Here is a 55,602-nt window from a genome sequence, read left to right on the forward strand (position 1 = left end):
TCTCGCACCGAACCACCCAGAACGCCGTCGGCGAAGTCATAAGCCAGTCTTGCCACTGCCCGATACCATGACTGTCATGGACCCCCGCAGGCTTCTCATCTTCCGGACCGTCGTGCGCAACGGCTCGATCGGCGCGGGCGCGCGTGAGCTGGGCTGGACCCAGCCGGCCGTCTCCCAGCACCTGGCCGCGCTTGAGAAGGAGGTGGGCACGCAGCTGCTGCTGCGCTCCTCCTCCGGCGTCACCCCCACGGAGGCGGGCTCGCGCCTGGCCCTGCACGCCGAGGCGATCGCCGCGCAGCTGCACGCCGCGGAGGAGGAGCTCGCCGACATCACCGCCCTGCGCCGCGGGACGGTCAAGTTCGGCACCTTCCCGTCGGCCGCGGCCGTGCTGCTGCCGCCGGTGCTCGCTCGCCTAAGCGAGAGCGCCCCGGACCTCGACGTCACCTTCGACGAGCTCGAGCCGCCGGACGCGGTGCCGGCCGTGCGCGAGGGCGATCTCGACCTCGCGCTCGTGTTCCGCTATCCCTGCAGCGACATCGGTGACGAAGGCGCCCTGGAGTGGACCCCGCTGATGGAGGACCGCGTGATGGCGGTGCTGCCGGCGGCCCATCCCCGCGCCCAGGACCCCGACCTCACCCTCGCCGACCTCGCCGAGGAGCCGTGGATCGCGGGCTGCGAGCGCTGCCGCGCGAACCTGCTCTCGAGCGCACGCCGCGCGGGATTCTCGCCGCAGGTGCGCCACTCGACCGACGACTCCATCGTGGTGCAGCGCCTGATCACGCACGGCGGCGGAGTCGCGCTGATGCCCGAGACCACCCTCGAGGCCGCCCCACCCACCGACGATCTCGTGGTGCGCCACCTGCCCGATCTCGACGACCGCATGATCGGCCTGATCAACCGTCGCGGCGCGCTGGCCATCCCGGCCGTCGCCGCGCTGAAGGACGCCCTGTCGGCGCAGACCACGGAGCGTCTCGCGACCGCTGCGATGATCTGACGCGGCCCCGGCGCCCCGGCGCCCGGAGTCCCCGCCCGGAGCGCCCCGCCCCTCCACCGCGGCGGTCGGGGCGTCAGCACGAAGGGGACTCCAGCAGCACGCTCCGGAGCTGAGCGTCGCGGCGTGCCGCTGGAGTCCCGTTCCTGCTGATGCCTTCCCCAGGCCGCCCCCCGTACCCTGAGCAGATGCCTGACACCGGCCCCGTCCCGCCCGCCGACGCCTCCGCAGCGCCCGCCCGCGTGCCCGCGAGAGCGTGGCTCCGGCCTGCCCTGATGCTCGTCGGCGGTGCGCTCGCGGCATTGCTGTTCGTCCAGGTCGACCAGCAGCTGGCGGCATTCGCGATCGGCGTGTTCTCCCTGTTCATGGCGTACTGGACGAGTCCTCTGCGCTCCGGCCCGCACACCCCGCTCGCCGAGGCGCAGGAAGGGGCGCGGGAGGCCGATGGGAGGGCGCCGACGATCGTGCTCTGGGCGCCCGGGGATCCGGCCTCGGCGCGTCTGCAGGCCGCGATCCGTGCCCCGCGCGAGGACCTGATCTGGGTGAACGTGTTCAAGGACCCGGCGGCGCAGCAGCTGCTGGGCCGGTACGGCGGGGAGCGGATGCTGCCGCTCGCGCTGCAGGGCGAGGACGCCGCGCGCATCGACAGTGTCTCCGAGCTCTTCGCCTTCCAGGACCGGACCCGACAGGGCGGTGCGCCCGGCGACGCCACGGGGGCAGGGTCGACGACGCCCGACCTCGGCGCCGATCCGTCGGGACGCTCCGAGGCGCCAGGCGGGGAGGAGCCCGGCTCGCCCCGCGTCTGAGGACGCGCGGCCGTTCCCGGCTCAGGCGCCGGGCAGCTCCCCGGTCACGACCTTCCACTCGCGCGCGACGCGGTCCACGATCACGCGCTCGCGCTTGAAGGGGTCGCCGTCGAGCTTTGCGAGGGCGTCCTCGGCGGAGTCCGCGACCACGATCAGCAGCGCCTCCGAGCCGTCGTCCAGCGGGCCCGACAGCAGCAGCGTGCCCTCGCGGAGCAGCTCGGCGAGGTGCTCACGGTGCTCGGGCCGGAACGTCGCCAGGCGCTGGGCGTCGTCGATGTAGGTGTACTGGACGGCGAAGACGGCCATGGATTCTCCTCGGTGCGCGGCGGCCGACGGCGATGCCGGCCGATGATCTCCGCCATCCTGCCGCACCGCGCGCCGCGGCCGACGGGACGTCCGGGGCCCGGGGTGCGGCGCCCGCCGGGGACATCCCGACCCGGACCTCCGCCGTGCGGATCCGCCGCACCCGCCCCCACCGTTACGCTTCTCCGTAATTCCATATAGTCTGACAGCGGTCGCCGGCCACCGCCGCCGATCCGTCCCCTCAGGAGGTGGGAGATGGCCGAGGACCCGGAGCTTGGGCGGCGGCTCGAAGCGCTCGAACGCCGGATCGCGCAGCTCGAGGAGCGCGACGAGTCCGGTGCCGCACCGCCGTGCGATGCCGCCGGCTCCCCGCCGCACTGCAGCCCCTCCGGCGCGACATCATCGACCGATCCCGCCGGCGCCGCGTCTCCTGCCGACGCTCCTGCTGCGGGCGCCCAATCCCGCCCCTCCCCCGACGAGGACCCGTTCTGGGCCCTCACCGCGCTGAAGGCGCAGGTCCCGGCCCCGGGTGCCGTCGTCTACGCGGGCAGTGTCGAGGTCGGGGCCGGACATGTGGAGTACCAGTGGGGCCGCCCCACCGAGCACCTCCTGGCCGCGGACTGGGCCGAGCGCGCCGAGACCGTCGCCGCGCTCGGTCATCCTCTGCGGCTCGCGATCCTGCGCCGCCTGGTCGACGGTGAGCACACCGTCGCGCAGCTCGTGGACGAGCTGGAGCTCGCCTCGACCGGCGTCGCCTACCACCACCTCGCCGCTCTCCAGGCCGGCGGCTGGGCCACGTCCCCGCGCAGGGGAAGCTGGGCGATCCCGCCGAGCCGCATCGTCCCGCTCCTCGCCATCATCACCGCCCTCGAGAAAGGCTGACCATGCCGGACCTGCCCGAGACCCCGCCCGACGACGAATCTCCCGATCCCCGCCTCGGCAGCTCGGGCACCCCGCCCGTCGACCGTCCCGCACAACCCGCCCAGGCCGTACCTTCTCCACGCCGTCGCCGTCCCTCACGGCGCGCCGTGCTGACCGTGGCCCTGCCCGCGACAGCCGCGGTCGTCGGCCTGACGGCGCTCACCGCGCCGCGCCCCACCTCACTGGGCGCCCCGACCGGCGACGCGGAGCTCGCCACCGCACTCGCCCCTCACCTGGGCGGACATCGACGGGTCGCCGCGATCCTGGTCGAGGACGGACAGGCGCGAGTGGCCGGCTTCGGCACCGGCGACGACGCCGAGCTGGAGGGCTCCGAGTTCGAGATCGGCTCGGTCTCCAAGACCTTCACCGGAGCGCTGCTGGCCGTCGCGGTCAAGCGCGGGGAGCTCGTTACGGAGACCACCGTCGCCGAGGTGCTCGGCACGAACGCGGAGGGCAGCGCCATCGCGGACGTCACCCTCGCCGAGCTCGCCACCCACAGCTCGGGCCTGCCGCGCCTCGCCTCGGCCGCCACCGGCGGGAGCATCCTCGCCGGACTGCTGCGGAAGGACCCCTACCGAGGCCGGGACGGGCAGCAGGTCATCGCCGACGCCCTCGACGAGACGCCGTCGGGCCGCGGCCAGCACGCCTACTCGAACCTCGCCGTCGCGCTCGAGGGACAGCTGCTCGCAACCGTCGCCGGCACCGACTACGCCACGCTGCTCACCGAGAGGATCCTCGAGCCGCTCGGCATGACCAGCACGTACGCACCCATCACCGCCGAGAACCTGCGGCACACGGCTCGACGCGGGCACGGCACGAGCGGCCTGCGGCAGGGCATGTGGACCATGGAGGGCTCCGCCCCGGCCGGCGGTATCCGCTCCACCCCTGCCGACATGGCCCGCTATCTCACCACCATGATCGACGGCTCCGCCCCGGGCGCCGAAGCCGCGACGGAGGTGCTGTTCGAGGAGGACGGGGCGAGCTCCACGGCGATGAACTGGTTCCTCGAGGACTTCGGCAGCGGTCAGCCGATCACCTGGCACAACGGCATGACCGGCGGTTACGCCTCGTTCGTCGGATGGGACCCCTCGAGCGGGCGAGGGCTTGCGCTGCTCTCGGACACCGCCCGCTCTCTCGACGACCTTGCCGTGCGCGTGCTCACCGGGGAGGTGGCGCTGTGAACGCACTGCTGTCGCTGATGCCGCTGCTGGTGGCGGCGGTTCTCGCGGTCGCGCTGGTGGTGACGATCGCGCAGATCTGGACCCGGTACCAGCATCCAATGCGTCTCGCGCTGCAAGCCGTCGGCGCCGCCTCGCTGATGGGCGTGATCGGCCTCGCGGGGCTCCTCCCGGACGCGCTGTGGTGGGTGAGCTGGGCGTTCACGCTCGCGATCCTGCTGGGCATCGCCTTCTCCGCCAGGCGCCTGCTCGTCGGCACCCCGCCGTCGGAGCCGAGCCCCCGCAAGGCCGAGCTCCTGGACCCGCCGCCGCGCGGCTCCGCACTCCTCGAGGTGCTGTTCTGGTTGGCGCTGGTGGTCGTGGCGCTGATCGCCGGCTGACCGCGCCTCGTCCCGAGCGGGATCCTGGGCGCGCCAGGCACCGATCTGCGGACCGGCCGGCACCCGCCTCAGCCCCGCAGCGGCAGCCAGTCCAGCACGTCCTGGATGCCCTCGTCCCAGAACTCCCAGGTGTGGGCGCCGGGGCGCAGGCGGGAGGCGACCTCGACCCCGGCGTCCTCCGCCGCGGCGAGGAATCGACGGTTCTGGTCGATGAGCTGGTCCTCGGTGCCGCAGTCGAGGAAGAGGGCGGGCAGCTCGGCGGGGTCGCGCCTGCCGACCAGCCCGAGCAGGTCGTCGGCGGTGCCGGCGATCTCGCGCCCGCCCCAGACCCGCTCGGCGAGGTGGCCGGCGTTCAGCTCGAGCGGCAGGCTCGCGGGGTCCAGCGCCCCGGACAGGCTCGCCGCGGCGGCGAAGCGCTCGGGGTGGTTCAGCGCCAGCTTGAACGCGCCGAAACCGCCCATCGACAGGCCCGCGACGAAGGTGTCCTCCCGCGCGGTCGAGACGCGGAAGGTGCGCGCCACGATCTGCGGCAGCTCCTCGGCGACGAAGGTCCAGTACGCCTCCCCCACCGCCTCGTCGGTGTAGAAGGAGCGACGCACCTCGGGCATCACCACGGCGATCCCCTTCTCCGTCGCGTAGCGCTCGATCGAGGTGCGGCGCTCCCAGATGGTGCAGTCGTCGCTGAGGCCGTGCAGGAGGTAGAGCACGGGGACGCCCGACCCGTCGGCCCCCGTGCCACCGCCGTCGGCGCCCTCCATCCCGATCCCGGAGGCGGCCTGCGGCATCAGCACCACCATCGAGGTGCCCATGCCGAGGGACTCGGCGAAGAAATCGGTGCGCAGGCGGATCATGTCTCTCCTCGATGAGCGAGCGGGCGTCGGCCCCAGCATCCCACCCCGCCCGGCCTCGCCCCACGCCTTTTGCTGCCGTGACGACTCATGTCCGCCCGCGCATGAGTCGTGGCGGTGGCAGAACCTCGCGGCGTCGGGAGCGGCGCGGCGGTCACACGGCGGAAGGCGAAGCAACACGTACGAGGGGAAGCGCTCCCGGACGCGGTCGTACGCACCGCGGCACGCGCGCCGCCCTCCTCCTCCGGGTGCCCCTGCGCCCCTCGATGCCTACGATGGCGGCATGACCGAGACCGCTGCCGCCCCCGCCGAGCCCGCACCGCACGCCGCCCCCGCCTGGTCCCGCGATGCGATCTGCTGGCAGGTGTACCCGCTGGGCTTCTGCGGCGCGCCCCGCCACCGCGAGGACCTCACCGGCGAGACCTACGGCGGGGCCGACGGGGAGAACGTCGTGCATCGCCTGCGTCGGCTGACCGGCTGGCTCGACCACCTGGTCTCCCTCGGCGCGAACGTGCTGCTGCTGAACCCGATCTTCGACTCGGTCTCCCACGGCTACGACACCCTCGAGCACCGCCGGATCGACCCGCGCCTGGGCGACGAGGAGGACTTCGACGCGCTGGTCGCGGGCTGCCGTGAGCGAGGGATCCGCCTCGTGCTCGACGGGGTCTTCAACCACATCTCCCGCCTCCACCCCACCGCGCGCCGCGCGATCGCCGCCGGCCCCGGCACCGAGGAGGGCGACCGGATCCGCTGGTCGGGCACGAGCCCCTACGGCTTCGAGGGCAACGACGACCTGGTCGAGGTGGACCTGACCGATCCCGTCATCCAGGACCGGATCGTGGAGATCATGAGCCGCTGGCTCGAGCGCGGGGCCGACGGCTGGCGGCTGGACGCGATGTACGCCGCGGGCGCCGAGGCGTGGGCGCCGATCCTCGAGCGGGTCCGGGCCGCGCATCCCGAGGCGTGGATCCTCGGCGAGGTGATCCACGGCGACTACCCCGCCTTCGCCGCCGCCTCCGGCGCGAACTCGATCACCCAGTACGAGCTGTGGAAGGCGATCTGGTCCTCGCTGCGCGACGGGAACCTCTTCGAGCTCGCGCATGCGCTGGGCCGGCACCAGGGCTTCCTCGAGCAGTTCCGGGAGTCCGGCGCGGGCGCTCTGCCGCTGACCTTCGTGGGCAACCACGACACCACCCGCATCGCCTCTCAGCTGGAGGACGGCCGCGACCTCGCCGCCGCGATCGCGCTGCTCGCCCTGCTGCCCGGCGTCCCGGCCGTCTACGCCGGGGACGAGTTCGGCGCCGCCGCGGTGAAGGAGGAGCGCGAGGGCGGGGACGACGCGATCCGGCCCTGGTTCCCCGGCTCGCCCGACGAGGTCGTCGCCGCGCACGAGTCCGCCGACGCGGGCGGCGAGTCCCCCGCTCCCTGCAGCTGCTCGCCCCCGAGGCGGCCGGGCGGATCCTCGAGGCCCATCAGCGCCTGCTCTCCCTGCGCCGCCGCGAACGGTGGCTCGTGACCGCCTCGGTCGCCGTGGACGAGGCGACGCTGACGAACACCTGGGCGCAGATCGTGCTGACCCCGTCGGCCGACGAGCACGGCACGGCGGCCGACGGCGCCGACCCGGCGGCTGCCAGCGGGACCGAGGCGGCCGACGGCACACCCAGCGAGCGCCCCTCCCCGCTCACCCTGGTGCTGAACCTCGGCGACGAGGCGCTGCCCGCCCCCGGCGAGGTGCTCGAGGCGGTCAGCGGCGCGGACATGCTCGACGCCGTCGGCCCCGCCGCCGAGGGGACCGTCCCTGCCCACGGCATCGCGGTGGTTCGCTGAGGGGCGATCCGACGTCTCAGCCGCCGCCGGGACTCACGTCGTAGGCTCGGGGCATGAGCACCGCGATCAAGCCCGCCGAGTCCGTGAACACCGCCCCCGTCGTCGCCGCAGGGCTGATCGGCGGCTGGCTGACCGCGCGGGAGACCGGCATCCGCCCGCTCGGCGGCGTGGTCCTCGCCGCGGCCGGGATCTACGCGGGCCGCACCTGGCTCGCCCGTCGCGGGCCCGCGACCACCGCCGTGCTCGGCTCGACCTACGTGCTCGGCTTCGGCCTCTCCCACCCGCTGGCGAAGAAGATCGGGGCCTGGCCCGCGGTGCTCACGGTGACCGCCGCCTCCGCCGGCGCCGCGGCGCTGCTGTCCGACGCCGCCTACGGCGAGTGGCTGCCCGCCGACGCCGACGCCTGACCCGGGCGGGCGCTCCACGGCACGTCGTGGCGATATCGCCACATCGAGTCACCACGCGCCCATCGGCGACACCGCAGGGAGCAGCAAGCCACCCCGCGCACCCTGAGCCCATCCCGTCCGAGCTGTCGGCATCCGGCCCCATCACGACACCGCAGAGGGGATGGACCCGTGCAGAGGAGGCGAGACGAGCGACGCGCCGGAGCGGACGATCCCGGAATGCGCTGTCACCTGTCGGGATAGTTGACTAGGCTAAGTCCTCGTCCCCGACCGCCGGGGCGCACTCCCCTCTGAGGAACTCTCTCCCCATGCTCGGCACCATGCGCCGCCTCTGGCAGACGGTCCGCCCCATCAGAATCCGCCTCTTCCTCGGCCTGCTCAGCGCCATGACGGCCTCGCTCGTGGCGCTGATGATCCCGCAGGTCCTCGAGGTCATCGTCAACCGGCTCGGCAGCGACGCCACCGCCATCACCATCTGGACCGGCGGCGCGATCGTGCTGGGCCTCGGCATCGTCGAGGCCACCCTGATCTGGCTGCGCCGCACCTTCGCCGTCGCCCCCTCGACCACCGTAGAGAAGCAGATCCGCGTGGGCTTCTACCAGAAGGTCCAGCACCTGCCCGTCACCTTCCACGACGGCTGGGGCTCGGGACAGCTGCTCTCGCGCATGATGAGCGACATCAGCCAGATCCGCCGCTGGATCGCGTTCGGCATGATCATGGCCGTCACCAACGCGGTGACGATCGCGGTGGGCATGGTGCTGCTGATCCGCTCCAGCGCGCTGCTGGCGCTGATCTTCTTCATCGCCGCGGTGCCCGTCTCGATCATCGCCTACCGCTTCAACCGCACCTTCTCGGTCCTCTCCCGTCGCTCGCAGGACCAGAACGGCGACCTCGCCACCACCATCGAGCAGTCGGTGCAGGGCATCCGCGTGCTGAAGGCCTTCGGGCGGGGCCCGACGGCGCTCGAAGGCTTCACCGAGCAGGCCGAGGAGCTGCGCCGCACCGAGGTGAAGAAGGCGACCGCGATCGCCCGCTTCGACATGTTCATGTTCATGCTCCCCGAGCTCGCGATCGGCGTCGCGCTGCTGGTGGGACTGCACCTGACCGCCGACGGGTCCATCACCACCGGCCAGCTCGCCTCCTACTTCGCGACCGCCACGCTGGTGGTCGGCCCGGTGCGGATGCTCGGCATGCTGCTGGGCCAGGCCGTGAACGCGAGCACTGCGCTGGACCGCCACTACGAGGTGATGGACACCGAGAACACGATCGTCTCGCCCGAGCGCCCGGCACCGGTGAACCCGGCCGCGGCGATCGGGGCGGTGCGCCTGGACGGCGTGCACTTCCGCTACGCCGACGCGCCCGAGCACGTCGGCGACGTGTTGGACGGGGTGGACCTCGACATCCGCCCCGGCGAGACGATGGCGCTGGTCGGCGTCACCGGCAGCGGCAAGTCGACGCTGCTGCAGCTGGTGCCGCGGCTGTACGACACGACCGCCGGCGCGATCACGATCGACTACGTCGACATCCGCGACATGGACCTCACCACGCTGCGCACCCTCACCGCCGTCGCCTTCGAGGACGCGACCCTGTTCTCCGACTCGGTGCGGGACAACGTGCTGCTCGGCGCCGACCCGGCCCTGTCCGAGCGGGAGGCGGAGGATCTGCTGCACCTCGCGCTGCGCACCGCGGATGCGACCTATGCCTACGAGCTGCCCGACGGGGTCGACACCCGCATCGGCGAGGAGGGCATGAGCCTGTCGGGCGGGCAGCGCCAGCGCCTGGCCCTGGCCCGCGCGATCGCGGCGAAGCCCGCCGTGCTGCTGCTCGACGACCCGCTCTCGGCGCTGGACACCAAGACCGAGGAGACCGTCACCGCGCGTCTGCGCGAGGTGCTCGCCGGGACCACCACCCTGATCGTCGCCCACCGCACCTCGACCGTGGCGCTGGCCGACCGGGTCGCGCTGCTGGACGACGGGCGAGCGGTCGCCGTCGGCACCCACACCGAGCTGATGGCGAGCTCGGCCCGATACCGCTGGGTGATCGCGAACCAGGAGGAGGAGCGGCGCCGCGACCAGGACATCGAGACGCTCACCGGCGAGCTCGAGCTCCGCGCCATCCAGGAGGAGGGACGATGACCGCCACCGCACCGCTCGACCAGGACGGCGCCGACGGCGGGGCCCTCACCCCCGAGGAGGCCAAGGCCTCCCGCAAGCGCTCCCTCTCCCTGCTCGGCGAGCTGATCTCCCCGGTCAAGGGCCAGTTCGTGGTGATGGGCGTGATGGTCGTCGTCGCGCAGCTCGCCGTCGTCGCAGGCCCCGCGATCATCGCCCGGGGCATCGACCACGGCCTGCCCGCGCTGCTGGACGGCGATCCGTGGCCCGCGACCCAGGCAGCGGCCCTCGCCGTCGCCGCCGCGATCGTCGGGGGCGTGCTGACCTTCGGGTACGTGCGCCAGTCCGTCGTCGTCGGCCAGCGGATGCTGCTCGCGCTGCGGCGGAAGGTCTTCCGCTTCACCCAGAAGCAGGACCTCGAGTTCCACGAGTCCTACACCTCCGGCCGGATCGTCTCGCGGCAGACCTCCGACATGGAGGCGCTGCGGGAGCTGCTGGACTCGGGCGTGAACGTCATGGTCGGCGCGTCGCTGTCGATGGTGTTCACGATCGTGCTGATCGTGACCATGGATCCGGTGACGGGCCTGGTCATGCTGCTGATGCTGATCCCCTGCGTGGCGCTGACGGTGTGGTTCCAGAAGCGCTCGAGCGTCGAGTACCGCGCGATCCGCACCCACTCCGCACGGCTGATCGTCCACTTCGTCGAGGCGATGGCCGGGATCCGCGCCGTGAAGGCGTTCCGCAAGGAGGACCGCAACCAGGCCGAGTTCGACCGCCTCGCCCAGGACTACCGCGACGCGTCGCTGCGCTCGATCAACGTCTTCGGCATCTACCAGCCGGCGCTGCGCGTGCTCGCGAACGTCACCATCGCCGCGGTGCTGGTCGTCGGAGGATTCCGGGTGCTCAGCGGCGACCTGCAGGTCGGCGTGCTGGTCGCGCTCGTGCTCTACTCGCGCCGCTTCTTCCAGCCGATCGACGAGATCGCGAACTTCTACAACGCCTTCCAGTCCGCGGTCGCAGCGCTCGAGAAGATCGCGAACCTGCTGGCCGTGCAGCCCCACGTGAAGGAGCCGCAGTCGCCGACGCCGCTGCCCAGCTCGGACGGGCAGATCGACTTCGAGCGCGTCTCCTTCCGCTACTCGGACGACGGGCCGCTCGTGCTCAAGCCGATGGACCTGCACATCCCCGCCGGGCAGACGGTGGCGCTGGTGGGCCAGACCGGCGCCGGGAAGTCGACGGTCGCGAAGCTCATCGCCCGCTTCTACGACGCGACCGAGGGCGCCGTGAAGCTGGACGGCGTGGACCTCCGCGACATCTCCATGGAGGACCTCACCCGCAACATCGTCATGGTCACGCAGGAGGCGTACCTGTTCTCCGGCACCGTCGCGGACAACATCGCGCTCGGCCGGCCAGGCGCGCCCCGCGAGGAGATCGAGGCGGCGGCCCGCGCGATCGGGGCCGACGAGTTCATCGAGAAGCTCCCTTACGGCTACGACACCGACGTGAACAAGCGCGGCGGCCGAGTCTCGGCCGGTCAGCGACAGCTGATCTCCTTCGCCCGCGCCTTCCTCGCCGACCCGCGGGTGCTGATCCTCGACGAGGCGACCAGCTCGCTGGACATCCCCTCGGAGCGGATGGTGCAGGAGGGGCTGACGAAGCTGCTGGGCCGCCGCACCTCGCTGATCATCGCCCACCGCCTGACCACCGTGATGATCGCGGACCGGGTGCTGGTGGTGCACGACGGGCAGGTCGTCGAGGATGGCTCCCCCGCCGAGCTCGTCGCCGCCGGCGGCCGCTTCGCGGCGCTGTACCAGGCGTGGCAGGAGTCGATGTAGCGCGCCGGGGTCGTCCCCTGGCACCGGGAGAGCGCGGGACGGACCCCGCGCTCGGCACCTGATGTGGCCCAGTTCCCACGACAGCTGTGCGGGAACGCTGGCGCAGGAGGTCGGCGCCGGTTATCTTCCTGCTGTCACACCGGTTCCGATCCTGAGGAGAGCCGACGAGAGTCGGCCGTCACCCGCGGATCCCCTGCTCCTCAGAGGTCATCCCATGCACCTGCCCCTGCTCTCGCGCGCCCGATTCCTGGCGCTGCTGCTCGCCGCGCTCGTGGTCGCGATCCCGCTCGCGGTCGCCCCGCCCGCCGATGCGGCGGTGAAGAAGCCGCTGGACATCGTGAAGGTGTACTACGACCCGCCCGGCCGGGACTACTCGAGGAACTCCGAGTACGTGAAGGAGTACATCCAGGTCAAGAACACCGGGAAGACCACGCTGACCCTCACCGGCTTCGTGATCCGCGACAACGGCCCCCAGAAGTACACCTTCCCCAAGGGCTTCAAGATCGCCCCCGGCAAGACCGTCACGATCCGCTCGGGCACCGGGAAGAACACCTCCACCACCCTGTACTGGGGCAAGGCGAGCTACATCTGGAACAACACCGGCGACACCGCGCGCCTGTACAGCTCCAAGGGCACCCTGCTCGAGTCCTGCCGGTACAAGGGCGGCGCGTACAAGGGCTCGTCGACCTACGTCCGCAGCGACAAGACGACCGCCTACTGCTGAGCCGGCGCGGGGCCGACGGCTTCCCGTCGGCCCCGCAGCCGTTCCCGCGGGAACGTCACCCGCGCCCGATCTGTCAGATCCCGCCGCCTGATCAGGCGCCGAGCATCTCCCGCAGCGCGGGCGTGAGCCCCTCGACCTCCACCGGCACGTCGGGCCGACGCAGCAGCTCGGGCGTGACGAGGAAGCGCTGCTGCTCCGCGTGCGAGCCGGGGATCGTGGAGATCTCGGTGCCGTTGTCGATGTAGCCGCAGGCGCGGGAGACCCCGTAGGAGGGGGCGTTGCCGATCACGGCGGCGGACTCGGCCCGCCGCGCGCCGAGGTGGTCGAAGGCGAGCACGAGCATCGCCTGGCGCATGAGCCTGCCGTACCCGTTCCCGTGGGCGTCGAGGGTCAGCCAGGAGCCGGAGGTGACGGTGCGCCGCTCGGCGAAGCGGTCGGCGGAGACGTCCTGCGCGCCGATCAGCCGGCCTCCCGCCCACACGCCGAAGGCGAGAGTCCAGCGCTCGGGTGAGATCCCGCTGCGCAGCGTCCACTGGAAGCGCAGCGCCTCGCGCACCCGCGTCTCCGGCGCGGCGCGGTACCAGGGGAACACCTGCGGGGAGGCCGGGTCCTCGAAGATCGGCCGACGGATCAGCGCGGCGTACTCGGGCAGGTCCTCATCGGCCAGCGGCCGCAGGGTCAGGTCCCCGGCGCGGACGACGAGCCCGAGGGAGGGGTAGAGCGCGGACAGCGCGGGAAACGGCTCAGCACGGGTCTGCTCGGACATCGCCCCAGAGTAGTCGCGGGCGACGGGGGCGATGTCGCGACGGACGCAGCGCTGGTCGACGCCGGCGAGAGCATCGTCGTGGCGCGCAGCCCGTCGGCGGGCGGTCGGCCGTACCCTGTACCGATGACCATCGACGTTCTGCTCTCCGGTTTCGCGCCCTTCGACGGGGCGGCGACGAACGAGTCCTGGGAGGCCGTCCGGGAGGCGGTCCCGGCGCTCGTCGCGCGCGGCGTGGACGCGGAGGCGGTCGAGCTGCCGGTCGAGTTCGGCACCGCCTCGGAGCGTCTGGACGAGGCGGTGCGGGGACTGCGTCCGCGGCTCGTGGTCGCCGTCGGCCTCGCCGCCGGACGCACCGCGATCACCCCGGAGCGGGTCGCGATCAACATCCGCGACGCCCGGATCCCCGACAACGCGGGCGCGAGCCCGGTGGACGAGCCGGTGGTGCCGGGCGCGCCCGTCGGCCGCTTCTCGACCCTGCCGGTCAAGGCGATGGTCGCCTCGCTCGCGGCCGACGGAGTGCCTGCGGCGGTGTCGCAGACCGCCGGGACCTATGTGTGCAATGACGTGTTCTACGCGCTGCAGCACCTGCTGGCGACCGACCCGGCGCTCGAGGGGATCCGGGGCGGGTTCGTCCACGTCCCCTCGGCCGACGTCGTCGACTCCCCCGCCGCCGCGCGGGCGCTGGTGCGGATGGTCGAGGTGGCGCTCTCCACGGAGGCCGACGTGCGCCTGGCCGGCGGCGCCGAGCACTGAGCGGCGGGCGCTGGGCGGGAGGCTCCTGCCGTCCGCCACCTCCCTGTCCCCAGGGCACCGCCGCACCCCAAGGCCACAGCCGAGGTGCACAGCGCCGCGGCGGTCCACCGACGAGGGCGGTGACTTGGTGGAAACGAGGGTCCGCACGGGTGTGCACATCTTCGCTGTCCACCCTCCACAGGCAGTTATCCACAACGTTCTCCACAGCGGTGGAGGAATGACATCCTTGTAGTTCCGCACGTACGAGCGTTGTCCCGGGCGTGTCGCGGCATCGCGCCGGCGCGACGACCGATCTGTGCAGCTCCCCTCCGCAGCTCGCCGACGACCTCCGCAGCCCACTGCATCACCGCAGGTCATGGAGCCTCCGCGACGATTCTGCATCGGACATTGTGTGCATTCCTCGGTGCTGGACCGGCTCCGCGCAGTGGTCGGGAACGTCTGCGCGCTCCGCATCCACGGTGTATGGACCTGCGCTGTCCCCACTGTCCGTCCACAGCACATCGGCAGTTGTCCACAGCCAGAACGCGTCGTCCCCAATGCAGCAGCGGGTTATCCACATCCCGATCCACAGCTGGGGAAAACCACACCGGTGTAGTTCCGTCCGTGTCGTGACAGGGCTCTCGCGCACGGCCCGTGGACGCAGAACGGGGCGGCCCCGAGGGACCGCCCCGCCGTGCGGGAGGAATGCGCCGCCGGCCCTCGAACGGGCCGCGCGCAGCCTCGGTCAGACGCCGGGGAGGAGCACCGTCTTGACCGCCACGAGCACCGCGCACAGCACCACGGCGGCGACCACCAGCGCGCCGTGCGTGAGCGCGGAGCGGCGGGCGAGCGCCTGCCGGTCCTGCCCGGCCACCGCCTTGGGGCGCAGCGCGTACATCCCTGCGGTGAGTGCTGCGCCGAGCAGGAGTCCGCCCAGGTGGCCCTGCCAGGAGATGTTGGGGACGGTGAAGGTGATCACCAGGTTCAGCGCGATCAGCACCCCGATCTGCGCGACCTGCCCGCCCATGCGCCGGTTGACGATGAACGCCGCGGCGAACAGGCCGAACACGCCGCCGCTCGCGCCGACGGTGCCGGTCAGCCAGGAGTACCCCATCGGGTCGGCCAGGACATACACCGCCGTGTGCCCGCCGAGCATCGAGACGAAGTAGACGGCGGCGAAGCGCGCGGGGCCGAGGGACCGCTCGAGGAACTGACCCATCGCCCACAGCGCGTACATGTTCAGCGCCAGGTGCATGATCCCGCCGTGGAGGAAGCCCGCGGTGAGGAAGGTCCACGGCATCGCGAGCGCCCGGAAGGGGGCGAAGATGCCCAGCTGCTCGACGATCTGCGGAGCGAGCATCTGCCCGAGATACGCGAGCACGCACAGCGCGATCAGCGTGTAGGTGACGACCGGGGCGCCGGTGCGCATGCGCCCGCCCATCGCGGTGCGGGGCCGGGTCGAGGCCTGCGCCCGTGCCAGCTCCCGCTCGCAGTCCACGCACAGCACGCCCACGTCGGTGGGGCGCTGGCAGTCGGGGCAGGCCGGTCGGTCGCAGCGCTTGCAGCGCACGTAGCTGACACGATCCGGGTGGCGCGGGCACACCGGCTGCTCCTGCGGCCCTCCGCCCACGGGGCCCTGAGGCGGTGGGGCGTCGGCGGCGCTGTAGCCGTAGCTGGGTCTGTCCATGGGTCTCATTCCACCACGGGGGGCTGGAGGGAGGCGGTGCGCTCCGACGGGGCGCAGCGCCCTTCCGGAGAGCTGCGTCGAGGGCGGGATGCTCCGACCGGCGGCGGGCAGGCGCTCAGTCGACGGCGGGGAACGCGGCGAACAGGCGCTCGAACCGCCTCCGCTGCGTCTCGCTCACGGGGCGAAGTACGGTCAGGTCGAGGCGGCACCGGGCGCCAGAGCCCTTGCGGGCCCAGGTGCCGACGACCTCGCCGCGACGCAGCGCAGTGCGGCGGAAGACGCCGTTGTTGCCGGGGGTGATCGCGCCGTGGCGCGCCTCGTCCATGAGGTAGAGCCGGTCGCGGTAGCCGAACACGAGCTCGTCGAATCCGGGCAGCAGCAGCTCCTTCATGGCCTCCTTCTCGAGCGCCGCGTACTCCTCGCGCAGGCCCGGCCGCCAGAACAGACGCTCCCCGTCCCCGCCACGGGCGGCCTCGGCGGTGGCGTGGAGGCGCCCGTCGGCGTCGGCGAAGCCGCTCTCGAGCTCGGCCTCGACCTGCGGCAGCGCCTCGCGCAGCAGGCGGAGGGGGAGCTTGGAGAACCAGGCGAGGTCCCGCTCCCCCGCCGGGCCGCGACTGGTGAAGTAGCGCCTGGCGAGCTCGCCCGCGGCGGCGGTGCGGTCGCCGCCGAAGGCACCCTCGAGGTCGCTGCCGGCCGGGAGCCAGGTCGGGGCGTGCACCACGGCGGTCTCGCCCTCGCGCCAGGGCCCGTAGCAGGCGTCGCCCATCGAGATCAGCTCGGCCAGCAGGTGGTAGCCGCGGCCGCCCTCCCAAGCGAGGCCCGCCTCCTCCCACGCCCGGCGCAGCTCGGCGCGCAGGATCCCCCGGCCGCCGGGGACCGAGTGCGGGGCGGCGACCTGCTCGAGCACCTCGCGGCCCCGGTCCACCTGGGCCTCGTCGAGTCCGAGCCGGCCGCGGCGCGCGATCGCGGCGCGCAGCGGTCCGGCGGCGCAGAGCTCGGTGAGCCACGCGAGGGTGCCGGCGGCGACGGCGAATACGGTGCCCCGCATCGGGTAGCCGCGCACGATCCGCCCCTCGTCGAGGGCGGCGAGCACGGGCTCGATGCTGCCGCCGCTGCGCAGGGCGAGGGAGGAGAGGACGCCGGGCAGGTCCTGGCCCTGGCTCGCGGCGAAGGCACGCGCCACCTCGGCGGGGCTGTCCGTGCGGGGCGGGCCGACGAGGCCCTGGGCGACGAGGCGATGGCCGGCGAAGTGTCGCGAGGTCATGGCACGAGAGTAGGGCGGGTGCGCGCCGGCGAGCGGGGACGGCGTGCAGGAGGCCGTGGGAGACCAGTACGGAGAGGCTACCCTCACCTTGTTTTCGCAGGTCAGGCTAGCCTCCCCTTGCTTGATTGGACTAAGTCCAGACACTAGGATCGGGGCATGAGCCTCGTCGACATGCCTTCCCGCCGTCCGCCCGTCACCGAATCCCCCGCCGCCCCCTCCCCTGCCGCGCCGCACGGGACCGTGCCATCCGCCGAGCGGCCTGCATCGCCCGCCGGACGGGCAGCGGCACCCGCCGACGAACGCACACCGTCGGCCGACCGGGACCCGCGTGCCTCCGTCTCGCGCGACCACGACGAGGACCGCACCACGCGCTCGGACCGCATCAACCAGCTGCGCGCCGGGGTGCTCGGCGCGAACGACGGCATCGTCTCGGTCGCGGGCCTCGCCGTCGGCGTCGCCGGCGCCACCACCGACACCCGCTGGCTGCTGATCGCGGGACTCGCCTCGCTGGTCGCAGGCGCGCTGTCCATGGCGATGGGCGAGTACGTCTCCGTCTCCACCCAGCGCGACACCGACCGCGCCCTCATCGCGCGCACCCGCGCCGACCTCGCCGCCGACCCCGCCGGCGAGCACCGGCACCTGCTCGCGGCGCTCACCGAGTCGGGGATCCCGGACGACGTGGTGGGCGAGGTCGCCGACTCGATGGAGCGCCACGACGCGCTCACCGCCCACACCCGCTTCCGCCACGGCGTGGAGCAGGGCACCGTCGTCTGGCCGCTGTCGGCGGCGCTGGCCTCGCTGCTCTCCTTCACCCTCGGCGGGATCATCCCGCTGCTCGCGATCCTCGCCAGCCCGCCCGTGCTGCGCCTGCCCGCGACGCTGGTCGCCGTCGTGGTCGCGCTCGCACTGCTGGGCGTGGTCAGCGCCCGCCTCGGCCAGGCCGACGCCCGCACCGCCACCGTGCGCACGATCATCGGCGGGGTGCTCGCGCTCCTGGTCACCTACGGGATCGGCGCGGCGCTCGGGGTCGCGATCGGCTGACCGCGCGACACACCCCACGGCTCACGCCTCGGCCCGGCACCTCCCGCGGTGCCGGGCCGTCGTGTCCCTGATCACCTCACGACGCACGGCCCCTCTGGACAGGTGTCCGATGAGTAGCCTCGACGGGCATCCCTTTTCCTCACCCTGACGAGAGTGCGCCATGACGACCCGACGCCCTTCCCGCCGCCCCGCCACGCCCTTCGCCCGCCGCGGCGTGCTGCTCGCGGCACCGACCCTCCTCCTCGCCGGCTGCGGGATGCTCCCCGGCGGCACGGACGACGAGAAGGGCGGCGATGCCGCCGCGGGGCAGGCGGACGAGGGCGCGGCCGACGGCGTCGCGGAAGCCGCGAACCCGGCGACCAGCGCGGTCGTCGACCTGCAGCCCACCGAGGTCACCGACGAGGCGGTCGCAGGCCGACTCATGTCCCGCCTCGAGACCTCCCAGACCCTGCTCGCCCCCAGAGTGAAGGCGACGGTCATCGCGAGCGGACTCGTGGACAGCCTCACCGCCGCCGACTACACCGCCCTCACCGGCGAGGAGCCCCCTGCGGCCGACGACGCCGAGGAGGGCACCGCGGCGGAGACGATCCTCCCCGGCGAGCGCAAGCAGTTCCTCCTCGCCGCCTGGGAGTCCACCGACTCCGAGTGGCAGCCCGCGGTCTTCACGTCCAACTCCACGACGCTGGACATCACCCACGGGGGAACACGACGAACATCCACGTGCCGCAGGCCGCGGAGGGAGATGCCGAGCGCAGCGGGATCGTGCTCGCGATCGTGGACCGTGACCCCGCGCCCGAGGCAGTGGGGCTGCGCGCCGAGATCCGCGACGAGGTCTCGGAGATCTCCCTCGTGGACGGATCGATCCTCGCCACCCCTTCCCCGTCGCTCCATGAACGGGAGCTCGGCGTCGAGGTCACGGATGCGGGCATCGTCGAGACGAAGGTCGACGAAGGCTGGACCTCCGGGGTCATGTCCGTGCGCGGCACGGTGAAGAGCGCGCTCCTCACCCCGTACATCGACACCCACGACCACGGCGGCAACCTGTTCTGGGCGGCGGCGGACGAGCTCCATCTCGTGGTGAACCTGGACTGGCAGCTGGACTACGCCGCGAACGTCATCGACCGGACCGAGGCCACGCTGACCCTCGAGGACGGCACCGAGCTGCGTCCCGTGCAGGGCACGGACCAGATCTTCCACGACAGCCACGGCACCCACATCGCGACCTTCACGATCCCCGCGGACGAGCGCTCCGCCACGCTCACCCTCTCGCCCCGCTTCACCCAGGTGATCGACGAGGACTTCGAGCAGGTCGAGGACCCGATCACCGCGACGCTCACCTTCTCCTGAGACGCTCGACGCCGCCGGGTCGCCGCACATGCGGCGACGCCGGCGGCGTCGGGGTCCGGTGGGCGCGGGGCGCCCGTCCGGTCACTTCTCGATCGAGACCTTCTCGATGACGACGTCCTCGAGGGGACGGTCGCGCATGTCCGTCTTGACCGCGGCGATCTCGTCGACGACCTTCTTGGAGTCCTCATCCGCGACCTCGCCGAACACGGTGTGCTTGCCCTGCAGGTGCGGGGTGGGGCCGACGGTGATGAAGAACTGCGAGCCGTTGGTGCCGGAGGGGCGACCGGTCAGCGCGTTGCGGCGGGTGCCGGCGTTGGCCATGGCGAGGACGTAGGGCTCGTTGAAGTTCTTCTCGGAGATCTCGTCGTCGAAGGTGAAGCCGGGGCCGCCGGTGCCGGTGCCCAGCGGGTCACCGCCCTGGATCATGAAGCCCGAGATGATGCGGTGGAAGACGACGCCGTCGTAGAACGGACGGGTGACCTTCTCGCCGGTCTCCGGATCGGAGAACTCCTTGGAGCCCTCAGCGAGGCCCACGAAGTTCTCGACGGTCTTGGGGGCGTGGTGCGGGAACAGCTCGATGCGGATGTCCCCGTGGTTGGTGTGCAGAGTTGCGAACATGGCGCAATCCTCCCACAGACCCGGTGCGCAGACCGTGCGCACGGCCGCTGCGCGGACCGGGCCTCTCCTCCACATCGCTGCGGCCTGCCACATCCTCCGCGACTCCGCATCCGCTGTGAACGCCGCCGGGTGGTCGCGTTAAGGTTGTGCCACACGGGTCGTGGCAGTCGTCGGCTGTCCCGGCCCAGGGACCACCGTCGGCCCGACCCGACGGATTCGACCGAAAGGGGAACCCCATGGCGCTTGGAACCAAGGCCGAGGCGAAGAAGGCCAAGAAGAAGGCCTCGAAGGCCGTCGAGGCGGCTGGAGCATCCAGCCAGAACGCCCAGAAGGCCGTCGAGGAGCTGCAGAAGCTCGCAGCCCAGGTGGGCCCGGTGGTGTCCGAGGGCGCCCGCGAGGCCCGCTCGAAGGCGACCGACCTGTACGGCCAGTACGTCCCCGAGGCGCAGCAGAGGCTGCGCGAGCAGGGCGACAAGCTCTCGCAGAACCTCGGCCCGCGCGCGGACAAGCTCCGTCACGACCTCGAGGACGACTACCTCCCCCGCGCCCGCAAGACCGCCGAGACCACCGGCACGGTGCTCAAGGCCGCCGTCGACGCGGCGCGCAAGGAGCTCGACAAGGGCCAGGGCGACATCCGCTCCGCGATCGTGGAGCCCACCCCGCAGAAGGAGAAGGGCCGCGCCGGCAAGGTGCTGCTCATCCTGGGCCTGGCCGCCGCCGGTGCCGCCGCGGGCTACATCGCCTGGCAGAAGACCCGTCCGGTCGAGGACCCGTGGGCGCCGCCCGCGGACTTCGCCCGCGCGCACTACCCCGCCTCGGCGGGCACCGAGTCCGACTCCTCGACCGTCTCCGACACCGTCGGCTCGGCCGACGCCGGCGACGTCGCCTGCGCCCTGAAGGGCGACTCCCACGGCGGGGACACCACCCCCAAGGAGGTCAAGGTCGACTCGGATCCCGAGGCCGGCTCGGCCGACGAGGAGAAGCGCGGCAACCACCGCGGCGACGCCTGATCCCAGGCCCTCCGCAGCGCGAACCACTCGCGTGACGCACGTGCCCGACGGCGCGGCGGTCCCGTCCCCGGACGAGGAGCGCCGCGCCGTCGGCGCGTCCGGGGACGCCGGCGAGCACAGTGGTGCGTGCGGAGTCGGCGGACCGAGCAGTCGCGAGGGCGGGAGGATCCAAACGGAGCGTCTGCGGCTCGCGCCGGTCACGGAGGCCGACGAAGCGGAGCTGTTCGCTCTCCATGCGGATCCGCGCGCCTTCGTCGAGGACTCGACGGAGCCGCTGACCGACCCGGCCCAGATGCGCTGGGTGCTCGCGCAGTGGCGCGAGAGCTGGGAGCGCCACGGGGCGGGCCACCTGACCGTACGGGCACGGGAGGGCGCCGACCTTCCGGTCGGCCTGCTGGGCGTGGTGGGTCTCGTCCCGCTCGCGCGCGACGTGGACCGGGCGAGGGACGCACGCCGGACCCACGGCCCCGCTCCTGGTGCCGACGACGGCTCCTGCGCCACGACCACCGCCCCTGCCAGGACCATGCTGAGCGCATACTGGCGACTCTCGCCCGAGGTGACCGGTCGCGGCGTCGCGACCGAGGCGATGCGCGCGGTGCTCGAGGCGCTGCCCGCGGGAGCACGGCACGGCCCCCACGCGGCAGGCAGCGACACGGGCCCGCACGAGGGCACAGCCCTGGACGACGCCACAGCCCTGGACGACGGCACAGTCCGGGATGACCGTACGGTCTTATTCGAGATCGTCGCGATCACGGACCGCGGGAACACGGCCTCGCTCGCCCTCGCCGCGCGCCTCGGTTTCGGCCCGGCCCCGGCGAGCCGCCCCGTGCCCGGAGGACGGGCCGACGACGTGCTCCTGCTGCTGGACCCGTCGGCGACCACCTGAGCGCGCGCGCCGGCACCCGCACCCGCCGGCCCGACCCCACCCCTCGCACTTCGCCGGCCCTGCCCACCGGTCACGTGGGCCAGGCGGCCCGCGCCATGACCCGCCGGCCCTCCTCCCTAGACTGGGGCGCATGCCTGCTGCCACGCCCGGCCCCGGGGCGGGCCGCTACGCCCCCTCCCCCAGCGGCGACCTGCACCTGGGCAACCTCCGCACCGCACTGTTGGCCTGGGCGCTGGCGCGCCGCACCGACCGCGCCTTCCACCTGCGGGTCGAGGACCTCGACCGGGTGCAGCAGGGCGCCGCGCAGCGCCAGCTGGAGGACCTCGAGGCGCTGGGCCTGGACTGGGACGGAGAGGTCGTCCGCCAGTCGGAGCGCGGCGCGGACCACGAGGCCGCGATCGGCTCCCTGACGGCGCAGGGCCTCGTCTACGAGTGCTACTGCACCCGGCGGGAGATCCTCGAGGCGCCGAGCGCACCGCACGCCCCGCCCGGCGCCTATCCCGGCACCTGCCGTGACCTCGCCCCCACCGAGCGCGAGGCCGGCCGCGCGCGGATGCGGGAGCTGCGACGGGAGCCCGCTCTGCGGCTGCGCGCCGAGGTGACGGAGTGGAGCGTGCAGGACCTCTGGGAGGGCGAGGTCCGCGGCACGGTCGACGACCTCGTGCTGCGCCGCGGCGACGGCGTGGTCGCCTACAACCTCGCTGTCGTGGTCGACGACGCCGCGGCCGGGGTCGACCAGGTGGTTCGCGGCGACGACCTGCTCAGCTCCGCCCCTCGCCAGGCCCATCTCGCGCACCTGCTGGGCCTTCCCGAGCCGACCTACGCTCACGTCCCGCTCGCGCTGAACACCTCGGGCGCGCGACTGGCCAAGCGCGACGGCGCGGTGACGCTGTGGGACCGTCTCGCCGCCGGGGAGAGCGCGGCCGACGTCGTCGAGCGGATCGGGGACTCGCTGGGAGTGCCGGGCTGCCGCTCCGCGGCCGATCTGCTGGAGTCCTGGGACCCGGCAGGGATGTCCCGTCGGCCGTGGGTGGTGGATCTGCCGGCCTGAGCCGCCAGGGCCGAGTCTGCCCCCGTCGGCCGACCGGAGCTGGAGCGAGCGGCCGGGTTCCTCCCGCCACACTTCAGCACGGACGGGGTCACAAAACTCAATACACGGATGTATCGTCACCCTGTGATGCGATACCTCCGTGCTCTCCTCACCGCGCTCTCCTCCGCACTGCACGCCGTCCTGTCCGCTCTCGGCACCGCCGGTGCCGCCCTCGGACGGGGCGCGTCCGCCGCGGGACGGGGCGCGGTCGCCCTGCTGCCCAGGGAGTGGAAGAAGCCGATCGCGGCGCTGTTCGTGACCGGACTGGCCCTCGTGCCGCTGGTCTACTCCGGCAACATGACCTGGTCGTTCATCGACCCGAGCAACAACCTGAACCACATCACCGCAGCCGTGGTGAACGAGGACACCGGCGCGGACGCGGAGAGTCCGGACGGGGAGGTCTCCCACATCGACGTGGGCGAGGAGTTCACGGAGACCCTGCTGGAGAAGGACCAGGAGAACCTCTACCACTTCGTGGAGGCCTCCCCCGCCGAGGCGCAGCGCGGACTGGCCGACGGCACCTTCGGCGCCACCATCACGATCCCCTCCGACTTCTCCGAGAACATCGCCTCCCTCGGCGGCGACGCGATGGAGGCGGCCCCTGCGATGATCACCGTGAGCACGAACGACTCGGTGAACTACGTCGGCGGCAACTTCACCAAGTCCGTCGGCACCGCGCTCACCGACGCATTGCGCGCCTCGGTGCTCGAGGAGTACCTCGACAAGATCTACGTCGGCTTCACGACGATCCATGACGGGATCGTGGACGCGGCCGACGGCGCCGCCGAGCTCTCGGACGGAGCGAGCGATCTCCACGACGGCACCGGCGACCTGGTCGACGGCACGACTGAGCTCACCGACGGCACCGGCCAGCTCGCGGACGGGTCCGCAGAGCTCGCCGCGGGCGCGGTCGACCTGCACTCCGGCAGCCTCGACCTCGTGGTGGGGCTGGATCAGCTCACCGCCGGCGCGGTCACGCTGCGCAACGGCGTCGCGACCCTCGACGCCGGTGCGCAGCAGCTCTCCGGCGGGCTGGCGACCCTCGACGAGAAGGGGCGGACGCTGCGCAGCGGCGCGGGCGAGCTCGCCGGCGGCGCCGAGCAGCTCGCGACCGGGGCGAGCGATCTCGCCGGCGGGGCGGGACAGGTCGCCGACGGCACCCAGCAGCTGGACGAGACCGTCACCGACGCCGCCGAGCGCGCCCGCGAGCTGGGCGTGACCGAAGAGAGCGTCCAGGCCACGAGCGAGGACCTGGTCACCGCGATCGACGACCTCGAGCGCGCGATCGACGGGATGCCGGAGCTGCTGGACGCCCCGGGCGAGGCCGCCGCCACCATCGCGGCCACCACCGAGAGCCTCGACGAGAAGGCCGGCGAGCTCGCCGAGACCGCCCGGAACCTCGACGAGTCCACGGGCGATCGCGCCCAGGACGCCCGCACCCTGCGCGAGGGCGCCGAGTCGATCGCCGGTGACATCGAGTCGCTCGACCAGGCCGTGCAGGACGCGGCCGAGGCCACCTCCACCTCGGCGCAGTCCGCCGAGACCTCCGAGGGCTCCGCCGGGGAGCTCGCCGACGGCGTCGACGAGCTCGCAGGACTCTGCGCCGAGGCCGACGCAGGCCCCGGCGAGGCGTCCGGCGGGGGCGGCGAGGGGTCCGAGCAGCCTTCCGCGGCCGAGTCAGCCGTCTGCCAGAAGGCGGAGGAGCTCGCCGGCACCACGCAGCAGGTCCGCGAGGACGCCGAGACCGCCACCGCCGACGCGGCCGAGGCCGACCGCCTCACCCGGACCGCCGCGGAGACCTCCACCGCCGTCGCCGACACCGCCGAGGGCATGAGCGACGCCGCCTCCGACATCGAGGAGTACATCGAGACCCTCTCCACCACCACCTCGGCACTCGCCGAGGGCGCCGCTGCTCTCGAGGGCACCACCTCGACCCTCGCCGAGGACACCTCGACCCTCAGCAGCGACCTCGGCACGGCGCGGGACGACCTCGCCTCCGCCGTCCCGTCGGCCGAGCCCGGCCAGAGCGCCTCCGACCTCGCCGCGGAGCTCGCCGACCAGGCCCGCACCGCCGCCCTCGCGCTGCCCGAGGCGTACCGCACCCTGGACCAGGGCGTGCAGGACATCCACCGTCTGAACTCCGGCGCCCGCGAGGTCGCCTCCGGCGCGGACCAGCTCGCCGCCGCGACGGGCACCGCCCGCGACGGCGCCCAGGACCTCGCCTCCGGCGTCACCCAGTACACCGACGGCGTCGGATCGGCCCGCGACGGCGCTGATCAGCTCGCCGACGGCACCGGCACCCTCAGGGACGGCGCCGGCACGCTCGCCGACAAGACGGGCGAGGCCCGCGACGGGGCGCAGCAGCTCGCCGACGGCACCGGCACCCTCGCGGACAGCTCGGCCGAGCTCGCCGACGGCGCCCGCCAGGTGGACGACGGCGCGACGCAGCTCGCCGACGGCGCGACCGACCTCGACGACGGCGCCGAGAAGCTCGACGACGGCTCGACCGAGCTCGCCGACAGCCTCTCCGACGCGAAGGACGACGTCCCCTCCTACTCCGACGAGGAGAGCAGCGCGCTCGCCGGCACCGCCTCGGACGCGGTGCAGATGGACTTCGAGCGCCAGCACGATCTGGGCCGTTTCGGCGAGGGCCTCGCTCCGCTGTTCCTCGCGATCAGCCTGTGGGTCGGCGGCATGGCGATCTTCCTGATGATGCCGCCGTTCTCCTCCGACGCGATGGCGCGCGGGACGGGCCCGGTGCGACTGCTGGCTGGCGGACTCATCCCCGCCTTCCTGCTGGGTCTCGTCCAGACGCTGATCGCCGTCGGGGCTCTGCACTGGTTGATCGGCCTCACCATCGACGACCTGCCGCTGATGTTCGGGCTCGCGGGGCTGACCTCGCTGGTGTTCGTCGCCCTGAACCACGGCTTCGGCGCCCTGTTCGGGCCGGTCGGGAAGTTCGTCGCCCTGGTGCTGATCGCGCTGCAGATCTCCGGGGCGGGCGGCACCTACCCGGTCCCGACCCTGCCGGGCTTCTTCCAGATGCTCCACCCGTACCTGCCGATGACCCATGCGGTCGACGCCTTCCGCGGAGCGATCGGCGGCGGCTGGATCGACCCGGCCGGGGACCTCACCTGGCTGTCGGGCTGGCTGGTGTTCGGCGTCGTCCTGGGGCTGCTCGGCGCGGTCGTCCAGCGGCGCCGCACGCTGCGCACGCTCGGCGCGGACGAGGGCGGACCGGACGGCGCGGACGAGGGGGAGCCGGAGCCCGCCACGGGCTCCGCCGCCCGGGCCTGAGGCGCCGGCGCTTCGCCTCGACAGCCGCGCCGGGTCGGCCCCGACAGGCCAGGCACCGCACCCCGGCGCCCGGCGCCCGGCGCCCGGCGCCCGGTGCCCCCGTGCCCCCGTGCCCCGTGCCCCGTGCCCCGTGCCCCGTGCCCCGTGCCCCGGCGGGAGCGTGGTCAGGTCATGGCGCAGGGCGTACCGCTATGCCTATATAGGCATAGTGGTACGCCCTGCGCCAATACCCGTCACCCCAGCACCTGCCCTCACTGGTCCTCTCGCCCGCCCGGTCGCCCCCATCCGCCCGGTCACCCACGGCGCCGCGTTATCGGTCGACGACCTCCGTCGAGCCTCGGCGACGTCGGTCCGAGCCCTGAGTCCCCATCGGCCGGCCGCCCCTGCCCGCTCCCTGCTCCTCGGCCTGTCCGGCTCCGCCCCTGCCGGTTCCCCGCACCTCCCCTCCACAGCCCTCGCTCGTCCACATCGCCGACCTCGCTCCTCAGCAGCGGCAATGTCATGGCTGTACTGAGGCGATGCAGATACCCGGGATCATCCATCGCTCAGACCTGCGCGCTGTCGGCATCGACGAGGCGGCGCGCCGACGATTCCTTCGACACGGTCTCATGCAGAGGGTGGACTCCTGGTACGTCCGGAGCACGGCGCCGGCCGACCTCGTCGCACTTCTGGGGCGGGGAGTGCGGCCGACCTGCGTCAGCGCTGCCCGGCACCACGGCCTGTGGATCCCTCTCCACGCCGGCGAGCACGTCTACCGTCCTCGCGCCCTTCCGAAGTCCGGCCGGTCGACGTCGCTCATCCTGCACGGCACTGAGATGAGGAGCTGGCCGGATAGCGATCCGGTCGCCGACCTCGAGCTGGCGCTCGAGCATGCCGGCCGGTGCCTCCCCGTTCGGGACGCGGCGATCCTTTTCGAGTCGGCGCTGAACAAGGAGCTGCTGACCTGGCATGTGGCGCAGCGGATCGTCTCCGGTCTCCCCTCCTCCCGACGGAGGCAGCTGGCCCGTGTCTCCCCGCTCGCCGAGTCCGGGACCGAGACGGCCGTGCGCTGGTGGCTTGAGTCGCTGCACGTGCCGGTCACGCCTCAGGTCGTCGTTCCGGGCGTGGGACGAGTGGATCTGAAGCTCGGCCAGAACTGGATCATCGAGTGCGACAGCGTCCAGTTCCACGACAACCCCCGGCAGTACCACCTGGACCGGGCACGGGATCTGCAGCTGCAGGCCCGCCGCTACACCGTGACGAGGCTGACCTGGGAACAGGTCTTCCTCGACTGGGAGCGGACCTCCGAGCTGCTGCTCACGATCCTCCGCCGACGGGAGCACCGCCGCCCTCTCGCCTCCTGAACGTGACGCCTCACGGGGTGTGGCGGTGGGCGTGGTCAGGTCATGGCGCAGGGCGTACCTCTATGCCTATATAGGCATAGAGGTACGCCCTGCGCCAGCACCCGTCCATTCCCCTCGGCTCCGACGGGCCCGCCGATGCGGTCGTCCATGCCGATGGCGCGGGCGAGGTCGGTGACGTCGCCGCCGGTGGCCTCACACAGTCCGCGATCGCGTTGATGAAGGAGATCTTGGTGGCGAGGAAGGCGTTGGCGGAGACCTTCACCAGCTCCGAGGTCTCGAAGCCCATCAGCAGGCGCGGCACCTCGCCGGCGATCAGCCGCGCGTAGACCGCATCCAGCAGCGCGATCTGCGCATCGGCCGCGGGGGTGCCGGGCTCGGCCACGCCGTAGACGAGGCGGTCGGGGGCGAGGGTGTCCTGGACGGCGAAGCCCTCGCGCAGGAACTCGGGCTTCCACATCAGGTCCGCGCCGGGCACCGCGGTGAGCTGGGCGCGCAGTCGGCGGGCGGTGCCGACAGGGACGTTGGACTTGCCGACGACCAGGGTCGGCGAGGGCAGGAGAGGAGCAGGTGCCCGGCGGGGCGCGGGTCAGGCCTCGGGGTCGTCGGCCTCCAGCAGCCAGGTCGCCAGGCGGCTGTCGGGGTCGTCGGCGAGGCGGTCGGGGTGGCCGTCCTCGACCAGGCGCCCGTCCTCGAACCACAGCACCCGGTCGGCGCCGCGCACGGTCTCGGGGTCGCGGCTGTGGATCAGCACGGTGCGGCCCTCCCCCAGCGCATCGAGCGCGGCGAGCACCTCGGCGCGCTCGCGCGGGGCGAGCTCGGCGTCGGCGCGGTCCAACAACACCACCGGCGCATCGCGCAGCAGGGCGCGGGCGATCGCGATGCGGCGCCGGCGCCCGTCGGTGAGCGCGGCCCCGCGGCGCACCAGCAGCGTCTCGTACCCGTTCGGCAGCTCGGAGTGGAGGACGTCGGCGCCGCTGCGGCGTGCGGCCTCGGCGACCTCCAGGTCGTCCGCCTCGGGCCGGCCGGCGCGGATGTTCTCGCGCACGGTCTCGGAGAACAGCGCCGGCTCGCGCTGGACGACGGCGAGGGCGCCGCGCAGGTCCGCCAGCGACAGGGAGCGGGTGTCGTAGCGGTCCAGCAGCACCCGCCCGGTCTCGGGCTGGTCGAAGCGCAGCAGGTAGGACAGCAGGGCGGAGGCCTCGGCGCCGCTGCGGTCCATGAGCGCGACGCGCTGACCGGCGGGGATGACGACGGAGATGCCGTCGAAGCGGGGGCCGCGCTCGGCGTGCGCGGTGATCGCGGAGAACACGACCTCGCCGCGCAGGCGGCCGACGCCGAGGGTGCGGGGCGGCTCGCCGATCGCGGCGGTGCGGGAGAGGAGGTCGGAGAGCCCGGACGCGGCGGCGACGGCGGCGGCGATCTCGACGCGGGAGCGGACGATCGCGCCGGCCAGGGGGACCGCGGCGAGGGTCGCGGCGAGCACGACGACGAGGTCGCCGGCGCTCTCGCCGCCGCCGAGCAGGAGCACGGCGACCGCACCGGCCGCGCCGATGAGGGCGTGCGCGGCCAGGCCCAGCACCCGGCCGCGGCGGGCGGCGGAACGGGAACGGGCGGCACGGGCCCCGACCTCGGCGAGGGTGCCGGCGGCGCGGTCCTCGAGGCCGTAGGACTGCACGGTTCGGGTCGCGGCGAGGAGCTCCTGGGCGGTGTCCGCGAGGGCGGCGGCGTCCGTCCTGGCGGCGGTCTCGCGGCGTGCCCCGCTGCGTCCGGTCAGGATGCTGACCAGGGCGGCGAGGACTGCGGCCAGGATCGGCACGGGAGCCAGGGTCGGGGCGATCACGAGCACCGTGATCAGCAGCGTGACCAGTGCGATCACGGCGCCGAGGAGGCGTGGTCCGGCACGGCCGACGAGGTCGCGCAGGCTCGCCACGTCCTCGAGCAGCGGGGTCGCGGCGCCCTCGAGGTCCTCGATGTCCCGGCCGGGGCTGAGGCGATGGAGGTGGTGGAGCAGGCGGGAGCGCAGTCCGGTCGCGGCGCGGGAGCCGGCGCCGTCCAGGGATGTGGACGCGAGCGCGCGCAGTCCCACCCCGATCAGGGCGGCCGCGGCGAGCCCGAACGCGGCGGGGAGGGCGGAGGCCGCGCCGGTGCTGCTCGCGGCATCGAGGCCGCTGCGCAGGGCGAGGGGCGACAGGGCCAGGGCGATCGTGCCGAGGACCAGGGTGATCCCGCCCGTGGCCAGGGCGGGTCGCTGGGGGCGGAGGTGCGGGGCGAGCAGCTCGAGCGTCGCGGCGAGGGTGCCGCCGGGCCGTGCGGGCGGAGTGGGAGCGGACTCGGAAGCGGGTTCGGGGGCGGGCTCGGTCGGTCGCTGCGGTGCGGGCTGCGCCTCGTCGTGGCGGGCCGCGGCCGCGCCGGGCTGCGAGGGGCCGTGCGGCGGGCGGTGCGGGGCGCGCGTCGACCCGGCGGCGCTGTCGTTCTCGGAGGCCGCGCGCTGCAGGTCCGCTCCTGCCGTGCCGAGGGGAGCGCCCGTGACGGGCGGAACGTCGGACGATGCGGCAGCGACCTGCGCGGCGCCGACCTGCGGGGCGGAATCCTGCGACGCGGCGGTCTGCGGGTCGGCGCCGAGCGGCTGGTCCACCACGTGCCAGTGCTCCCCGGACTCGGGGTCGCGGTCGGGATCGGCCTCCGGCGCGGTCGGGGCGTCGACGAAGGCCTCGTCCGCGGAGAGCTCGGCCGGGGCCTGCTCCGCGGGGGCCGGGCCGTCCGCGGCGATCGCGACGGAGGGATGAGCGAGGACGGGCTCGGCCGGGGAGGGGTCGGTGACTGGCAGCTCGTCGGTGGGCGGCTCGGCCCCGACGGCGGGATGCTGCGGAAGCGGTTCGTGGCCGGCGCGCGACTCCACCGGGCCCTGCAGCCACTCCTCCGCGCTCGAGCCGCCGTCCGGCCGCTCCCCCGAGGGATCGTCGACGCCCTGCACGGCCCAGGCGTCCTCCGCCTCGGCCGCGGACCACACGGGGTGCGAGGGCCGCTCCGAGACGGTCCCGGCTGCGGGGCCGGGCGGGTCCGGCGCGTCGGCCGGCTCGGGGCCCGGCTGCTCGGGGGTGGCATGCGCGGTCATCGGCTCGTCTCCTGCTCCTCTGGTGCGCCCCGCGCTGCCGCGGGCGTCCTCCAGTGTGGCATCACGACGCCGTCGCGCCGTCGGCCGCGCCTCGCGGCCGGGTCCCGCCCCCGGAGCGCCACGCCCCGCATCGCCTCCCCTACGCCCTCTCCCCCTGCGCCCCGAGCGAAACCCGACCCTCTCCCCTGGCCGCCCCCGGATCCCACCAGTACAGTTTTCAAGGACACAGCTTCCACGCCGCCCCGTCGGCCGCCGTTCCCGCGCTCCGACTGCACCCACTCCCTCCGGAGGATCCGATGACCACGTCCCAGGACGCCCCGACCGACGCCGCCCCGCTAATCACGGTCGACGTGTGGACCGACGTGGTCTGCCCGTGGTGCTACGTCGGTGAGGCCCGCCTCCACGATGCGATCGAGGCCGAGGGGCTGACCGGCCAGGTGCACGTGCGCGCGCATTCCTTCGAGCTCGACCCCAGCTCCCCCGTCGGCGGCACGCAGGACAACATCGAGCACCTCGTCCGCGCCAAGGGCATGCCGGCCGAGCAGGTGCGCGAGATGGAGGCGCAGATCAAGGCGATGGCCGAGGAGATCGGCCGCGAGTACACCACCGAGCGGCCGATGGCGAACACCCGCGGCGTGCACCGCGTGATGCAGGCCGTCGGCGCGGAGCACGGGGCCGACGCCGCGACCGCGTTCTTCCTCGAGCTGCAGCGCGGCTATTTCACCGGAGCACTGAACCCCTTCGAAGCCGACGTGGTCATCGCCCACGCCGTCTCCGCCGGGCTCGAGGAGCAGGTCGCGCGCGAGGCGCTCGAGGGCGGCGCGCACGACGAGGCGGTCGAGGCGGAGGTGCGGGAGGCGGCGTCGATGGGTGCCCGCGGCGTGCCGTTCTTCCTGTTCAACGACAAGTACACGGCGCCCGGCGCACTGCCGACGGACGCCTTCCGCCAGGCGCTGCGGCAGATCGCCGAGGAGGCGCGGGCCGAGCGCGGCGAGGCGGAGAAGGCATGAGCGACATCGACCGCACGCACGACGACGCCGACGCGACGGCAGGCCACACGGCCGCGGGCTCCGCCGCGCGCCCTGTCGACGCACTGGTGGACGCCGCGACGGCGGACGCCGCACCATCGGAGGTCGCCCGATCCGACTCGACGAAGCCCGAGACAGCACCCCAGCCCCTGACCTCGCTCTCCTCGCTGCTGGGCGGCTCCTTCGCGGGCGGACAGGCCTGCGACGCCGACGGGAACTGCGACTGACGGTGCGCGTCCGGGCGGCGTGAGGCGTCGCGGGTCCGGGGCGCGCCGTCCGCCGCGAGCGCCGCAAGCTCCACGCACTGCACGCCCCACGCATCGCACGCCGAACACCCCTCCGCCCCGCACACACAGCACGGCGCCGACCTCCTACGAGGTCGGCGCCGTGCTCGTCTGCAGCGATGCTCAGCGGGCCAGCAGCTCCTCGGTGCCGGTGCCCGGCAGGCTCAGGGTGACCGGGGTGCCCCACGGGTCCTCGACCCGGACCGAGCGGCCGGTGTCGGCGAAGGACAGGCCCGCGCGGCTGAGACGGGCGGTCAGTGCGTCGAGGTCCTCGCGGCCGGGGAGGGTGATCGCCACGTCGGCGAGGCCCAGGGAGGTCGCGCGGGGGCCGGCGCCGCGGCTGTTCCAGCTGTTCATCGCGACATGGTGGTGGTAGCCGCCGGCCGCGGCGAACAGGGCGCCCGGGTGGGAGCCGACGGTGGTCTCGAAGCCGAGGGTGTCGACATAGAAGTGTCGAGCGGCGTCCACGTCGCCCACCTGCAGGTGGACGTGGCCGACGATGCCGGGGCGCATGCCCGGGGTGGCGCCGGCCTCGTCAGTCAGGTGCTCGGCGAGGTACTTGTTCGGGTCGATGAACAGGGTGTCCATCGCGACCTGGCCGTTGGTCCACTGCCACTGGTCGCGGGGGCGATCCCAGTACAGCTCGATGCCGTTGCCCTCGGGGTCGGTGAAGTAGAAGGCCTCAGAGACGAGGTGGTCGCCGGTGCCGGCGAAGCGGGAGCGGGGGTCCTGCGCGGCGCGGAGCACGGTGCCGGCGAGGGAGGCCTGGTCCTCGAAGAGGATCGCGGTGTGGAACAGGCCGGCCTGGCTCGGGTCGACGCCGGGCAGCCCCGGGGTCGCGACGAGGCGGAAGATGGGGGCGTCGCCGCGGCCGAGCACGCGGTGGACCTCGCCGCCCACGCGGGTGCGCTCCTCGATCGGCTGCAGCGCGAGGGCGTTCTCGTAGTAGGAGCTCATCAGCTCGAGGTCGCCGACGCGCAGGGTGACGGCGTCCATGGCGAGGTCGGCGGAGAGGTGCTGCTCGCCGACGGTCCGGGCGGAGGCGGAGGTGGAGGTCTGGGGAGCGACGGTCATGATGTGCCTTTCGTGCGGCGGGCGTTGGGACCAGCATGCGCCGGGTTAATATAAACTTCAAGCATTAACTGTTCGTGGGTGCGCCACGCCACAGCTGCGGGCCCACGGAGCGCGTGGGGCCGATGAGGTGGCGGGCCGACGGGCAGGTGCTGGGCATCCCCGGACAGGACCGAGGGCGGTGAGCACTGCCCACCGCCCTCGTGCCGAGTCCGCTCTCCCCTGCCGACCCGGGGTCCTCCCGCCTCGACCCCCGTTGCCGAGGGGAGGCGATGAATAGACAGTAGGCCCGTCGAGGGCTCGTCCCGGGGGACTCAGGTCCCGTCGAGCGGACACCGCTCTGCCGGCGGTGTCGCGCACGGGCCGATGATGGGGCGAGGTGCATACATGGCCTGCTCGCACCACCTTCGGCCCGTCGACACGGAGGCTCCCGGTTGCAGCGCCGGTCCGGATCAGTCCCCGGCGCGCAGCAGCGGCGGGACGAGCGAGGTGCCGGAGCCCGCGCGGTACAGCCGGGCCGGGCGTCCGCCCGTCGGCGCCGCGTGGCGGTCCAGCTCCATCAGGAAGCCTTCGGAGCGGGTGGCCTTGCGGTGGAAGTTCCCGGCGTCCAGCGAACGGCCCCAGACGCTCTCGTACACCCCGCGCAGCTGCGAGATCGTGAACTCCTCGGGCAGGAAGGTCACCGCCAGGGTCGTGTACTCGAGCTTGCTGCGCGCCCGCTCGATCGAGGCCTCGAGCACGGTGGCGTGGTCGAAGGCGAGGGAGATGCCGTCGAGGTCGGCGATCGACCACCAGCGCGCGTCGGCCACGTCCTCGCCGCGGCGGGGGTCGGGCAGGTCCGCGCCGAGGGCCATGAACGCGACGGAGACGACGTGCCCGCGCGGGTCACGGCCCGGGGTGCCGAAGGTGCGCACCTGCTCGAGGTGCACGGCGCCGCTGCCCAGCGACGCTTCGTCGGAGAGCACCCGGTAGGCGGCGCCGTCCAGGTCCTCGCCGTACTCGATGAAGCCGCCCGGGAGCGCCCACGCCCCCTTGTGCGGCTCGTCGTGGCGCTGGATCAGCAGCACGCTCAGCGCGCCGTCACGGAGCGTCAGGACGATCAGATCGACCGCGACGTGGATGGCGGGGGCGCTGCTCTGGGGCGAGGAGGACATGCGTCCACGATAGGCGGGGTTCTGGTCACAGTGACACCAGATGGCCGAGCGACTTGCAGGTGCACTCCGCGCAGGCGCATGAACTGCACCAACAGTGGCCGACGGGAAGCGCGCCCCGGCGCGTCGCCCGTCGGCCCGGCCGGCTCACTCGGAGAGCCAGCGGTCCCACTTGTGGGCGCGGTGCTCGGCCTCGACCAGGCGGACCGTCCCGGAGGTGGAGCGCATGACGATCGACTCGGTGACGATGCGGTCGTGGCGGTAGCGCACGCCGCGCAGCAGGTCGCCGTCGGTGATGCCGGTCGCCGCGAAGTAGCAGTTGTCGGAGGTGACCAGGTCGTCCGTGGTCAGCACGCGGTCCAGGTCGTGGCCGGCGTCGATCGCCCTCTGCCGCTCCTCGTCGTCGGTCGGGGCGAGGCGGCCCTGGATCATGCCGCCGGTGGCCTTCACCGCGCAGGCGGCGATGATGCCCTCGGGGGTGCCGCCGGTGCCCAGCAGCATGTCCACCCCGGCACCGCGGGCGGCGGCGATCGCGCCGGCCACGTCGCCGTCCATGATGAACTTGACGCGCGCCCCGGCGGCGCGGATCTCGCTGACCAGCGCCTCGTGGCGCGGCCGCTCGAGCACGCACACGGTGACCTGGTTGACGGGCTTGTCCAGCGCCTTGGCGACGAGCTTGATGTTCTGCTCGATCGGCAGGCGGAGGTCCACGTACTCCGCCGCCTCGGGCCCCACCACCATCTTCTCCATGTAGAACACGGCCGAGGGGTCGTACATGCTGCCCTTCTCGGCGACCGCGAAGACGGCGAGGGCGTTGTCGTAGCCGAGCGCGGTGAGGCGGGTGCCGTCGATCGGGTCGACCGCGACGTCGACGTCCGGGCCGGTGCCGTCGCCGACCTGCTCCCCGTTGAACAGCATCGGGGCCTCGTCCTTCTCGCCCTCGCCGATCACGACCGTGCCGTTCATCCGGACGGTGTCCATGAAGGAGCGCATGGCGTCGACCGCGGCGCCGTCGGCCCGGTTCTTGTCGCCCGCGCCCACCCAGCGGCCGCCGGCGATGGCGGCGGCCTCGGTGACGCGCACGAGCTCGAGGGCGAGGTTGCGATCGGGGGCGGTGGAGGTCGCGGAGGGCGGCGTGGCGGCGGGCGGGGTCATGGGGGTCTCCCTCGTCGTCGAGTGCGGGTCGTCGCATTCGTACGCCGGGCGTCCTGACCTGCCGGAGCGACGGGCCGATCGGTGCCTGACGTGCGTCTCCGACTGTAGCCGACCGACGCCGCCCGGCGGGCTGCTCCGCCCGGGAAACCCTCCCGCGCCCGCGGCGGCCTGCCTCCACGGCAGGGTTGGCTCGGCGGTGAGCATTGGCGTCGGCGCGTGTGCGGATCCAGCCGCACACAAATGCGCTCTCTTCGCGACCTCAAGTCCCTAGAACAGCTGAGGTCACGCAGAGAGCGCAGAATTATGCGGGGGCGGCCGACGGGGCGGGCCTGCTGGCGGCCGACGGGGAAGGCCCGGGTGGCTGGTGTCCGACTGGGGCCCAGCCGGGTCAGGACGCGACGGGAGTGAGGTTGTCGCGGGCGGCCCGGTCCTTGATCCCGGCGCGCAGGGCGACGAAGAGTGCGACCAGGCCGACGGTCAGGACGATGTGGCCGAGCCCGGCGATGCCCGGGATCGCGGCCGTGGTGGTCGAGGGGTCCTGCCCGTCGAGGGTGAGGACGCCGCGCACGGCCTGCATCACCACCGTCATCACCAGGCCGATGTTGTAGGTCCAGTAGAAGACGGAGAAGGAGCGTCGGCCGCTGAGACCGAAGAGCGCGTCGAGGGCGAGGACCACGAGGAAGACGATCATCCCGAGCGCGAGGAAGTGCGTGTGGAGGGTGGCGAGCTGGGTGTCCATACCGAGGGTGTCGGTGGCCTTCGTGCACTCGCGGTAGAACAGCCCCGAGACGAGGCCGAGGATCATGTAGGCGAAAGCGGTGTTCATCAGGCGGTTCATGCTCTCGAGCCTAGGAAAGGGCCGGGCCCGGCGTATCCACCGAAAGATCGATCCTCGCCTCGGCCCCGCGGGCTCCCGGACCCGTCCCCACAGGCGCGTGACGCTCCTCGAGGACTAGGCTTCTGCGCGGCGGCGCCGCACGGGCGTCCTGCGCCGCGCGATGCCGCGGCGCCCCGCCCAGAATGCCGACGAGGTCATGCCATGAAGCAGTTCACCCTCCCCCACACCGACATCACCGCCCCGAACGTCGTGCTCGGCCTGATGCGGATCGCCGAGAAGTCCGACGAGGAGATCCGCACCCTGGTCCGCACGGCCCGCGACGCCGGCATCGACTTCCTCGACCACGCCGACATCTACGGCGGGCAGAAGCACCGCTGCGAGGAGCGCTTCGCCGAGGCTCTCGCGCTCACCCCGTCGGAGCGCGACCAGGTCACCATCCAGACCAAGGCCGGGATCGTCACCGACGGCCCGTACTTCGACTACAGCTACGAGCACCTGGTCGAGTCGGTCGAGGGGTCGCTGAAGGCGCTGCGCACGGACCGCATCGACATCCTGCTGCTGCACCGCCCCGACGCCCTGGTCGAGCCGGAGGAGGTCGCGCGCGCGTTCGACGAGCTGCACGCGAGCGGCAAGGTGCGCCACTTCGGCGTCTCCAACCACACCCCGCGCCAGATCGAGCTGCTGCAGAAGCACCTGGATCAGCCGATCGTCGCGAACCAGCTGCAGCTGTCGATCACGCACTCGACGATCGTCGCGCAGGGGGTGGCCTCGAACATGCAGGGCACCGACCAGGCGCTGGTGCGCGACGGCGGCGGGATCCTCGACTTCTGCCGCCTGCACGACATCACGATCCAGGCCTGGTCCCCGTTCCAGGCGGGCTTCTTCGACGGGGTCTTCCTCGGCCATCCGGAGCATGCCGAGCTCAATGCCGTCATCGACCGCCTGGCCGCGAAGTACGACGTGGCCCCCGAGGGCATCGCCACCGCATGGATCACCCGCCACCCCGCGCAGATGCAGGTCGTGCTCGGCACCACCACCCCGCAGCGCGTCGCGGACTCCGCCGCCGGCTCCGAGGTGCCGCTGACCCGCGCCGAGTGGTACGAGCTGTTCCGCGCGGCCGGGTGGATCGTGCCCTGAGCCGAGCCCGCGGCGGCTCCCCGCGCCGCCGTCGAGGGGGAGAAGTCCCCGGGCACGGGCAGGCGATGACGGGCATCGCATGGCAACGGATACCGCTGCGTCACCCCACCGGGGAGAATGGCCGGGATTCATTCTGTCCACCCAGGTGCCGCAGCGGAGCGGCGAGGAGGCACCGCTCATGGCGCAGCGTCGCATCGGTCTGATCGGCTACGGGGACGTCTCCGTCGTCCACATCGGGGCGATCGAGGCGATCGAAGGGCTCGAGCTCGTCGGGATCGCGGACGTCGACCCCGCCGCGCGGGAGCGCGCCGCCGCGGACACCGGACTGCCGACCTTCGCGAGCGCCGAGGAGCTGATCGACGCCCTCGGCCCCGACGCCGTGCACGTCACCACGCCGCACGACCAGCACGTCGGCCCCTCCCTCGCCGCGCTCGAGCGAGGGGTGCACGTGCTCCAGGAGAAGCCGCTCGCGCACACGCTCGCCGAGGGCGAGCGACTGGTCGAGGCGCTGGCCGCAGTCTCCGCCCCGCGGGCCGACGGCGGTGCGGGCGCGCCGAAGGTCGCGATCTGCTTCCAGAACCGCTACAACCGCGGCAGCCAGGAGCTGCACCGGCTGCTGGCGAGCGGGGACCTCGGCGCGGTCCGCGGCGCCTATGCGTCGGTGGTCTGGTCGCGCACGGCGGAGTACTACGCGGCCAAGCCGTGGCGCGGCCGCTGGGAGACCGCGGGCGGCGGGCTGCTGATCAACCAGGCGATCCACACCCTCGACCTCGTGCAGTGGCTGCTGGGCCCGGTCGAGCGGACCGAGGGCCTGGTCTCGCAGAAGAAGTTCGCGGGCGTCGTCGAGACCGAGGACACCACCGACCTCGTGCTCCATCACGCCTCCGGCACCACCACCACCTTCTACGCGACGCTCACCGCGCCGGTCGCCCGGCCGGTCGAGCTCGAGGTCGAGACCGACAACGCCTACCTCGAGGTCCGCTCCGGCAGCGTCGGCGGGCTCACCGTGCGCTGGAAGGACGGCCGGGTGGACAGCTTCTCCGACCGGGTCGCGACCGCGGGAGGCCGCTCCTACTGGGGCGTCTCCCACGAGGAGCTGATCCGCGACTTCTACGCGGGACTGGACTCCGAGGGGCCGTTCTGGATCGGACCCGCCGAGGCGATGGACTCACTGCGGATCCTCAAGGCCGCCTACCGCAACTCCGGCGTCGGGAACTGAGCCGCCCGGCCCGGCGGCGGACGCACCCGGGCCGTCGGCCGCCGGACCATCGGCTGCCGGCCCGTCGGCACGAAGGGGCCCCCAGCAGCACGCCGCGACGACTGTCGTCGCACCGTGCCGCTGGAGGCCCCTTTCTGCAGATGCCCGCGTCGCACCGGCTGCACGGGCCGGTGAACAGGTCAGGCGATCGGGCGCCTCAGATGATCGGGCGGCCCTCCTTGCGGGCCTCGCGCACGTCCTTGGCGAAGCCGCGGGTAATCGTGACGAGGATCCCGAGCACGAGCACGGGCCACATGAGCACGTAGGCGGTCAGCAGAGCGGTCATGGTTCTCTCCTTCGGGGAGCGGGGCCGACGCACGGCCGGCAGGGACGAGGGGCGGGGCGGCCCCGTCGAGGCGGGGCCGCCCGCGGCACCGGGGCCGGCAGGACCGACACGTCCGGCGGGCAGAGCAGCCGACGGGTCAGAGCGGCCGACGGGTCAGCGGGCGGGGCCGCGGCCCGCGACGCGATCGTCGTCGGCGAGGTCCTCGAGGTCGGAGGCGGGCGTCTCCTCGTCGAAGTCCCCGGTGACCCTGCGGATCACCGAGAAGTCGAAGTCCTTCGAGGAGCGGACGCTGAGCCCCCAGCACACCAGGAACGAGACGGCGTAGGCGACGAGCGATCCCGAGAGGGTCTCGTAGTCACGCAGGTATCCGGACCCGAAGGGCAGCACCGCGATGGTCGCCGTCGCGCCGATCACGATCGCGGCGCGCAGCCCGAAGAAGCCGAACGCCATGATCCCCAGCACCACGCCCACGCCGACGATCGCCAGCAGCTCGACCACCAGCGCCCAGACGCCCTCGAGCGGGAGGAGCTCGAAGCGCACCGGCAGGAACACCACGAGCGCGGCGATCACGGAGAGGGTGAAGGCGCGGTTGGTGACCTTCTTCCAGTAGAAGGAGGCGATCACCGGGAACACGAGGCAGCCCCACAGGGCACCCACGAACACCAGCAGGTCCAGGATGTTGAAGCGAGCGGTGGCGAAGTAGAGCGCGAGGCCCGTCGCGACGATCATCGTGATCCGACCGATGAGCAGCATGAGCTTCGGGTCGACGTTCTTCCGGCCGACGGACTGGCCGTAGACGTCGGTCATCACGATCGAGCTCAGCGCCGCGAGGTCGGAGTCCGCGGTGGAGGACAGCGAGCCGATGATCATGACGAAGGCGAGCGCGACCAGGGCGACGGGCAGGTAGGTGCCCACCATCTGCGGCATCAGGTTGTTCACGTCGCCGCCCATGGGCTCCACGCCCAGGTACAGCGCCATCACGCCGAGCATGCCCACGCCGATCACGGTCGCGCCGTAGCCGATGGTCGCGGTGACGAAGGTGGGCTTGATCAGGTCCTCGCGCACGGCGAAGAGGCGCTGGGCGATGGTCTGGTTGCCGATCGCGTAGGCGAGCACCGCGGCGATGTAAGGGGCGCCCTGGTTCATGAAGGCGTCGGAGGAGAAGAAGCTCTCCTGCTGCGGGGTGACGTTCCCGGCCGCGACCCCCTCGGCGAACATCGAGGGCCCGCCGGCGAGGAAGAACACCGCCGGGATGATCACGACGGCCGCGCCGAGCATCGCCATGACCTGAGTGAAGTCGGTCAGGACGGAGGCGCGGAAGCCGGACCACAGCGTGTACAGCAGCACGCCGCCGGCGATGATGAGGATGCCCGCCCCGAAGCTGAGCGGGGAGAGCATCGAGATGATCGCGCCGCCGGCGATGAAGTTCGAGGTCAGCGAGATGACGGAGCCGAGCACGTTGGAGCCGGCGAGCATCAGCTGCGAGGAGCGGCCGTGGCGGGCGTACATCACCTCGGCGAGGGTGTGGGCTCGCGGGGCGACCTTCCGGATCCGCTTGCCGAAGGGGTAGATGAACAGGATCATCAGCGCGCCCCAGAGCCCGTAGTGGATGGGGCCGGAGACGCCGTAGGTGTATCCGGCGGTCACCGAGGCGTACATCGAGGACGCCCAGATCCAGGTGGCCGTCATGGAGGCGGCGGAGACGCCGAAGCCGATGCGGTTGCCGGCGGTCATGTAGTCGTCGGCGTTCTCCTGCTTGCGGGAGATCGCCACGGACATCCACATCGTGCCCCCGTAGAACAGGAGCAGGAGCAGGGCGATCCCGATGATCCCGAGCTGGATGATCTCGCCTGAGGGAGCGGGCGGCATGGACTTCCTCTCGTCGCGGTGGACCGGTCACGTGCGGCCGGTCCCCCGCGCCGCGGGGCGCGTCGGGCCAGACGGGGCCCCTCGCGGGGCCGACCGGCGATCGACCCCGTCGCGGATCGCGTCGAATCTCGCCCGGGCGAGGCCTCGCCTCAGCGCCGCATGGGGCGCGCCCTGACGGCGGGGACGGGTGGGCCCTCCCGGGCCGCTACCCCGCCCTCGATCACGCGTGGAGTCGCATAGATACTCGCACAACCCTCAGGGGATTGCCAGGCAGTCGATAACGGGCGAGTAACTTTTGCAGGTCACGCGCGATTGCCGATTGTCGGACATTCAAAGCGGAGCGATCGGGACACCAGGGCTACATGCGTCGCATACAGATGCAGATGAGTCGTCCCCGCCGGCGGACGCGGCGTCGGGCCGCCCACCGTGCGTCCTACCCTCGATGCCATGACGCGAATCGGCATCGTGACCACCTCCCCCGGCGCCTTCACCTCCGCCGATCCCGACCGCGACTGCGCCCCGCTGGTCACCGCGCTGCGCGACCGCGGCGTCGAGGCGGCGTCGCTGGACTGGCATGACGCGTCGGTCGACTGGGCCTCCTGGGACCTCGTCGTGCTCCGCAGCCCCTGGGACTACGCCCAGCACCCCGCCGAGTTCGCGGCCTGGCTGGAGCGCGCGGAGGCGCAGACCCGGGTGCTGAACGAGCCGGAGCTGGTCCGCTGGAACATGGACAAGCACTATCTCCTCGAGCTCGAGGCGGCGGGGATCCCCGTGATCCCCACCAGCTACCACCGCTCGCTCGACTCCGTCCGCGAGGCGCTCGCGGCGCCGACGCAGGCCGCTCACGTGGTCGTGAAGCCCGCCGTCGGCGCGGGATCGCAGCGCACGGGCCTGTTCACGCGCGAGGACCCCGCCGCGCTCGCCCTCGCTCGGCAGATCCTCGACACGGGCGGGACCGTCATGCTGCAGCCCGAGGTGCCCGAGCTCTCCGACGGGCTGGAGAAGGCGGTCTACACCCTCGACGGCCGCTTCACCCACGCAGTCGCCAAGGGCGCGCTGCTCGCCCGCGGCGGTGGGCTGCGCGGCGGCCAGTATCAGGAGAACCCCCAGCTGGTCGGCGCCTCGGCCGACGAGCAGGCCTTCGCCGAGCGGGTGCTCGCGGCGGTCGCCGACGTGACCGGGCTCGGCACGCCGCTGTACGGACGGATCGACCTGGTCGACTCCGCCGAGCACGGGCGGGTGCTGATCGAGGCGGAGCTGTTCGAGCCGACCTACAACCTGCACCTCGCCCCGGAGGTGACGGAGCTCTTCGCCGACGCCATCCTGGGGCGGGTCCGAGCCAGGGAGCCCGAGCGCTCCCTCTGAGCGCTCACAGGGACGCCCCTCCCGCGCGAGGGGCAGGCGCCGCGAACAGACCCCCTCCCTCAGCGGTCCCGTTCCGCCGGACGCCCGCCAGGATCGGTCAGCTCCCCGCCGGCGCCGGCATCCCCTGCCGCGGCCGCGGCAGGCCGAGATGGTCGCGCAGAGTCGTCCCCTCGTACTCGCGGCGGAACCGCCCACGCCGCTGCAGCACCGGCACCACCTGGTCGACGAACTCCTCGATGCCGCCCGGCAGGGTGGGAGGCATGAGGTTGAAGCCGTCGGCCGCTCCTGCGTCGACCCAGCGCTCGATCTCGTCGGCCACCTGCTCCGGAGTGCCGATCACGGTCCCGTGACCGCCACCGGCGGCGAGGAGCCCCAGCAGCTCGCGGACGGTCGGGCGGGCGGTCTCGACGATGCGAAGCACGGTGGCGTAGCGGCCCTTCGGCCCGGTGAACTCCTCCAGCGGCGGCAGCGGCGGGACCGGGGCGTCGAGCTCCCAGTCCGACGTGTCCTGGCCGACGAAGAAGGAGAGCTGGCGCAGCGAGTCCTGCACGGGCAGCAGGGCGTCGAGCTCGGCCTTGCGGCGTCGTGCCTCCTGCTCGGTCGAGGCGACGTAGGGGACCAGCCCCGGCATGACCGAGATGGCATCGGGGTCGCGCCCGAGCACTGCGGCGCGAGCGCGGATGTCGCTGCGGTAGTCGCGGGCGGAGGCGAGGTCCCAGGCCACGGCGTAGACCCCCTCGGCGTGACGGGCGGCGAGCGCGCGCCCTGGCTCGGAGGCGCCGGCCTGGAAGAGGACCGGTCGTCCCTGCGGCGGGGTCGGCACGTTGAGGGGGCCGTCGACCACGAACTCCTCGCCGCGATGGTGCGGGGGACGCAGGAGCGCGGGGTCGACGTAGGCGCCGTCCGGGTCGGCGAGGATGCTGTCCATCGGCCAGGACGCCCACAGCCCCTGGAGCACCTCGAGGAACTCCCCCGCCGTGGCGTAGCGCTGCGTATGACCCGGCAGGGCGGTCATGGAGTGGTTGCGGGCCTCCTCGTCGGTCATCGAGGTGACGACGTTGACTCCGGCCCGGCCGCGGGAGATGTGGTCCAGGCTCGCCAGCAGCCGGGCAGCGTGGAACGGATCCCAGAAGGTGCTGGAGACCGTCGTGACCAGCCCGATCCGCTCCGTGGCACGGGCCATCGCGGTGAGCACGGTGAGCGGCTCGAGCATCCAGACGGGGCCGCTCTCGACGCCGGCCGTGCCGATCGACTGGCCGTCGGCGAGGAAGACCGCATCCAGCCGGCCCCGCTCCGCGAGCCGGGCGAGCTCCTCCCAGTACGTGATGTCCGCGAGGCGCGCCACCGAGGAGCCGGGCGCGCGCCAGGCCGCGGAGTGGTGGCCGCAGGCATGGGCGAAGAGGTTCAGCCGCACCGGGCGGCGGGCGGCGCCGGTCACGGTTGCATGGGCGTGGGCGGCCATCAGTCCATCACCAGCCCGCCGTCGACGACGAGGTTCTGCCCGGTGATCGCCCGTGCCCAGGGCGAGGCGAGGAGTAGCACGGCGTCGGCGAGCTCGGCGGGCGTGGTCACAGAGCGCAGCGGGGTGCTCGCGGCGATCGCGTCGAACACCGCCTCCGGGGTCGCGGAGCTCGCGTCGGTGGTGCGCAGCAGGCCGCCGCTGACCATGTTCACCGTGATGCCGCGGGGGCCGAGGTCGGCGGCGAAGGTGCGGGTCAGGGCCAGCAGCGCCGCCTTCGCCGCGGTGTAATCGTGGTAGGGCACGACGGGGTGCTGGAGGAGGTTGGTGCCGATGTTGACGACGCGTCCCGAGCCGGCGCGGTCGAAGCCGGGCAGGGCGGACTGGATCGTGTGCAGCGCGCCCTGCACAGCGCCGGAGAACTGTCCCGCGAAGGCCTCGTAGCCAATCTCGTGCGCCTTCGCACGGGCGTCCCCGTCGAAGGAGAAGCCGTTCAGCGCGTTGTTCACGACGGTGTCGACGGGGTCGCCGAACTCGGCCTCGGCCTGGGAGAACAGGGCCTGGACCTGGTCGCGCTCGCGCACGTCGGCGCGCACGGCGATCGCCCGGCCGGGGTGCGCGTCGGCGATCTCCCGGGCTGCGGCCTCGCTGGTGAGGTGGTCGATGACGACCCGGGCGCCTTCACGCAGGAACGCCTCGGTGAGGGCCCGGCCGAGGCCGCGGGCGCCCCCGGTGACGAGCACGATCTGCGTCGAGAGCGGCGGGGCGGTGCGGGAGGCGGGAAGGGAGGAAGTGACGGTCATGGCCGTGCGGTCCTTTCAGGGCATGCGAGCACGCCCGCCGCCGAGCGGGAGGGACGCGTCGCGGTCGGAGCAGGGCCGCATCGGGGCGCGGCGCTGCGCGGGAGGCGACACGAGGACCGGGAGAGGGGATGACGACGTGCAGGGCGACGGCATGCAGGGCACCGGCGTGCTGGTCCGCGACCAGAACGACCCTGGCCTGCAGGACCGTGGCCTGCAGGGCGACAGCGCACAGCGCATCGACGACATCCCTCCGCGAGCATGAACTCGATCAGGTTCTCCGGGTGTGTTCTCAGCCCCTGGCAGGGCACCCCGTGTCTGTCGGCGACTCTAACCGCAGGCACCGCACGGCGACGGATGCGTCTCACCGGCGGCGTCGCGTCGGCCGTGACGACGCGCGAGCCGCTGGTCTCCCAGGCCGGGGGCTCCTCGGTACCGGCGAGCGCCCAGGCGGTCTGACGGGCGGCGCCGAGGGCGACGAACTCCCCGTCGGGCGCGGTCACCCGGCCCCTCGCCCCGAGGTGACCGAGCCCTTCGTCGACGCGAACCTCGCGCGGGTGCAGCGGGCGAGGTGTGGCCGGCCGGCGGTGCGGTCATCCACATCCCTGGAGCGACATCGCCCCCGCGACGTACCCTTGATGCATGACCGAGGAAACCGCTGCTCTGCTCCGCGACGTGCTCGCACTCGATGCCGATCAGCGCGCGGTCGTCGCGAACGCACTGCTCAAGAGCCTCCACGGCTCCGAAGAGGCGAGCGACCTCGACGACGCATGGCGCGCGGAGGTCGAGCGGAGATTGGACGACGTGCGGAGTGACGCTGTCGAGCTGGTGGACGCCGACGAGCACTACTCCCGCCTGCGCACCTCCATCACTCGGTGACCCTCCACCAGCTCGAGCATCCGGAGGCTGCTGCCGAGTTCGACGCCGCGGTGCACTGGTACGAGGAGCAGAGCCCCGGAGCGGGCCACACGCTCATCGATCACGCTGTGGAGGCGCGGGCCAGAATCGCCGAGTGGCCGGAGTCCGGCGTTCCTGTCATGACTGTCGACGACGGCACGGTCTTCCGGATGCGATCAGTCCGCGACTTCCCGTTGCGCATCGTCTACGTCGTCGACCCGACCGTGATCCACATCCTGGCGTACGCGCACGAGCGACGGGAACCCGGGTACTGGCTCACCCGACTGAGCAGCTGAGCGTCGCCCGACCCCAGGTCTCTCCGGAATCACCGTTCAGGACGCCGGGGCGTTCCCGCGGGAACGCCTCCGCGCCCTCAGCTCCAGTCCGCGGTGCGCTCCTTCAGCTCCCGGTACGCCTCCAGCACCTGCGGCGTCGCGTCGGCCGTGACGACGCTAGAGCCGCTGATCTCCCAGGCCGGGGGCTCCTCGGTGCCGGCGAGCGCCCAGGCGGCCTGACGCGCGGCGCCGAGTGCGACGTACTCCCCGTCGGGCGCGATCGTGACCTCGCGGCCGAAGATCGCGGGAGCGAGCTGCTGGACGGCGCGGGAGCGGGCGCCGCCGCCGATCAGGGTGATGCGGCGGGCGGCCGTGCCGGTGCGCTCCTCGAGGGAGGTGATGCCGTCGGCCAGCGAGCACAGCAGCCCCTCGACGTAGGCGCGGGCCACGTCCTCGCGGGTGGTGGAGCTGCTCATGCCGGTCAGGGTTGCGCGGGCGTGGGGACGGTTCGGGGTGCGCTCCCCGTCGAAGTAGGGCAGCAGGGTCACGCCGCGCGCGCCGGGCTCGGAGGCGAGCGCCAGCTCGGCCATCTCCTCGTGGCTGACGCCGAGCAGGGCGCGGCCGGCCTCGAGGATGCGGGAGGCGTTGATGGTGGTGGTCATCGGCAGGAAGCGGCCTGTCGCGTCGGCGAACCCGGTCACCGTCCCAGAGGCGTCGCCGGGCCTGGTATCGCTGACCATCGCGCACACGCCGGAGGTGCCGATCGAGACGGAGACGTCGCCGGGGCCCAGCGACAGGCCGAGCGCGGCGCCCATGTTGTCGCCGGTGCCGGCCGCGATCGCGGCTCCCGAGACAGTGCGGGCCATGACCTCGTTCGGGGCCTCGGGCAGGCGCGGCAGGTCGAGGCTCTTCCCGAGCGCGGCCTCGACGAGCTCGGGCTTCCATGCCTCCTCGCGGGTGGAGTAGTAGCCGGTGCCGGAGGCATCGCCGCGATCGGTGAACGGGGCGGTGCCCTTCTCGGCGAGGTGGAGGGAGACAAAGTCGTGCGGGAGCAGCACGCTCACGGCTCGCTGCGCATTCTCGGGCTCCTCGTCGCGCACCCAGCGCAGCTTGGACGCGGTGAAGGAGGCGACCATGAGGCTGCCGATCTCCTCGACGCTCGCCTGCGCTCCGCCCATCTCCTCGATCAGCGCGGTCGCGGCGTCGGCGGAGCGGGTGTCGTTCCACAGCAGCGCATCACGCACCACCTCGCCCGCCCCGTCGAGCAGCACCATGCCGTGCTGCTGGCCGCCGACGGCGAGGGCGTCGGCCCGCTCGAGCAGAGGGCCGGCGGCCTCGTCGACCGCGTCGAGCCACGCGCGGGGGTCGACCTCCGTGCCGTCGGGATGGGAGGCACGGCGCTCCTCGAGCACCTGCCCGGTCTCGGCGTCGACGAGCAGGGCCTTCGTGGACTGGGTGGAGGAGTCGATGCCGAGGACAGGCGGGGCCATGAGGGGTCCTTTGCGAGGTGGGCGGAGCGCGGGGCGAAGTCGCGGGGTGGGGCCGACGAGCGGCGATGCCCCACGACCCCACCCTGCGGGCTACCGGGAAGTCATGTGCACCAGAGTTCCAGATGTGGAACCCCAGTGCACATAACCCGCGGGTAACCCGGAGGCAGGCGTCAGGCGCGGAAGCCGAGGAGGTGCTGCATGGCCAGCTGCTGCAGGCGCACGAAGCCGTAGTTCCGCTCCCCTGCCGCATCGGCGTCGAAGTCCTCGAAGGTGGAGCGATCCGCGAGCAGGTCCTCGAGGGTCTCGCCCTCGCCGAGGGTGGGCTGGGCGAGCTCCTCGATGCCGGAGTAGGCCATGGCCTCCTGCACCTCGGAGTCCTGGCGGAACGCGATCGCGCGCTCCTTGAGCATCAGGTACATCTCCATGTTCGCGGCCGCGGAGTCGTACTGACCCTGCTCGTGCTCGGTGCGGGAGGGCTTGAAGTCGAAGTGGCGGGCGCCCTCGTAGGCGCCGGGCTTCGAGGGGAAGCCGTTCTCGAGCAGGTCCACGGTGAAGAAGGCGCTGATCAGGTCCCCGTGGCCGAACACGAGGTCCTGGTCGTACATCGGCCCGTGCTGGCCGTTGAGGTCGATGTGGAAGAGCTTGTCGCTCCACAGCGCCTGGGCGAGGCCGTGGGTGTAGTTCAGGGTCGCCATCTGCTCGTGGCCGGTCTCGGGGTTGATGCCGACGATGTCGCCGTGCTCGAGCTGCTCGATGAAGGCCAGCGCGTGGCCGACGGTGGGCAGGAAGATGTTGCCGCGGGGCTCGTTGGGCTTGGGCTCGAGGCCGATGCGCAGGTCGTAGCCCTTGTCCTTGATGTAGCCGGCGACGGTGTCGAGGCCCTCGCGGTAGCGCTCGAGCGCGGCGTGGAGGTCCTTGGAGCCGTCGTACTCGGAGCCCTCGCGCCCGCCCCACATCACGAAGGTGCTCGCGCCCAGCTCGGCGGCGAGGTCGACGTTGGCGAGCACCTTGCGCAGGCCGAAGCGGCGCACGGAGCGGTCGTTGGAGGTGAAGGCGCCGTCCTTGAAGACGGGGTGGGCGAAGGTGTCGGTGGTGACCATCTCGATCACCAGGCCGGTCTCCTCGGTGACGGACTTGAGCTGGTCGATGATCCGCGAGCGCTCCTCGGGGGTGGCGTCGAAGGGGATCACGTCGTTGTCGTGGAAGGTGAAGCCCCAGGCGCCGAGCTCGGCGAGGCGGTGGGTGTGGGCGGTCAGCTCGAGCGGCGGACGGGTGGCGGAGCCGAACTGGTCCTGCGCCTGCCAGCCCGTGGTCCACAGGCCGAAGGAGAACTTGTCGTCACGGGTGGGGGTGGGTGCGGTCATGGGGTGCTCCTCGGTGGTGGTCGACGGCATCGTCGGGGGTGCTGCGCGCGGCGGCGGTCCGCCATGGCGGGGGGCACCCCTCTCCTTAGTAAGTTTCCGTTACTAATCTACTCATGGGAAGCTGTCCTGCACAAGCCGGGGAGCCGACGAACCCCGAACGCCGACGACGGCGACGAGCACGGACGAGCACGAGAGGACGGACGCGATGCAGTCCACCCACCTGCGCGAGCACAACCTCTCCGCCGTGCTGCGCGCCCTGCAGACCGCCCCCTCCCCCACCTCCCGCGCGGGCCTCGCGACGCTCACGCAGCTCACCAAACCCACCGTCTCCAAGCTCGTCGAGGAGCTGATCGGCGCGGGCCTGGTCACCGAGGGCGAGCCGATCGCCGCGGGCGCCGGGCGGCCGATGGTGCCGCTGCGCACCGCCTCCGGCACCCTGCTCGCGATCGGGCTCGAGATCGCCGCGGACCATATCTCCTGCCTCGGCATCGACCTCACCGGCTCCGAGCTCGCGCGCCGCACCACCTACCACCGGGTCGCCGAGGGCACGGCCGAGGACGCACTGGCGCTGGCCGCGCAGCTCGTCCACGAGGTGCGGGAGGAGGCGCCGGAGCTGCCGGTGGTCGGCGTGACCGCCGCGATCCCGGGACGCCTCTCCCCGAGGACGGCCGGATCCTCTCCGCCCCGGGCCTGGACTGGGCGGACGTCCCCGTCGTCGCTCGCCTGCGGGATCTGCTGGCGCCCGCGGCCTGGCCCGTCGGCGCCCAGAACGACAACCGCCTCTCGGTTCTCACCGAGATCGACCGCCGCCCCGGCGAGTCGTTCCTCTACGTGCGCGGCTCGACGGGCGTCGGCGGCGCGGTGGTGCTGGACGGCGCGATCCTCGAGGGCGCGCACGGCTGGGCCGGCGAGTTCGGGCACACGGTCGTCGCGCCCGATGGGCGGCAGTGCCGCTGCGGGCGGCGCGGCTGCCTCGAGGCCTACATCTCCTACCTCTCGCTGGTGCGCCAGGCCGGCCTCTCCGACGAGGTGCGGATCGAGGACCTCGTCGAGGAGCTCGCGCGCAGCTCGAGCCGCGTCGAGGTGATCGGGGTGATCGGCCGCTCGCTCGGCCTCGCGATCGCCAACGCCCTGAACGTGCTGGACCTGTCCACCGTGGTGCTCTCCGGCTATCTCGCACCGATCGCGGAGGAGATCACCCCGGTGGTGCAGGAGACCGTGGACCGCCACGCCCTGGCCGCCGAGGCCGGCCCCGTCGCGATCGAGCGGGCCGACGGTCTCGCGGACCCCGCGCTGCACGGCGCGGCGCGCGCGGCGCTGCAGCCGGTGTTCGATGCGCCGGGGAGCTGGATCGAGAAGGAGCGCTGAGCCCGCACCTCAGCCCTGCTCGGCCCGGCCGGGTTTCGGCGGCCCCGCCGTGGTTCCCCGCACCACCAGGCGGGTGCGCAGCTCGAAGGGGTGGGCGAAGCGGCGCGGATCGTCGAGCAGGGCGAGCAGTCGTTCGACCGCGACCTGCCCCATCTCGAACAGCGGCTGGCTGATGGCGGTGAGCTGCGGCTGGGTCCAGCGGGTGATCATTGTGTCGTCGAAGCCGATGATGCTGAGCTGCGCCGGGATCTCGAGGCCATGGGCGCGGGCGGCGCGCATCGCGCCGTGGGCGAGGTTGTCGGAGGCCGCGAAGAGCGCCGTCGGCGGGTCGGGCAGGGCGAGCATCCGCGCCGCGCCCTCCTCGCCGAGCTCCGCGCTGAAGTCTCCGCCGTGGACGAGCTGCTCGTCGACGGGGATGCCGGCGGCGGCGAGCGCGCTGCGATAGCCCTCGGCGCGCTGGCGGCCGGGTACCGAACCGGCGGGGCCGTTGAGAAGGCCGATCCGGCGATGCCCGAGGTCTAGCAGGTGCTGGACGGCGCTGCGGCCGCCCTCCCAGTTGGTGGCGGAGACGGCGAGGAGCCCGTCGACCTCGTCCTCGCGCAGGATCGGGTCGATCACGATCAGCGGCAGGTTCAGGCTCCGGCTCCAGCGCACGTGGCGGGAGTCGATCGGGGCGGTGAGGGCGACGATGCCCTCGACCCCGTCGCCGGCGGCCTGCGCCATCCAGGCCCGGGAGAGCCCCTGCTTCTCGGAGCTGATCACGAGCAGGTCCGCGCCGGCGCCTCGCGCAGCGGACTCCGCCCCGGCCAGAACCCCCATCACATAGGGGCTGTCGGCGACCTCGAGATGGAGGGCGATGCGGCGCCTGCCCTGCGCACGGCGCGGGCGCAACGCATAGCCGAGGGATTGCGCGGCATCGGCCACCCGTTCGGCGGTGGAGGCGCTGACCGTGCCGCGGCCGTTCATCGCCTTGGACGCCGTCGCGAGGGACACCCCGGCCGCCTCTGCCACCTGCGCGAGCGTGACCTGCCCGCGCGACCTCCGTGTGCTCCCCATGGTGCACATATTACTACCGCGATAGAAACTTTCTGCCGTCCGCGTCACGCCCGCCCGTCGACCCCGGCGGTCGGCGGCCATCACCGCCCCGAGCCGGCAGGGGGACGCGCCATGGCACACACCGTCGCCCGCGGATCTCCGCGTACATCCGTATACCACCAGGTCGCAAAGCATCTCTGCCGACCCATGTCTCGATCCGGCCACCCTGTTGACCCACACCATCCCGATTGGTAAATTGCGCTTACTTACCGGCGGCGCCCCCATGGCCCCCGCCGAGCACGACCCCGTCAACGTCGACACCAGGAGCAGGTCATGCGAAACATTTCACTCACCCGTCGGGGCATGCTCGGCGCGACCGCCGGGCTCTCCGCCCTCACCCTCGGCGCCTGCGGCACCTCCGGACCCGGCGGCGCCGGCGGCGGCGGAGGCGGCGACAGCGCCTCCTACTGGGCCCTGTCCGGCGAGCCCAACGAGACGATCTACGGCGATGCCGTGGATGCCTTCAACGAGGGCGACCAGGGATCGGTCGAGGTCACGTTCTTCCAGAACGACGCCTACAAGCAGAAGATCCGCACCGCGATCGGCGCGGGTGAGGCGCCGACGATCATCTACGGCTGGGGCGGCGGCGGTCTGCGCACGTACGCCGAGGAGTCGCAGGTCCTGGACGTCACCGCCTGGCTGGACGAGGAGGCGGACTACAAGAACCGATTCGTCGAGTCCGTCTGGGACGCCGCGACGGTGGACGACAAGATCTACGCCCTCCCCCAGGGCGCCACTCAGCCCATCATCCTGTTCCACAACAAGAAGGTGCTCGGCGACATCGGCGCCGAGGCGCCGGAGACCTGGGAGGACCTCCTGGGCGTGGTCGAGAAGGCGAAGTCCGCCGGCATCGCGCCGATCTCGCTCGCCGGGCAGTCGAGGTGGACCTCGATGATGTGGCTCGAGTACCTCCTGGACCGCGTCGGCGGCCCCGAGGTCTTCGCGAAGATCGCCGCCGGCGACAAGGAGGCGTGGCTCGACGACGCCGTCCTCGCGATGGGCGAGAAGGTCCACGAGCTGCTCGAGATCAAGGCCTTCGCCGACGGCTTCGAGTCCATGGCCGCCGACTCCAACACGGACCAGGCCCTGCTCTGGACCGACCAGGCCGCCCTCATGCTCCACGGCGGCTGGACCTTCGGCAGCATGAAGGCCAGCGGCGGGGAGTTCGTACCGAGCGGCAATCTGGGCTTCGGCCCGTTCCCCACGATCGAGGGCGGTGCCGGCGAGCTGAAGAACCTGGTCGGCAACCCCTGCAACTACCTCTCGCTCTCCTCGGCGGCGGACGACACGTCCGTCGAGGTGGCCAAGGCGTTCCTCAAGGACGGGGCGATGTCCGACCAGGTCGCCTCCGACCTCATCGCCTCCGGCTCGGTCCCCGTGATCGTCGGCCAGGACGAGGCCCTCGCCGCGAGCGAGGACGCCGAGTACCTCCAGTGGGTCTACTCCTCGATCCAGGAGGCCCCCGCCTTCACGCAGTCCTGGGACCAGGCCCTTCAGCCCACTGACGCCGAGACTCTGCTGGTGAACACCGAGCAGCTCTTCCTCGGCGCGATTACCGCCGAGCAGTTCGCCGAGAACATGAGCACCGGCAAGGGGGCCTGAGCATGACGGCCCTGTCCAGGGAGTCCGCCCTCCCCGCCACCGGGGCGGGGGTCCAGCGCGCGGAGTCGGCGCGCTCGACCCCGTCGGTCCGTCGTCCTCGCGAGGACCGGGTGAAGATCTCCCACCTCCTCTTCGTCCTGCCGGCACTGCTGTTCTTCGCGGTGTTCGCGCTGCTGCCGCTGGTGGGGGTCGTGGCGCTCTCCTTCACCACCTGGAACGGGATCGGCGCCATCCAGTTCACCGGACTGACCAGCTGGATCGAAGCGCTCGGGAGGTCCAGCACCTGGAACGGCCTCGGGCTGGTCCTGCTCATGATCGTCGCGACCTGGCTGCTGCAGACCCCGATGAGCATCCTGCTCGGAGCCTTCCTGGCGGGCCCGCAGCGGTACCGCAACGTGCTCGCGATCCTGTACTTCCTGCCGCTGCTGCTCTCCTCCGCGGCGATCGCGATCACCTTCAAGTCGCTGCTGGACCCCAACTTCGGCCTCGCCAACGGCCTGGACATGCCGCTGCTCAAGCAGAACTGGCTGGGCGACTCCGTGCTGGTCTGGGTGGTGCTGCTGTTCATCATCGCGTGGCAGTTCATCCCCTTCCACACCCTCATCTACCAGGGCGCGGTGCGGCAGATCCCCCGCTCGATGTACGAAGCGGCGGAGATCGACGGGGCGGGCCGCGTGCGGCAGTTCTTCTCGATCACCCTGCCCCAGCTGAAATACACCCTGATCACCAGCTCGACCCTGATGGTGGTGGGCGCCCTGACCTACTTCGACATCATCTTCGTGCTCACCCAGGGCGGCCCGGGCGCCGCCACCCGGATCCTGCCCTTGGACATGTACCTCACCGGCTTCCGCGGCAACGAGATGGGCGTCGCGAGCGCTCTGGCCGTGATGCTCGTGGTGCTCGGGCTGGGTCTCGCCCTCGGCGTGCAGCGCCTCGGCGGCAAGGACTCCGCCGCCAGTCAGATGGAAGGAGCCTGACATGAAGCGCAACTGGATAGGTGGGGCCTTCGGCTGGCTGTGGCTCGCCGTCGTGCTGCTCCCGATCTACTTCGTGCTGATCACCAGCCTCAAGTCGATCTCGACCTACTTCGGCTCCAACCCGGTGCTGCCCTCGCTGCCGCTGGCGTTCGAGAACGTCACCGCGGTCCTCGAGGCAGACTTCACCCAGTACCTGCTCAACAGCGTGCTGGTCGCCGTGGGCACCGTGATCCCCCTGGTCCTGATGGCCTTCATGGCCAGCTACTCCCTCGTGCGCGGGACCCGCCGGGTGTTCAGCCCGATGCGGAGTCTGTTCCTGCTGGGACTGGCGATCCCCGTGCAGGCCACCATCGTGCCGATCTACCTGATGATCATCTCGATGCGGATGTACGACTCCCTGGCCGCGCTGATGATCCCGGCGATCGCCTTCGGTCTGCCGCTGAGCATCCTGATCATCTCGAACTCCCTGCGGGATGTGCCCAAGGAGCTCTTCGAGGCGATGGACGTCGACGGCTCCACCGAGTGGCAGAAGATGTGGCGCCTCGCCTTCCCGATCGTGCGCCCGGCGCTCGTGACGGTCGCGGTGTACCAGGCGCTGATGTCCTGGAACGGCTTTCTGTTCCCGCTGATCCTCACTCAGAGCCCGGACAAGCGCACCCTGCCGCTGGCACTGTGGAGCTTCCAGGGCGAGTACGCCACCAACGTCCCGGTCGTGATGGCCGCCGTGGTGCTGTCCTCGATCCCGATCGTGATCCTGTACGCCTTCGGCCGCCGCTACCTGGTCAGCGGCATGACCGCCGGCTCCGGCAAGTGACCCCCGACCCCGCTCGCGAACTGCAAGGAGACGTCCCCGTCGTGACCTCGACGCCTGCCCGCTCGACCCCCCTGAACGTCGGCCTGATCGGCTACGGCTTCATGGGCGCCGCCCACTCCCACGCCTGGCGCACCGCGCACCGCTTCTTCGACCTGCCCGCCACCCCGGTGCTGCACACCATCGCGGGCCGCACCGCCTCCGCGGTCGCCGATGCCGCCGAGCGGTACGGCTTCGCCCGGCACACCACGCGCTGGCAGGACCTGATCGAGGACCCCGAGATCCATGTCATCGACATCTGCACCCCGGGCGACACCCACCACGAGATCGCGCTCGCGGCGCTCGCGGCGGGCAAGCACGTGCTGTGCGAGAAGCCGCTGGCGAACTCGGTCGCGGAGTCCGAGGAGATGGCGGCTGCGGCGGCCGACGCCGCAGCCCGAGGGATCCGCTCGATCTGCGGCTTCTCCTACCGCCGCACCCCCGCCCTCGCCTACGCCCGCCAGCTGGTCAAGGAGGGCTTCGTCGGCGACATCCGGCAGGTCCGCGCCCAGTACCTGCAGGACTGGCTCTCCGACGCCGACGCCCCGATGACCTGGCGGCTCGACAAGGACAAGGCCGGCTCCGGGGCGCTCGGCGACATCGGCGCGCACGTCATCGACCTGACCCAGTGGATCACCGGCACCCAGATCGAGCAGGTCTCCGGCACCCTCGCCACCGTCGTCCCCACCCGTCCCGCGGCCGGGACCGCGCAGGGCCTCGGCGGGAAGGGCGATGCCTCCGGCGAGCGGGGCAGGGTCACGGTCGACGACGTCGCCCTGTTCTCCGCCCGCTTCTCGGGCGGCGTGCTCGGCGCCTTCGAGGCGACCCGCATGGCGCAGGGGCGCAAGAACGCCATGCGCGTGGAGATCAACGGCGCGAACGGGTCAGTCGCCTTCGACTTCGAGCGGATGAACGAGCTGGAGATCTACGACGCCACCGCCCCGGCCGGCCGCCAGGGCTTCACCCGCGTGCTCACCACCGAGCCGGAGCACCCCTACGCCGCGGCCTGGTGGCCCACCGGCCACGGCCTCGGCTACGAGCACACCTTCACCCACGAGATCGCCGACCTGGTCCGCGCGATCGGCGAGGGCACCGACCCCTCGCCGTCCTTCGCCGAGGCGCTGCACGTCCAGCGCGTCCTCGCCGCCGTCGAGGCGAGCGACGCCGACGGCTCGCGCTGGACCCCCGTCGGCCCCCAGCACCCCACCACCGAGGAGACCACCGCATGAGCACCGCCCCCACCCGAGTCGCCCTCGTCGTCCGCGGCGGCTGGGACGGCCACCAGCCCGTCGAGGCGACCGACATGTTCCTCCCCTTCCTCGAGGAGAACGGCTTCAGCGTCCGCATCGAGGAGTCCCCCGCGATCTACGCCGACGCCGAGCACATGGCCACGGTCGACCTGATCGTCCAGTGCAACACCATGAACACCATCGAGCGGCCCCAGTTCGAGGGGCTGCGC

At 72.6% G+C, this 55,602-nt stretch carries 51 protein-coding genes, 2 pseudogenes and 1 riboswitch (1 of these 54 running past the window's edge); of the genes and pseudogenes, 34 read left to right on the forward strand and 19 right to left on the reverse strand.

Features of this window, described 5'->3' with window-relative positions:
* Positions 1-76 precede the first annotated feature (76 nt).
* Together RBL05_RS09350 and RBL05_RS09355 are read left to right on the forward strand one after the other, a co-directional pair.
* Positions 77-994: a LysR family transcriptional regulator gene (locus tag RBL05_RS09350; protein ID WP_308739734.1), complete on the forward strand. Its 918-nt coding sequence runs from the start codon at positions 77-79 to the stop codon at positions 992-994.
* Positions 995-1,179: 185 nt separating this feature from the next.
* Complete coding sequence (locus tag RBL05_RS09355; protein ID WP_308739733.1) at positions 1,180-1,797, forward strand: hypothetical protein; 618 nt, start codon at positions 1,180-1,182, stop codon at positions 1,795-1,797.
* Between the two features lie 21 nt (positions 1,798-1,818).
* On the opposite strand, the gene RBL05_RS09360 is transcribed toward RBL05_RS09355, so the two are convergent.
* Complete coding sequence (locus RBL05_RS09360) at positions 1,819-2,103, reverse strand: YciI family protein (RefSeq protein ID WP_308739732.1); 285 nt, start codon at positions 2,101-2,103, stop codon at positions 1,819-1,821.
* Between the two features lie 252 nt (positions 2,104-2,355).
* Here RBL05_RS09360 and RBL05_RS09365 point away from each other — a divergent pair, with 252 nt between their 5' ends.
* From RBL05_RS09365 to RBL05_RS09375, 3 genes are read left to right on the forward strand one after another with little or no spacing between them, the layout of a single operon-like run.
* Complete coding sequence (locus tag RBL05_RS09365) at positions 2,356-2,982, forward strand: ArsR/SmtB family transcription factor (RefSeq protein WP_308739731.1); 627 nt, start codon at positions 2,356-2,358, stop codon at positions 2,980-2,982.
* Between the two features lie 2 nt (positions 2,983-2,984).
* The gene (locus RBL05_RS09370; protein ID WP_308739730.1) at positions 2,985-4,202 is read left to right on the forward strand and encodes a serine hydrolase domain-containing protein; all 1,218 of its coding nucleotides are present in this window, start codon (positions 2,985-2,987) and stop codon (positions 4,200-4,202) included.
* Complete coding sequence (locus tag RBL05_RS09375; protein ID WP_308739729.1) at positions 4,199-4,579, forward strand: hypothetical protein; 381 nt, start codon at positions 4,199-4,201, stop codon at positions 4,577-4,579. The genes RBL05_RS09370 and RBL05_RS09375 overlap by 4 nt, the downstream gene beginning before the upstream one ends.
* 68 nt (positions 4,580-4,647) lie before the next feature.
* On the opposite strand, the gene RBL05_RS09380 is transcribed toward RBL05_RS09375, so the two are convergent.
* Positions 4,648-5,430: an alpha/beta hydrolase gene (locus tag RBL05_RS09380; protein WP_308739728.1), complete on the reverse strand. Its 783-nt coding sequence runs from the start codon at positions 5,428-5,430 to the stop codon at positions 4,648-4,650.
* 280 nt (positions 5,431-5,710) lie between these two features.
* Between RBL05_RS09380 and RBL05_RS09385 the strand changes: the two genes are divergently transcribed.
* The 6 genes from RBL05_RS09385 (at position 5,711) to RBL05_RS09410 (ending at position 12,328) form a co-directional block, all read left to right on the forward strand.
* Entirely contained in the window at positions 5,711-6,943 is a 1,233-nt protein-coding gene (locus tag RBL05_RS09385; RefSeq protein WP_318603606.1) for an alpha-amylase family glycosyl hydrolase, read from the forward strand.
* On the forward strand, positions 6,940-7,254 hold the full coding sequence (locus RBL05_RS09390) for a hypothetical protein (RefSeq protein WP_318603607.1): 315 nt from the start codon (positions 6,940-6,942) through the stop codon (positions 7,252-7,254). Before RBL05_RS09385 ends, RBL05_RS09390 begins: the two co-directional genes overlap by 4 nt.
* 53 nt (positions 7,255-7,307) lie before the next feature.
* Positions 7,308-7,661 carry a hypothetical protein gene (locus tag RBL05_RS09395; RefSeq protein WP_308739726.1) on the forward strand — a complete coding sequence of 118 codons (354 nt, stop codon included), beginning with the start codon at positions 7,308-7,310 and terminating at the stop codon, positions 7,659-7,661.
* A 305-nt stretch (positions 7,662-7,966) separates the two neighbouring features.
* Positions 7,967-9,793, forward strand: coding sequence for an ABC transporter ATP-binding protein (locus RBL05_RS09400; RefSeq protein ID WP_308739725.1), 1,827 nt, complete (start codon positions 7,967-7,969; stop codon positions 9,791-9,793).
* On the forward strand, positions 9,790-11,604 hold the full coding sequence (locus tag RBL05_RS09405) for an ABC transporter ATP-binding protein (RefSeq protein ID WP_308739724.1): 1,815 nt from the start codon (positions 9,790-9,792) through the stop codon (positions 11,602-11,604). The genes RBL05_RS09400 and RBL05_RS09405 overlap by 4 nt, the downstream gene beginning before the upstream one ends.
* Positions 11,605-11,818: 214 nt before the next feature.
* A complete protein-coding gene (locus tag RBL05_RS09410; protein ID WP_308739723.1) occupies positions 11,819-12,328 on the forward strand; it encodes a lamin tail domain-containing protein in 510 nt (169 codons plus the stop codon).
* A 91-nt stretch (positions 12,329-12,419) separates the two neighbouring features.
* Here the strand turns inward: RBL05_RS09410 and RBL05_RS09415 are convergent, their stop codons facing one another.
* A complete protein-coding gene (locus tag RBL05_RS09415) occupies positions 12,420-13,094 on the reverse strand; it encodes a GNAT family N-acetyltransferase (protein ID WP_308739722.1) in 675 nt (224 codons plus the stop codon).
* 123 nt (positions 13,095-13,217) lie between these two features.
* Here RBL05_RS09415 and RBL05_RS09420 point away from each other — a divergent pair, with 123 nt between their 5' ends.
* Positions 13,218-13,847: a pyroglutamyl-peptidase I gene (locus tag RBL05_RS09420; protein WP_308739721.1), complete on the forward strand. Its 630-nt coding sequence runs from the start codon at positions 13,218-13,220 to the stop codon at positions 13,845-13,847.
* 724 nt (positions 13,848-14,571) lie between these two features.
* On the opposite strand, the gene RBL05_RS09425 is transcribed toward RBL05_RS09420, so the two are convergent.
* Both RBL05_RS09425 and RBL05_RS09430 read right to left on the reverse strand, forming a co-directional pair.
* Positions 14,572-15,513, reverse strand: a complete 942-nt coding sequence (locus RBL05_RS09425; RefSeq protein WP_308739720.1) for a rhomboid family intramembrane serine protease — start codon at positions 15,511-15,513, stop codon at positions 14,572-14,574.
* Between the two features lie 115 nt (positions 15,514-15,628).
* On the reverse strand, positions 15,629-16,777 hold the full coding sequence (locus RBL05_RS09430) for a DNA glycosylase AlkZ-like family protein (RefSeq protein ID WP_308739719.1): 1,149 nt from the start codon (positions 16,775-16,777) through the stop codon (positions 15,629-15,631).
* A 156-nt stretch (positions 16,778-16,933) separates the two neighbouring features.
* Between RBL05_RS09430 and RBL05_RS09435 the strand changes: the two genes are divergently transcribed.
* Together RBL05_RS09435 and RBL05_RS09440 are read left to right on the forward strand one after the other, a co-directional pair.
* Positions 16,934-17,818 carry a VIT family protein gene (locus tag RBL05_RS09435; RefSeq protein WP_308739718.1) on the forward strand — a complete coding sequence of 295 codons (885 nt, stop codon included), beginning with the start codon at positions 16,934-16,936 and terminating at the stop codon, positions 17,816-17,818.
* 720 nt (positions 17,819-18,538) lie between these two features.
* The gene (locus RBL05_RS09440) at positions 18,539-19,165 is read left to right on the forward strand and encodes a hypothetical protein (RefSeq protein WP_318603608.1); all 627 of its coding nucleotides are present in this window, start codon (positions 18,539-18,541) and stop codon (positions 19,163-19,165) included.
* Between the two features lie 81 nt (positions 19,166-19,246).
* Here RBL05_RS09440 and RBL05_RS09445 read toward each other — a convergent pair whose 3' ends face one another.
* A complete protein-coding gene (locus RBL05_RS09445; protein WP_263309974.1) occupies positions 19,247-19,783 on the reverse strand; it encodes a peptidylprolyl isomerase in 537 nt (178 codons plus the stop codon).
* A 236-nt stretch (positions 19,784-20,019) separates the two neighbouring features.
* On the opposite strand from RBL05_RS09445, the gene RBL05_RS09450 reads away from it, so the two are divergent.
* From RBL05_RS09450 to RBL05_RS09470, 5 genes are all read left to right on the forward strand, one after another.
* The gene (locus RBL05_RS09450) at positions 20,020-20,793 is read left to right on the forward strand and encodes a hypothetical protein (RefSeq protein WP_308739716.1); all 774 of its coding nucleotides are present in this window, start codon (positions 20,020-20,022) and stop codon (positions 20,791-20,793) included.
* 31 nt (positions 20,794-20,824) lie between these two features.
* On the forward strand, positions 20,825-21,679 hold the full coding sequence (locus tag RBL05_RS09455) for a GNAT family N-acetyltransferase (protein ID WP_308739715.1): 855 nt from the start codon (positions 20,825-20,827) through the stop codon (positions 21,677-21,679).
* 130 nt (positions 21,680-21,809) lie between these two features.
* Positions 21,810-22,730, forward strand: a complete 921-nt coding sequence (gene gluQRS, locus RBL05_RS09460) for a tRNA glutamyl-Q(34) synthetase GluQRS (RefSeq protein ID WP_308739714.1) — start codon at positions 21,810-21,812, stop codon at positions 22,728-22,730.
* A 126-nt stretch (positions 22,731-22,856) separates the two neighbouring features.
* Positions 22,857-26,066, forward strand: coding sequence for a YhgE/Pip domain-containing protein (locus RBL05_RS09465; RefSeq protein ID WP_308741188.1), 3,210 nt, complete (start codon positions 22,857-22,859; stop codon positions 26,064-26,066).
* A gap of 815 nt (positions 26,067-26,881) precedes the next feature.
* On the forward strand, positions 26,882-27,409 hold the full coding sequence (locus RBL05_RS09470) for a hypothetical protein (RefSeq protein WP_308739713.1): 528 nt from the start codon (positions 26,882-26,884) through the stop codon (positions 27,407-27,409).
* Positions 27,410-27,540: 131 nt separating this feature from the next.
* Here RBL05_RS09470 and RBL05_RS09475 read toward each other — a convergent pair.
* Positions 27,541-27,971: pseudogene (locus RBL05_RS09475) on the reverse strand (UDP-glucose 6-dehydrogenase); the annotation flags it as partial.
* Between the two features lie 24 nt (positions 27,972-27,995).
* The gene (locus RBL05_RS09480; protein ID WP_318603609.1) at positions 27,996-30,524 is read right to left on the reverse strand and encodes an ATP-binding cassette domain-containing protein; all 2,529 of its coding nucleotides are present in this window, start codon (positions 30,522-30,524) and stop codon (positions 27,996-27,998) included.
* Positions 30,525-30,820: 296 nt separating this feature from the next.
* On the opposite strand from RBL05_RS09480, the gene RBL05_RS09485 reads away from it, so the two are divergent.
* A complete protein-coding gene (locus RBL05_RS09485) occupies positions 30,821-31,534 on the forward strand; it encodes a DsbA family oxidoreductase (protein WP_318603610.1) in 714 nt (237 codons plus the stop codon).
* Complete coding sequence (locus tag RBL05_RS09490) at positions 31,531-31,779, forward strand: hypothetical protein (RefSeq protein WP_318603611.1); 249 nt, start codon at positions 31,531-31,533, stop codon at positions 31,777-31,779. Before RBL05_RS09485 ends, RBL05_RS09490 begins: the two co-directional genes overlap by 4 nt.
* A gap of 180 nt (positions 31,780-31,959) precedes the next feature.
* On the opposite strand, the gene RBL05_RS09495 is transcribed toward RBL05_RS09490, so the two are convergent.
* From RBL05_RS09495 to RBL05_RS09510, 4 genes are all read right to left on the reverse strand, one after another.
* A complete protein-coding gene (locus tag RBL05_RS09495; protein WP_308739711.1) occupies positions 31,960-32,910 on the reverse strand; it encodes a VOC family protein in 951 nt (316 codons plus the stop codon).
* Between the two features lie 449 nt (positions 32,911-33,359).
* The gene (locus tag RBL05_RS09500) at positions 33,360-34,061 is read right to left on the reverse strand and encodes an NUDIX hydrolase (protein WP_308739710.1); all 702 of its coding nucleotides are present in this window, start codon (positions 34,059-34,061) and stop codon (positions 33,360-33,362) included.
* 144 nt (positions 34,062-34,205) lie between these two features.
* Complete coding sequence (gene glpX / locus RBL05_RS09505) at positions 34,206-35,213, reverse strand: class II fructose-bisphosphatase (RefSeq protein WP_308739709.1); 1,008 nt, start codon at positions 35,211-35,213, stop codon at positions 34,206-34,208.
* Positions 35,214-35,601: 388 nt separating this feature from the next.
* The gene (locus RBL05_RS09510; protein WP_308739708.1) at positions 35,602-36,051 is read right to left on the reverse strand and encodes a DUF2871 domain-containing protein; all 450 of its coding nucleotides are present in this window, start codon (positions 36,049-36,051) and stop codon (positions 35,602-35,604) included.
* A 201-nt stretch (positions 36,052-36,252) separates the two neighbouring features.
* Between RBL05_RS09510 and RBL05_RS09515 the strand changes: the two genes are divergently transcribed.
* Both RBL05_RS09515 and RBL05_RS09520 read left to right on the forward strand, forming a co-directional pair.
* Entirely contained in the window at positions 36,253-37,188 is a 936-nt protein-coding gene (locus tag RBL05_RS09515) for an aldo/keto reductase (protein ID WP_308739707.1), read from the forward strand.
* Between the two features lie 178 nt (positions 37,189-37,366).
* Complete coding sequence (locus RBL05_RS09520) at positions 37,367-38,407, forward strand: Gfo/Idh/MocA family protein (RefSeq protein WP_308739706.1); 1,041 nt, start codon at positions 37,367-37,369, stop codon at positions 38,405-38,407.
* Positions 38,408-38,603: 196 nt separating this feature from the next.
* Here RBL05_RS09520 and RBL05_RS09525 read toward each other — a convergent pair whose 3' ends face one another.
* Complete coding sequence (locus RBL05_RS09525; RefSeq protein WP_263309959.1) at positions 38,604-38,732, reverse strand: putative transporter small subunit; 129 nt, start codon at positions 38,730-38,732, stop codon at positions 38,604-38,606.
* Between the two features lie 153 nt (positions 38,733-38,885).
* Entirely contained in the window at positions 38,886-40,601 is a 1,716-nt protein-coding gene (locus RBL05_RS09530) for a sodium:solute symporter family protein (RefSeq protein WP_308739705.1), read from the reverse strand.
* Between the two features lie 447 nt (positions 40,602-41,048).
* Between RBL05_RS09530 and RBL05_RS09535 the strand changes: the two genes are divergently transcribed.
* Positions 41,049-41,966, forward strand: a complete 918-nt coding sequence (locus RBL05_RS09535; protein ID WP_308739704.1) for an ATP-grasp domain-containing protein — start codon at positions 41,049-41,051, stop codon at positions 41,964-41,966.
* Positions 41,967-42,063: 97 nt separating this feature from the next.
* On the opposite strand, the gene RBL05_RS09540 is transcribed toward RBL05_RS09535, so the two are convergent.
* On the reverse strand, positions 42,064-43,428 hold the full coding sequence (locus RBL05_RS09540; RefSeq protein WP_308739703.1) for an LLM class flavin-dependent oxidoreductase: 1,365 nt from the start codon (positions 43,426-43,428) through the stop codon (positions 42,064-42,066).
* Complete coding sequence (locus RBL05_RS09545; protein ID WP_308739702.1) at positions 43,428-44,228, reverse strand: 3-oxoacyl-ACP reductase; 801 nt, start codon at positions 44,226-44,228, stop codon at positions 43,428-43,430. Before RBL05_RS09545 ends, RBL05_RS09540 begins: the two co-directional genes overlap by 1 nt.
* Positions 44,229-44,364: 136 nt before the next feature.
* On the opposite strand from RBL05_RS09545, the gene RBL05_RS09550 reads away from it, so the two are divergent.
* The 3 genes from RBL05_RS09550 to RBL05_RS09560 all read left to right on the forward strand — a co-directional run bounded on the left by RBL05_RS09550 (position 44,365) and on the right by RBL05_RS09560 (position 45,418).
* A complete protein-coding gene (locus RBL05_RS09550) occupies positions 44,365-44,490 on the forward strand; it encodes a hypothetical protein (protein WP_270408160.1) in 126 nt (41 codons plus the stop codon).
* A riboswitch (TPP riboswitch) is annotated at positions 44,457-44,550 on the reverse strand. (Overlaps the previous gene by 34 nt.)
* Before the next feature lie 317 nt (positions 44,551-44,867).
* The gene (locus RBL05_RS09555; RefSeq protein WP_270408159.1) at positions 44,868-45,104 is read left to right on the forward strand and encodes an addiction module protein; all 237 of its coding nucleotides are present in this window, start codon (positions 44,868-44,870) and stop codon (positions 45,102-45,104) included.
* The gene (locus RBL05_RS09560) at positions 45,101-45,418 is read left to right on the forward strand and encodes a type II toxin-antitoxin system RelE/ParE family toxin (RefSeq protein ID WP_270408158.1); all 318 of its coding nucleotides are present in this window, start codon (positions 45,101-45,103) and stop codon (positions 45,416-45,418) included. The genes RBL05_RS09555 and RBL05_RS09560 overlap by 4 nt, the downstream gene beginning before the upstream one ends.
* A 77-nt stretch (positions 45,419-45,495) precedes the next feature.
* On the opposite strand, the gene xylB is transcribed toward RBL05_RS09560, so the two are convergent.
* Both xylB and xylA read right to left on the reverse strand, forming a co-directional pair.
* A complete protein-coding gene (xylB, locus tag RBL05_RS09565) occupies positions 45,496-46,887 on the reverse strand; it encodes a xylulokinase (protein ID WP_308739701.1) in 1,392 nt (463 codons plus the stop codon).
* Between the two features lie 170 nt (positions 46,888-47,057).
* Entirely contained in the window at positions 47,058-48,251 is a 1,194-nt protein-coding gene (gene xylA, locus RBL05_RS09570; RefSeq protein ID WP_308739700.1) for a xylose isomerase, read from the reverse strand.
* A 205-nt stretch (positions 48,252-48,456) separates the two neighbouring features.
* On the opposite strand from xylA, the pseudogene RBL05_RS09575 reads away from it, so the two are divergent.
* Positions 48,457-48,561 (forward strand): annotated as a pseudogene (locus tag RBL05_RS09575) (hypothetical protein); the annotation flags it as partial.
* A 380-nt stretch (positions 48,562-48,941) separates the two neighbouring features.
* Positions 48,942-49,619, forward strand: a complete 678-nt coding sequence (locus tag RBL05_RS09580) for an ROK family protein (RefSeq protein WP_318604315.1) — start codon at positions 48,942-48,944, stop codon at positions 49,617-49,619.
* Between the two features lie 9 nt (positions 49,620-49,628).
* Here RBL05_RS09580 and RBL05_RS09585 read toward each other — a convergent pair whose 3' ends face one another.
* Positions 49,629-50,675, reverse strand: coding sequence for a LacI family DNA-binding transcriptional regulator (locus RBL05_RS09585; RefSeq protein ID WP_308739698.1), 1,047 nt, complete (start codon positions 50,673-50,675; stop codon positions 49,629-49,631).
* A gap of 312 nt (positions 50,676-50,987) precedes the next feature.
* Here RBL05_RS09585 and RBL05_RS09590 point away from each other — a divergent pair, with 312 nt between their 5' ends.
* The 5 genes in view from RBL05_RS09590 to RBL05_RS09610 are tightly spaced (at most 41 nt apart) and all read left to right on the forward strand, a layout consistent with a single transcriptional unit that may run on beyond the window.
* Complete coding sequence (locus RBL05_RS09590; protein ID WP_318603612.1) at positions 50,988-52,316, forward strand: extracellular solute-binding protein; 1,329 nt, start codon at positions 50,988-50,990, stop codon at positions 52,314-52,316.
* Positions 52,317-52,318: 2 nt separating this feature from the next.
* Positions 52,319-53,293 (forward strand): sugar ABC transporter permease, encoded by a 975-nt coding sequence (locus RBL05_RS09595; protein ID WP_318603613.1) that lies wholly within the window; start codon positions 52,319-52,321, stop codon positions 53,291-53,293.
* Between the two features lies 1 nt (position 53,294).
* A complete protein-coding gene (locus RBL05_RS09600) occupies positions 53,295-54,107 on the forward strand; it encodes a carbohydrate ABC transporter permease (RefSeq protein ID WP_062946687.1) in 813 nt (270 codons plus the stop codon).
* Positions 54,108-54,148: 41 nt separating this feature from the next.
* A complete protein-coding gene (locus tag RBL05_RS09605) occupies positions 54,149-55,372 on the forward strand; it encodes a Gfo/Idh/MocA family protein (protein ID WP_308739695.1) in 1,224 nt (407 codons plus the stop codon).
* Positions 55,369-55,602, forward strand: the 5' end (the start) of a protein-coding gene (locus RBL05_RS09610) for a ThuA domain-containing protein (RefSeq protein WP_308739694.1). Its footprint extends 528 nt past the window's final position; the window shows 234 of its 762 coding nt (coding positions 1-234); its start codon is at positions 55,369-55,371; its stop codon lies off the right edge, out of view. Before RBL05_RS09605 ends, RBL05_RS09610 begins: the two co-directional genes overlap by 4 nt.

It is taken from the genome of Brachybacterium sp. GU-2 (assembly GCF_030866705.2).
Taxonomy (GTDB): Bacteria; Actinomycetota; Actinomycetes; order Actinomycetales; family Dermabacteraceae; genus Brachybacterium; species Brachybacterium conglomeratum.

What these genes read in the sequence shown, in the direction of transcription:
- xylA (WP_308739700.1), bottom strand. Translation starts at nt 48,251, where the DNA reads ATGACCGCACCCACCCCCACCCGTGACGACAAGTTCTCCTTCGGCCTG.
- RBL05_RS09445 (WP_263309974.1), bottom strand. Translation starts at nt 19,783, where the DNA reads ATGTTCGCAACTCTGCACACCAACCACGGGGACATCCGCATCGAGCTG.
- RBL05_RS09430 (WP_308739719.1), bottom strand. Translation starts at nt 16,777, where the DNA reads ATGACCTCGCGACACTTCGCCGGCCATCGCCTCGTCGCCCAGGGCCTC.
- RBL05_RS09595 (WP_318603613.1), top strand. Translation starts at nt 52,319, where the DNA reads ATGACGGCCCTGTCCAGGGAGTCCGCCCTCCCCGCCACCGGGGCGGGG.
- RBL05_RS09520 (WP_308739706.1), top strand. Translation starts at nt 37,367, where the DNA reads ATGGCGCAGCGTCGCATCGGTCTGATCGGCTACGGGGACGTCTCCGTC.
- RBL05_RS09370 (WP_308739730.1), top strand. Translation starts at nt 2,985, where the DNA reads ATGCCGGACCTGCCCGAGACCCCGCCCGACGACGAATCTCCCGATCCC.
- RBL05_RS09495 (WP_308739711.1), bottom strand. Translation starts at nt 32,910, where the DNA reads ATGACCGTCGCTCCCCAGACCTCCACCTCCGCCTCCGCCCGGACCGTC.
- RBL05_RS09410 (WP_308739723.1), top strand. Translation starts at nt 11,819, where the DNA reads ATGCACCTGCCCCTGCTCTCGCGCGCCCGATTCCTGGCGCTGCTGCTC.
- RBL05_RS09500 (WP_308739710.1), bottom strand. Translation starts at nt 34,061, where the DNA reads ATGTCCTCCTCGCCCCAGAGCAGCGCCCCCGCCATCCACGTCGCGGTC.
- xylB (WP_308739701.1), bottom strand. Translation starts at nt 46,887, where the DNA reads ATGGCCCCGCCTGTCCTCGGCATCGACTCCTCCACCCAGTCCACGAAG.
- RBL05_RS09360 (WP_308739732.1), bottom strand. Translation starts at nt 2,103, where the DNA reads ATGGCCGTCTTCGCCGTCCAGTACACCTACATCGACGACGCCCAGCGC.
- RBL05_RS09525 (WP_263309959.1), bottom strand. Translation starts at nt 38,732, where the DNA reads ATGACCGCTCTGCTGACCGCCTACGTGCTCATGTGGCCCGTGCTCGTG.
- RBL05_RS09465 (WP_308741188.1), top strand. Translation starts at nt 22,857, where the DNA reads ATGCGATACCTCCGTGCTCTCCTCACCGCGCTCTCCTCCGCACTGCAC.
- RBL05_RS09350 (WP_308739734.1), top strand. Translation starts at nt 77, where the DNA reads ATGGACCCCCGCAGGCTTCTCATCTTCCGGACCGTCGTGCGCAACGGC.
- RBL05_RS09535 (WP_308739704.1), top strand. Translation starts at nt 41,049, where the DNA reads ATGACGCGAATCGGCATCGTGACCACCTCCCCCGGCGCCTTCACCTCC.
- RBL05_RS09355 (WP_308739733.1), top strand. Translation starts at nt 1,180, where the DNA reads ATGCCTGACACCGGCCCCGTCCCGCCCGCCGACGCCTCCGCAGCGCCC.
- RBL05_RS09435 (WP_308739718.1), top strand. Translation starts at nt 16,934, where the DNA reads ATGAGCCTCGTCGACATGCCTTCCCGCCGTCCGCCCGTCACCGAATCC.
- RBL05_RS09510 (WP_308739708.1), bottom strand. Translation starts at nt 36,051, where the DNA reads ATGAACCGCCTGATGAACACCGCTTTCGCCTACATGATCCTCGGCCTC.
- RBL05_RS09450 (WP_308739716.1), top strand. Translation starts at nt 20,020, where the DNA reads ATGGCGCTTGGAACCAAGGCCGAGGCGAAGAAGGCCAAGAAGAAGGCC.
- RBL05_RS09545 (WP_308739702.1), bottom strand. Translation starts at nt 44,228, where the DNA reads ATGACCGTCACTTCCTCCCTTCCCGCCTCCCGCACCGCCCCGCCGCTC.
- RBL05_RS09365 (WP_308739731.1), top strand. Translation starts at nt 2,356, where the DNA reads ATGGCCGAGGACCCGGAGCTTGGGCGGCGGCTCGAAGCGCTCGAACGC.
- RBL05_RS09600 (WP_062946687.1), top strand. Translation starts at nt 53,295, where the DNA reads ATGAAGCGCAACTGGATAGGTGGGGCCTTCGGCTGGCTGTGGCTCGCC.
- RBL05_RS09420 (WP_308739721.1), top strand. Translation starts at nt 13,218, where the DNA reads ATGACCATCGACGTTCTGCTCTCCGGTTTCGCGCCCTTCGACGGGGCG.
- RBL05_RS09540 (WP_308739703.1), bottom strand. Translation starts at nt 43,428, where the DNA reads ATGGCCGCCCACGCCCATGCAACCGTGACCGGCGCCGCCCGCCGCCCG.
- RBL05_RS09555 (WP_270408159.1), top strand. Translation starts at nt 44,868, where the DNA reads ATGACCGAGGAAACCGCTGCTCTGCTCCGCGACGTGCTCGCACTCGAT.
- RBL05_RS09485 (WP_318603610.1), top strand. Translation starts at nt 30,821, where the DNA reads ATGACCACGTCCCAGGACGCCCCGACCGACGCCGCCCCGCTAATCACG.
- RBL05_RS09530 (WP_308739705.1), bottom strand. Translation starts at nt 40,601, where the DNA reads ATGCCGCCCGCTCCCTCAGGCGAGATCATCCAGCTCGGGATCATCGGG.
- RBL05_RS09490 (WP_318603611.1), top strand. Translation starts at nt 31,531, where the DNA reads ATGAGCGACATCGACCGCACGCACGACGACGCCGACGCGACGGCAGGC.
- RBL05_RS09425 (WP_308739720.1), bottom strand. Translation starts at nt 15,513, where the DNA reads ATGGACAGACCCAGCTACGGCTACAGCGCCGCCGACGCCCCACCGCCT.
- RBL05_RS09405 (WP_308739724.1), top strand. Translation starts at nt 9,790, where the DNA reads ATGACCGCCACCGCACCGCTCGACCAGGACGGCGCCGACGGCGGGGCC.
- RBL05_RS09585 (WP_308739698.1), bottom strand. Translation starts at nt 50,675, where the DNA reads ATGGGGAGCACACGGAGGTCGCGCGGGCAGGTCACGCTCGCGCAGGTG.
- RBL05_RS09385 (WP_318603606.1), top strand. Translation starts at nt 5,711, where the DNA reads ATGACCGAGACCGCTGCCGCCCCCGCCGAGCCCGCACCGCACGCCGCC.
- RBL05_RS09415 (WP_308739722.1), bottom strand. Translation starts at nt 13,094, where the DNA reads ATGTCCGAGCAGACCCGTGCTGAGCCGTTTCCCGCGCTGTCCGCGCTC.
- RBL05_RS09515 (WP_308739707.1), top strand. Translation starts at nt 36,253, where the DNA reads ATGAAGCAGTTCACCCTCCCCCACACCGACATCACCGCCCCGAACGTC.
- RBL05_RS09380 (WP_308739728.1), bottom strand. Translation starts at nt 5,430, where the DNA reads ATGATCCGCCTGCGCACCGATTTCTTCGCCGAGTCCCTCGGCATGGGC.
- RBL05_RS09480 (WP_318603609.1), bottom strand. Translation starts at nt 30,524, where the DNA reads ATGACCGCGCATGCCACCCCCGAGCAGCCGGGCCCCGAGCCGGCCGAC.
- glpX (WP_308739709.1), bottom strand. Translation starts at nt 35,213, where the DNA reads ATGACCCCGCCCGCCGCCACGCCGCCCTCCGCGACCTCCACCGCCCCC.
- RBL05_RS09400 (WP_308739725.1), top strand. Translation starts at nt 7,967, where the DNA reads ATGCTCGGCACCATGCGCCGCCTCTGGCAGACGGTCCGCCCCATCAGA.
- RBL05_RS09395 (WP_308739726.1), top strand. Translation starts at nt 7,308, where the DNA reads ATGAGCACCGCGATCAAGCCCGCCGAGTCCGTGAACACCGCCCCCGTC.
- gluQRS (WP_308739714.1), top strand. Translation starts at nt 21,810, where the DNA reads ATGCCTGCTGCCACGCCCGGCCCCGGGGCGGGCCGCTACGCCCCCTCC.
- RBL05_RS09590 (WP_318603612.1), top strand. Translation starts at nt 50,988, where the DNA reads ATGCGAAACATTTCACTCACCCGTCGGGGCATGCTCGGCGCGACCGCC.
- RBL05_RS09470 (WP_308739713.1), top strand. Translation starts at nt 26,882, where the DNA reads ATGAGGAGCTGGCCGGATAGCGATCCGGTCGCCGACCTCGAGCTGGCG.